This is a genomic window from Aeromonas sp. 96A, from assembly GCF_051919165.1.
GTDB lineage: Bacteria > Pseudomonadota > Gammaproteobacteria > Enterobacterales > Aeromonadaceae > Aeromonas > Aeromonas veronii.
Genome location: NZ_JBQBFE010000001.1, coordinates 3,625,422 through 3,682,026, shown reverse-complemented (window position 1 = coordinate 3,682,026; position 56,605 = coordinate 3,625,422). Strand labels below are relative to the sequence as shown.

General features: G+C 59.2%; 55 protein-coding genes. 31 read left to right on the top strand and 24 right to left on the bottom strand.

Features of this window, described 5'->3' with window-relative positions; all coding sequences use genetic code 11:
• The first annotated feature begins 306 nt into the window (after positions 1-306).
• Positions 307-1,200, top strand: coding sequence for a VirK/YbjX family protein (locus ACTG2W_RS17165; RefSeq protein WP_440016427.1), 894 nt, complete (start codon positions 307-309; stop codon positions 1,198-1,200).
• Between the two features lie 69 nt (positions 1,201-1,269).
• On the opposite strand, the gene ACTG2W_RS17160 is transcribed toward ACTG2W_RS17165, so the two are convergent.
• The 8 genes from ACTG2W_RS17160 to ACTG2W_RS17125 all read right to left on the bottom strand — a co-directional run bounded on the left by ACTG2W_RS17160 (position 1,270) and on the right by ACTG2W_RS17125 (position 9,403).
• Complete coding sequence (locus ACTG2W_RS17160; protein ID WP_005354531.1) at positions 1,270-2,196, bottom strand: L,D-transpeptidase family protein; 927 nt, start codon at positions 2,194-2,196, stop codon at positions 1,270-1,272.
• A 187-nt stretch (positions 2,197-2,383) separates the two neighbouring features.
• Entirely contained in the window at positions 2,384-3,625 is a 1,242-nt protein-coding gene (locus ACTG2W_RS17155; protein WP_005335524.1) for a mechanosensitive ion channel family protein, read from the bottom strand.
• Positions 3,626-3,768: 143 nt separating this feature from the next.
• On the bottom strand, positions 3,769-4,968 hold the full coding sequence (locus ACTG2W_RS17150; protein ID WP_005354534.1) for an acetate kinase: 1,200 nt from the start codon (positions 4,966-4,968) through the stop codon (positions 3,769-3,771).
• A 276-nt stretch (positions 4,969-5,244) separates the two neighbouring features.
• The gene (locus tag ACTG2W_RS17145) at positions 5,245-5,715 is read right to left on the bottom strand and encodes a YhcH/YjgK/YiaL family protein (protein WP_005362789.1); all 471 of its coding nucleotides are present in this window, start codon (positions 5,713-5,715) and stop codon (positions 5,245-5,247) included.
• Positions 5,716-6,029: 314 nt separating this feature from the next.
• Entirely contained in the window at positions 6,030-7,136 is a 1,107-nt protein-coding gene (locus tag ACTG2W_RS17140) for a 1-acyl-sn-glycerol-3-phosphate acyltransferase (RefSeq protein ID WP_005362790.1), read from the bottom strand.
• A gap of 130 nt (positions 7,137-7,266) precedes the next feature.
• The gene (locus ACTG2W_RS17135) at positions 7,267-7,965 is read right to left on the bottom strand and encodes an aspartate/glutamate racemase family protein (protein ID WP_106844360.1); all 699 of its coding nucleotides are present in this window, start codon (positions 7,963-7,965) and stop codon (positions 7,267-7,269) included.
• Between the two features lie 125 nt (positions 7,966-8,090).
• Positions 8,091-8,681 (bottom strand): LysE family translocator, encoded by a 591-nt coding sequence (locus ACTG2W_RS17130; protein WP_005335534.1) that lies wholly within the window; start codon positions 8,679-8,681, stop codon positions 8,091-8,093.
• Positions 8,682-8,806: 125 nt separating this feature from the next.
• Entirely contained in the window at positions 8,807-9,403 is a 597-nt protein-coding gene (locus ACTG2W_RS17125; RefSeq protein ID WP_100645168.1) for a LysE family translocator, read from the bottom strand.
• 116 nt (positions 9,404-9,519) lie between these two features.
• On the opposite strand from ACTG2W_RS17125, the gene ACTG2W_RS17120 reads away from it, so the two are divergent.
• The 3 genes from ACTG2W_RS17120 to ACTG2W_RS17110 all read left to right on the top strand — a co-directional run bounded on the left by ACTG2W_RS17120 (position 9,520) and on the right by ACTG2W_RS17110 (position 13,247).
• Positions 9,520-10,896, top strand: a complete 1,377-nt coding sequence (locus ACTG2W_RS17120; RefSeq protein ID WP_106844361.1) for an aminotransferase-like domain-containing protein — start codon at positions 9,520-9,522, stop codon at positions 10,894-10,896.
• A gap of 54 nt (positions 10,897-10,950) precedes the next feature.
• Positions 10,951-11,418, top strand: coding sequence for a hypothetical protein (locus ACTG2W_RS17115; RefSeq protein WP_440016426.1), 468 nt, complete (start codon positions 10,951-10,953; stop codon positions 11,416-11,418).
• A gap of 167 nt (positions 11,419-11,585) precedes the next feature.
• Complete coding sequence (locus ACTG2W_RS17110) at positions 11,586-13,247, top strand: hypothetical protein (RefSeq protein WP_440016425.1); 1,662 nt, start codon at positions 11,586-11,588, stop codon at positions 13,245-13,247.
• Positions 13,248-13,364: 117 nt separating this feature from the next.
• Here the strand turns inward: ACTG2W_RS17110 and ACTG2W_RS17105 are convergent, their stop codons facing one another.
• On the bottom strand, positions 13,365-13,778 hold the full coding sequence (locus ACTG2W_RS17105) for a CBS domain-containing protein (protein WP_040068349.1): 414 nt from the start codon (positions 13,776-13,778) through the stop codon (positions 13,365-13,367).
• Positions 13,779-13,932: 154 nt separating this feature from the next.
• Here ACTG2W_RS17105 and ACTG2W_RS17100 point away from each other — a divergent pair, with 154 nt between their 5' ends.
• The 3 genes from ACTG2W_RS17100 to ACTG2W_RS17090 are packed head-to-tail and all read left to right on the top strand — an operon-like array spanning position 13,933 to position 17,145.
• The gene (locus ACTG2W_RS17100; protein WP_440016424.1) at positions 13,933-15,843 is read left to right on the top strand and encodes an ABC transporter ATP-binding protein; all 1,911 of its coding nucleotides are present in this window, start codon (positions 13,933-13,935) and stop codon (positions 15,841-15,843) included.
• A complete protein-coding gene (locus tag ACTG2W_RS17095; protein WP_160881788.1) occupies positions 15,836-16,297 on the top strand; it encodes a DUF2390 domain-containing protein in 462 nt (153 codons plus the stop codon). The genes ACTG2W_RS17100 and ACTG2W_RS17095 overlap by 8 nt, the downstream gene beginning before the upstream one ends.
• A complete protein-coding gene (locus tag ACTG2W_RS17090; RefSeq protein WP_040068346.1) occupies positions 16,291-17,145 on the top strand; it encodes a 23S rRNA (adenine(2030)-N(6))-methyltransferase RlmJ in 855 nt (284 codons plus the stop codon). Before ACTG2W_RS17095 ends, ACTG2W_RS17090 begins: the two co-directional genes overlap by 7 nt.
• A 103-nt stretch (positions 17,146-17,248) precedes the next feature.
• Here ACTG2W_RS17090 and ACTG2W_RS17085 read toward each other — a convergent pair whose 3' ends face one another.
• Positions 17,249-17,455, bottom strand: coding sequence for a hypothetical protein (locus tag ACTG2W_RS17085; protein ID WP_069528890.1), 207 nt, complete (start codon positions 17,453-17,455; stop codon positions 17,249-17,251).
• Positions 17,456-17,646: 191 nt separating this feature from the next.
• Between ACTG2W_RS17085 and ACTG2W_RS17080 the strand changes: the two genes are divergently transcribed.
• Both ACTG2W_RS17080 and ACTG2W_RS17075 read left to right on the top strand, forming a co-directional pair.
• Positions 17,647-18,012, top strand: coding sequence for a DUF2061 domain-containing protein (locus ACTG2W_RS17080; RefSeq protein WP_042084552.1), 366 nt, complete (start codon positions 17,647-17,649; stop codon positions 18,010-18,012).
• 185 nt (positions 18,013-18,197) lie between these two features.
• Positions 18,198-18,794, top strand: coding sequence for an MliC family protein (locus ACTG2W_RS17075; protein ID WP_106844366.1), 597 nt, complete (start codon positions 18,198-18,200; stop codon positions 18,792-18,794).
• A gap of 40 nt (positions 18,795-18,834) precedes the next feature.
• Here the strand turns inward: ACTG2W_RS17075 and ACTG2W_RS17070 are convergent, their stop codons facing one another.
• A complete protein-coding gene (locus ACTG2W_RS17070; RefSeq protein ID WP_106844367.1) occupies positions 18,835-20,010 on the bottom strand; it encodes a retropepsin-like aspartic protease in 1,176 nt (391 codons plus the stop codon).
• Positions 20,011-20,639: 629 nt separating this feature from the next.
• On the opposite strand from ACTG2W_RS17070, the gene ACTG2W_RS17065 reads away from it, so the two are divergent.
• The 5 genes from ACTG2W_RS17065 (at position 20,640) to ACTG2W_RS17045 (ending at position 23,885) form a co-directional block, all read left to right on the top strand.
• Positions 20,640-21,008 carry a hypothetical protein gene (locus ACTG2W_RS17065; protein ID WP_106844368.1) on the top strand — a complete coding sequence of 123 codons (369 nt, stop codon included), beginning with the start codon at positions 20,640-20,642 and terminating at the stop codon, positions 21,006-21,008.
• Between the two features lie 113 nt (positions 21,009-21,121).
• Positions 21,122-21,661, top strand: a complete 540-nt coding sequence (locus tag ACTG2W_RS17060; RefSeq protein WP_106844369.1) for a hypothetical protein — start codon at positions 21,122-21,124, stop codon at positions 21,659-21,661.
• An 89-nt stretch (positions 21,662-21,750) separates the two neighbouring features.
• Positions 21,751-22,755, top strand: coding sequence for a DUF4917 family protein (locus ACTG2W_RS17055; RefSeq protein ID WP_235657041.1), 1,005 nt, complete (start codon positions 21,751-21,753; stop codon positions 22,753-22,755).
• A 144-nt stretch (positions 22,756-22,899) separates the two neighbouring features.
• The gene (locus ACTG2W_RS17050) at positions 22,900-23,337 is read left to right on the top strand and encodes a hypothetical protein (RefSeq protein WP_146142134.1); all 438 of its coding nucleotides are present in this window, start codon (positions 22,900-22,902) and stop codon (positions 23,335-23,337) included.
• A 62-nt stretch (positions 23,338-23,399) separates the two neighbouring features.
• On the top strand, positions 23,400-23,885 hold the full coding sequence (locus tag ACTG2W_RS17045) for a GNAT family N-acetyltransferase (protein ID WP_106844371.1): 486 nt from the start codon (positions 23,400-23,402) through the stop codon (positions 23,883-23,885).
• A 125-nt stretch (positions 23,886-24,010) separates the two neighbouring features.
• On the opposite strand, the gene eno is transcribed toward ACTG2W_RS17045, so the two are convergent.
• The 5 genes from eno to rlmD all read right to left on the bottom strand — a co-directional run bounded on the left by eno (position 24,011) and on the right by rlmD (position 31,899).
• Complete coding sequence (gene eno / locus ACTG2W_RS17040; RefSeq protein ID WP_005335583.1) at positions 24,011-25,312, bottom strand: phosphopyruvate hydratase; 1,302 nt, start codon at positions 25,310-25,312, stop codon at positions 24,011-24,013.
• Between the two features lie 89 nt (positions 25,313-25,401).
• Entirely contained in the window at positions 25,402-27,039 is a 1,638-nt protein-coding gene (gene pyrG, locus ACTG2W_RS17035) for a glutamine hydrolyzing CTP synthase (protein ID WP_005335584.1), read from the bottom strand.
• 141 nt (positions 27,040-27,180) lie between these two features.
• The gene (mazG, locus tag ACTG2W_RS17030) at positions 27,181-27,978 is read right to left on the bottom strand and encodes a nucleoside triphosphate pyrophosphohydrolase (protein WP_106844372.1); all 798 of its coding nucleotides are present in this window, start codon (positions 27,976-27,978) and stop codon (positions 27,181-27,183) included.
• Between the two features lie 73 nt (positions 27,979-28,051).
• The gene (relA, locus tag ACTG2W_RS17025; RefSeq protein ID WP_005335588.1) at positions 28,052-30,265 is read right to left on the bottom strand and encodes a GTP diphosphokinase; all 2,214 of its coding nucleotides are present in this window, start codon (positions 30,263-30,265) and stop codon (positions 28,052-28,054) included.
• A 311-nt stretch (positions 30,266-30,576) separates the two neighbouring features.
• The gene (rlmD, locus tag ACTG2W_RS17020) at positions 30,577-31,899 is read right to left on the bottom strand and encodes a 23S rRNA (uracil(1939)-C(5))-methyltransferase RlmD (protein ID WP_440016423.1); all 1,323 of its coding nucleotides are present in this window, start codon (positions 31,897-31,899) and stop codon (positions 30,577-30,579) included.
• A gap of 153 nt (positions 31,900-32,052) precedes the next feature.
• Here rlmD and barA point away from each other — a divergent pair, with 153 nt between their 5' ends.
• The 7 genes from barA (at position 32,053) to galE (ending at position 41,029) form a co-directional block, all read left to right on the top strand.
• Positions 32,053-34,770, top strand: a complete 2,718-nt coding sequence (gene barA / locus ACTG2W_RS17015) for a two-component sensor histidine kinase BarA (RefSeq protein ID WP_440016422.1) — start codon at positions 32,053-32,055, stop codon at positions 34,768-34,770.
• Between the two features lie 89 nt (positions 34,771-34,859).
• On the top strand, positions 34,860-35,339 hold the full coding sequence (locus ACTG2W_RS17010; RefSeq protein WP_005335594.1) for a DUF1456 family protein: 480 nt from the start codon (positions 34,860-34,862) through the stop codon (positions 35,337-35,339).
• A gap of 34 nt (positions 35,340-35,373) precedes the next feature.
• Entirely contained in the window at positions 35,374-36,261 is an 888-nt protein-coding gene (locus ACTG2W_RS17005; protein WP_440016421.1) for an N-acetylmuramoyl-L-alanine amidase, read from the top strand.
• A gap of 155 nt (positions 36,262-36,416) precedes the next feature.
• Positions 36,417-36,884, top strand: a complete 468-nt coding sequence (locus tag ACTG2W_RS17000; protein WP_005362843.1) for a Dps family protein — start codon at positions 36,417-36,419, stop codon at positions 36,882-36,884.
• Positions 36,885-37,173: 289 nt separating this feature from the next.
• A complete protein-coding gene (gene hcp / locus ACTG2W_RS16995) occupies positions 37,174-38,823 on the top strand; it encodes a hydroxylamine reductase (protein ID WP_106844415.1) in 1,650 nt (549 codons plus the stop codon).
• A gap of 111 nt (positions 38,824-38,934) precedes the next feature.
• On the top strand, positions 38,935-39,921 hold the full coding sequence (locus ACTG2W_RS16990; RefSeq protein WP_106844376.1) for a hybrid-cluster NAD(P)-dependent oxidoreductase: 987 nt from the start codon (positions 38,935-38,937) through the stop codon (positions 39,919-39,921).
• A gap of 94 nt (positions 39,922-40,015) precedes the next feature.
• Entirely contained in the window at positions 40,016-41,029 is a 1,014-nt protein-coding gene (gene galE, locus ACTG2W_RS16985; protein ID WP_106844377.1) for a UDP-glucose 4-epimerase GalE, read from the top strand.
• A 69-nt stretch (positions 41,030-41,098) separates the two neighbouring features.
• Here the strand turns inward: galE and ACTG2W_RS16980 are convergent, their stop codons facing one another.
• Positions 41,099-41,800 (bottom strand): phosphatase PAP2 family protein, encoded by a 702-nt coding sequence (locus ACTG2W_RS16980; protein ID WP_106844378.1) that lies wholly within the window; start codon positions 41,798-41,800, stop codon positions 41,099-41,101.
• 258 nt (positions 41,801-42,058) lie between these two features.
• Here ACTG2W_RS16980 and mpl point away from each other — a divergent pair, with 258 nt between their 5' ends.
• Both mpl and ACTG2W_RS16970 read left to right on the top strand, forming a co-directional pair.
• On the top strand, positions 42,059-43,429 hold the full coding sequence (gene mpl / locus ACTG2W_RS16975) for a UDP-N-acetylmuramate:L-alanyl-gamma-D-glutamyl-meso-diaminopimelate ligase (protein ID WP_106844379.1): 1,371 nt from the start codon (positions 42,059-42,061) through the stop codon (positions 43,427-43,429).
• Positions 43,426-44,037: a flavin prenyltransferase UbiX gene (locus ACTG2W_RS16970; RefSeq protein WP_106844380.1), complete on the top strand. Its 612-nt coding sequence runs from the start codon at positions 43,426-43,428 to the stop codon at positions 44,035-44,037. Before mpl ends, ACTG2W_RS16970 begins: the two co-directional genes overlap by 4 nt.
• Positions 44,038-44,108: 71 nt before the next feature.
• On the opposite strand, the gene ACTG2W_RS16965 is transcribed toward ACTG2W_RS16970, so the two are convergent.
• On the bottom strand, positions 44,109-44,723 hold the full coding sequence (locus tag ACTG2W_RS16965) for a TetR/AcrR family transcriptional regulator (RefSeq protein ID WP_005362858.1): 615 nt from the start codon (positions 44,721-44,723) through the stop codon (positions 44,109-44,111).
• 201 nt (positions 44,724-44,924) lie between these two features.
• On the opposite strand from ACTG2W_RS16965, the gene hpt reads away from it, so the two are divergent.
• The 8 genes from hpt (at position 44,925) to ACTG2W_RS16925 (ending at position 50,695) form a co-directional block, all read left to right on the top strand.
• On the top strand, positions 44,925-45,455 hold the full coding sequence (hpt, locus tag ACTG2W_RS16960; RefSeq protein ID WP_005335618.1) for a hypoxanthine phosphoribosyltransferase: 531 nt from the start codon (positions 44,925-44,927) through the stop codon (positions 45,453-45,455).
• A 111-nt stretch (positions 45,456-45,566) separates the two neighbouring features.
• Entirely contained in the window at positions 45,567-46,484 is a 918-nt protein-coding gene (locus ACTG2W_RS16955) for an ABC transporter ATP-binding protein (RefSeq protein WP_106844381.1), read from the top strand.
• Positions 46,481-47,254, top strand: a complete 774-nt coding sequence (locus tag ACTG2W_RS16950) for an ABC transporter permease (RefSeq protein WP_005335622.1) — start codon at positions 46,481-46,483, stop codon at positions 47,252-47,254. The genes ACTG2W_RS16955 and ACTG2W_RS16950 overlap by 4 nt, the downstream gene beginning before the upstream one ends.
• Before the next feature lie 226 nt (positions 47,255-47,480).
• Positions 47,481-48,632: a double-cubane-cluster-containing anaerobic reductase gene (locus ACTG2W_RS16945; protein ID WP_106844382.1), complete on the top strand. Its 1,152-nt coding sequence runs from the start codon at positions 47,481-47,483 to the stop codon at positions 48,630-48,632.
• A 9-nt stretch (positions 48,633-48,641) separates the two neighbouring features.
• Complete coding sequence (locus ACTG2W_RS16940) at positions 48,642-49,424, top strand: acyl-CoA dehydratase activase (RefSeq protein WP_106844383.1); 783 nt, start codon at positions 48,642-48,644, stop codon at positions 49,422-49,424.
• Positions 49,421-49,729: a DUF3343 domain-containing protein gene (locus ACTG2W_RS16935; RefSeq protein ID WP_106844384.1), complete on the top strand. Its 309-nt coding sequence runs from the start codon at positions 49,421-49,423 to the stop codon at positions 49,727-49,729. The genes ACTG2W_RS16940 and ACTG2W_RS16935 overlap by 4 nt, the downstream gene beginning before the upstream one ends.
• 14 nt (positions 49,730-49,743) lie before the next feature.
• Positions 49,744-50,163: a MauE/DoxX family redox-associated membrane protein gene (locus tag ACTG2W_RS16930; protein WP_235657042.1), complete on the top strand. Its 420-nt coding sequence runs from the start codon at positions 49,744-49,746 to the stop codon at positions 50,161-50,163.
• Positions 50,164-50,167: 4 nt separating this feature from the next.
• Positions 50,168-50,695 carry a rhodanese-like domain-containing protein gene (locus ACTG2W_RS16925; RefSeq protein ID WP_033134998.1) on the top strand — a complete coding sequence of 176 codons (528 nt, stop codon included), beginning with the start codon at positions 50,168-50,170 and terminating at the stop codon, positions 50,693-50,695.
• Positions 50,696-50,773: 78 nt separating this feature from the next.
• Here ACTG2W_RS16925 and ACTG2W_RS16920 read toward each other — a convergent pair whose 3' ends face one another.
• The 6 genes from ACTG2W_RS16920 to pcnB form a co-directional block, all read right to left on the bottom strand.
• Positions 50,774-52,138, bottom strand: coding sequence for a cation:dicarboxylate symporter family transporter (locus ACTG2W_RS16920; RefSeq protein ID WP_421309323.1), 1,365 nt, complete (start codon positions 52,136-52,138; stop codon positions 50,774-50,776).
• Positions 52,139-52,290: 152 nt separating this feature from the next.
• A complete protein-coding gene (locus ACTG2W_RS16915; protein WP_005335638.1) occupies positions 52,291-52,641 on the bottom strand; it encodes a putative quinol monooxygenase in 351 nt (116 codons plus the stop codon).
• Positions 52,642-52,665: 24 nt separating this feature from the next.
• Positions 52,666-53,523 (bottom strand): pantoate--beta-alanine ligase, encoded by an 858-nt coding sequence (gene panC / locus ACTG2W_RS16910; RefSeq protein ID WP_005335639.1) that lies wholly within the window; start codon positions 53,521-53,523, stop codon positions 52,666-52,668.
• 201 nt (positions 53,524-53,724) lie between these two features.
• Positions 53,725-54,519, bottom strand: a complete 795-nt coding sequence (gene panB / locus ACTG2W_RS16905) for a 3-methyl-2-oxobutanoate hydroxymethyltransferase (protein ID WP_005335640.1) — start codon at positions 54,517-54,519, stop codon at positions 53,725-53,727.
• Positions 54,516-55,025 carry a 2-amino-4-hydroxy-6-hydroxymethyldihydropteridine diphosphokinase gene (folK, locus tag ACTG2W_RS16900; protein WP_005354659.1) on the bottom strand — a complete coding sequence of 170 codons (510 nt, stop codon included), beginning with the start codon at positions 55,023-55,025 and terminating at the stop codon, positions 54,516-54,518. The genes panB and folK overlap by 4 nt, the downstream gene beginning before the upstream one ends.
• Positions 55,026-55,036: 11 nt before the next feature.
• Positions 55,037-56,503: a polynucleotide adenylyltransferase PcnB gene (pcnB, locus tag ACTG2W_RS16895; protein ID WP_005335642.1), complete on the bottom strand. Its 1,467-nt coding sequence runs from the start codon at positions 56,501-56,503 to the stop codon at positions 55,037-55,039.
• Positions 56,504-56,605: the final 102 nt, after the last annotated feature.

Here is a 56,605-nt window from a genome sequence, read left to right as displayed (position 1 = left end):
CATTTTCTGCCCGCTCTGGTGACGGGCTCATCCCTAAAAAACCGGCCTAGCTTAATCAGCCGTTCGCGCCAGCTCAACCACTTTTAACAAATGAAAAACACAATAAAAACCTTTGCGCATCAAATCATCTGCCGCATCAAGAGGATGGCGCCAGATTTCCTGCCGTGGCCGTGACGGTCACCTCGCTGCGCCAGCCGCTACTGAGCGTTATGTTTTCACATTTTGTTACTATCCATTTTTTACAAGCCGGCGCCCCGCTCCTACACTCCCCGCCCTGTCTCATCACACCAGTCAGAGGTCGGCACCATGTCATCTCATCTGTCACACCTGCGAACCCTCGCCCGCCGCCTTCATCCGGTGGAGGAGTCGGGTCATCTCATCCGACGGGCCAAGTATGTGGGGCGTCTCTGGCTCAATCCCGGCGCCCGCGCCCTCTATCGCCAGCAGCAGGAGCAACCGCTGCTGGCGCAGGCGATCAGCCGCTTCCCCGATATTCTGGAAAAGCCGATCCACCCCTATCGCCACAAGGGGCTCCGCAAGCGCCTGCGAGCCGGGCTTATCAGCGGCCACTACCAGCAGCTGGCACGTCAGCTGCCCAAGGCGCAACAGCTGGCAATCTACAGCGGGCGCGGCCTGCTGCTGGCCCAGTGGCAGAGCGACAAGCTGACGGCCCCCCTCACCCTACAACTGGATTACCAAACCCACATGGGCAAAGAGGGGGAGATGAGCCTGACCCTCAAGCTAGGTGACGCGGCGCTCTATTACATGGCCCTCAATCTGCGCCCCGCACCGAACCCGACCCTCGAAATCTGCTCGCTGCAGGGCGGCAAGGGGCAGAGCGAGGAGATCAAGCTGGTCACCAAGGCGTGCGGCGGGCTGCGCCCCATGTCCCTGCTGGTCTATATGGCCGCCGAGCTGGCCCGGGGGCTGGCGTGCAAGAGCCTGCTCGGGATCCGCACCCAAAGCCACGTCTATCAGAGCAGCAAGCGCACCGCCGATCGGGTCAAGTTCGATCTCGACGGCTTGTGGCAGGAGCATCAGAGCAGCGTGCAGGATGAACTCTGGATGAGCCTGCCGCTGGAGGTGCCCCGCAAGACGCTGGAGGAGATCCCCTCCCGCAAGCGGGCCAGCTACAAGGCGCGCTATCAGCTGCTCGATCAGCTCGGCAGCGAGCTGCAGGCAAATCTGCTGCGAAGCTGAGTCAGCGCAGCAGAAACACAAAGGGCGAACAGCATGCTGTTCGCCCTTTGTCATGACGGGGATTTGCCGTTAGCGGTTGATCGCCATCGGCATGCCATTGCGCTGCTCCAGCGCCTGCTTCACCAGTTGGGAGTCGCTGTCGGCGTGGGCAATGAAGCGGGTCACCGCCGGGGTCATCGGCAGCGGTGCCGGCAACTTGGAGTTGAACTCCTCTTCGCTACGCGACAGCGGCTGATGCACTTCCAGATAGCGGACGCCATTGGGCTCGAGAGAGGCCTTGATCGGCTGGTTGACGAACTGGACGCGAGTACCGACCGGTACCTGCTTGAACAGATAGGCGATGTCGTCGTTGCGCAGACGCACACAGCCGTGGCTCACCCGCAGGCCGATGCCGAAGTTGGCGTTGGTACCGTGGATGGCGTACATCTTGCCGATGTAGAGGGCGAACAGACCCATGGGGTTGTCCGGACCGGCTGGCCATACCGCAGGCAGGCTCTCGCCACGGGCGGCATATTCGGCATGCATCTTGGCGGTCGGGGTCCAGGTCGGGCCCGCTTTCTTGCGCTGCACGCTGGTCACCCAGTTTTCCGGAGTATCGGTACCGAGCTGGCCGATGCCGATGGGCAACACTTCCACCACTTTTTTACCCTTGGGATAGTAGTAGAGGCGCATCTCGGCCACGTTCAGCACAATCCCTTCACGGGGGGCATCCGGCAGGATCAGTTGCTGGGGGATCACCAGCTTCTCGCCGGTCTGTACCAGCAGGGGATCCGCATCGGGGTTGGCTTCGGTCATGTTGGTCAGCCCCAGCTGGAATTTGGCCGCAATGGCCTCCAACGGCTGGCCGTTTTCTTCGGCCGGAACCACGTATTCCAGATTTTCCCCTACCAGACGGCTGTTGGCCGCAGGCAGAGCATATTCAACAGCGAAAACCGGCGCAGCGGTCAGCAGCAGGCTGTAGCAGAGTGTTGCCACACTATTGCGAAGGAGCTTCATAACTTTCCCATGATGATGACTTGAAGTGACGTCTCTGGGCTGGCAGCTGATCAAGAGGGGATCAGGGGCGCGAAGAGAAGGCCGCCATTTTTCTCCTCTGCACGGCAAATTTCAACTGACAAGTGGCGACGGGTCAATGATTAATATACGGTTTTTTTCGCGTCCTCGACCCGCCCCATTTCCCTGTTTATCCCCGTTGCCAGGCACGCATATCGTAACCTGTGGGAGATTGATGCAACCGCAGATGAAATTGCTCAATGATGGCGAAGATATGGTCGAAAATATCGGCCTGGATCCCTTCGTAATCAGCCCATGCGGTCGTCGCGGTAAAGCAGTAAATTTCCAGCGGCAAACCGTCTGACGTGGGTGCCAGCTGGCGCACCATCAGGGTCATGTCCTTGCGAATGCCGGGGTGGGCGCGCAGGTAGGCATCCAGATAGGCGCGCAGGGTGCCGAGATTGGTGAGGTGACGACCATTGATGGGACAACTCAATGCATCGCTCAGCTGCTGGTTGTAAGCGCTCAGCTCCTGCTCCTTGCGACTGAGATAGGGAGCCAGCAGTTGTGCCTGCTTGAGCTGCAACTGCTCCTCGGCCGTCAGAAAACGCACGCTAGTCATGTCGATATTGACGCTGCGCTTGATGCGGCGGCCGCCCGACTCGGTCATCCCCTGCCAGTTCTTGAAAGAGTCGGAGATCAGGGCATAGGTGGGAATGGTGGTGATGGTCTTGTCCCAGTTCGATACCTTGACCGTAGTAAGCCCGATGTCGGTCACCTCGCCATCGGCGCCGTACTTGTCCATCTGCAGCCAGTCACCGACGCTCAGCATCCGGTTGGCGGAGAGCTGGATCCCCGCCACCAGCCCGAGGATGGGGTCCTTGAATACCAGCATCAGCACTGCGGTCATGGCACCCAGACCGCTGAACAGGAACAGCGGCGACTTGCCGAGCAGCAGGGCGATCATCAGGATGCCCACCAGAATGCTGCCTACCAGCTTGGCCCCCTGGAAGATGCCGCGCAGGGGCAAATCCCGACCAAGGCGGGTGTAACGGCTCACCGACAACAGGCAGTCGAGCAGGGCGAAGAAGGCCAGCAGCAGGAACAGTAAAATCCAGAGCTGGGCCACCATCTCGATAAGCTTGAGGCTATCCGATTGACGGGGCAGCCAGATCTCCGCCTGACCGAGCAGCACGGCCCCCTGCAGCACGAAGGCGAGCCGGTTGAAGAGGCGCTGTTGCAGCTGGGGCGGCAGCCATACCTGCTTGGCCTTGCCGAGGATCCCCACCAGCCGGACCAGCAGTACCCGGTGCAGCGCCATGTGCAGCAGCAACGAGGTGATGACGATAAAGCCCAGCGCGATCACCAGCGCCATCAGGCTGGTCACTTCCACCCCAAGGCCCGACAACCAGTTAAAAAACGCCTCTTTCATTGCTCTCTCCCGAACCGGGCAGCCCGCTGGCTGCAAAAACAGTGGTGGTCAGGGTACCGCTCCCCTCCCCCATGTCAAATCGGCGTACGCCAGAAATGACAACGCCCGGCACAGGCCGGGCGTTGTTTCAAAGCGAGGTTGACTTAGCAGACCAGGCTCAGGGCATCGCGAGCGATAACCAGCTCTTCGTTGGTCGGGATCACCATGGCGCAACGGCTGTCGGCGGTGGTGATGCGACCTTCGCCACCCAGTACCGCGGCGTTGTTGGCCTCTTTGTCCACCTTGAAGCCGAACAGGGCCAGACGGTTCAGCACCATCTCGCGCACCATGGCGGCGTTCTCACCGATACCACCGGTAAAGACCACGGCGTCCAGACGACCGTCCATCGCAGCGGCATAGGCGCCGACATACTTGGCCACACGGTAGGTGAAGACATCCAGCGCACGCTTGGCACCGGCGTCGGTGGCGTAGTTGGTGGTGACGTAGCGGCAGTCGCTGCTCGCTTCTGTCATCCCCAGCAGACCGGACTCACGGGTCAGGGTGTGGTTGATCTGCTCCACGCTGTAACCGAGCTGGTCGTGCATGAAGAAGACCACGGCCGGATCGATATCGCCGGAGCGGGTACCCATCGCCAGACCTTCCAGCGGAGTCAGACCCATGGAGGTGTCAACGGATTCGCCGTTCTTGATGGCGCAGACAGAGGCACCGTTACCTAGGTGGCAGTTGATGATGTTCAGTTCATTCAACGGCTTGCCCAGCTCTTTTGCCGCTTCTTCCGCGATGTAGCGGTGAGAAGTACCGTGGGCACCGTAACGACGGATGCCGTGTTCGCGGTAGAGCTTGTGCGGCAGCGCATAGAGGTAGGCCTCTTGCGGCAGTGTCTGGTGGAACGCGGTGTCGAAGACGGCCACGTTCTTCTCGGACAGCTGCGGGAACACTTTCAGCGCGGCGCGAATACCGATGAGGTGCGCCGGGTTGTGCAGCGGGGCGAACGGAATGGCGGCTTCGATACCGGCGATCACGCCGTCATCAATGCGCACGGAGCGGGAGAACTGCTCGCCACCGTGTACGATTCGGTGACCAATGGCCACCAGTTGCTCGGCAAGAGTCGGATCCTGCGGCAGGATGTGACCCACGATATGGTCGAGGGCCTCTTGGTGAGCGGCACCCGCTCCCAGCATGGCTTCGCCCTTGACCCCGTGGAGTTTCCATTTGATACGTGCATCATCCAGATTGAAGCATTCGGCCAGGCCGGACAGCATGTCCTCACCTGTTTCGGCGTCCATTACGGCAAATTTCAGGGAAGAGCTACCGCAGTTAAGGATCAATACCAACTTGCTCATTTTCTACATCTTCCTGTGCTTCGGCTTTATGCCGACAGTGTCGTGTCATCCAAAAAAGAGGATGGGATTCCCCTGCCGGGGGCTTATGGTCGCAGGAGGGTGCGTCCAATTTTTAAATTCTTGCTCTTGAAAGAGTGATCGCAACTTGTGGTGCGTATCACTGGTTTCAATTCTTGCTCTTGAAAGAGTCATCGCAACTTGTGGTGCGTATCACTGGTTTCAATGCTTGCGAGTCTCAACGCATCAGCTGCGCAGGGCTCGCCTCAATGGGAATGCTCAGGCGATAGCCAGCAGATCCTTGTGTACCTTGACCACCAGCTTCTTCACCTTGGCGGGCTGGTTGAAGGTACAGAGCGGGCGGTGCAGCTCGCCCGGCCAGAAGATGGCGAAATCGCCCGGTTGCAGCGCCAGATAGCTGGTCTGTTCGTCATCGACAAACCAGAGGTCAGGATGGGGATGGTCGGCGCCGTCGCTCACGTAGTCGTGGGGGCCCACACCTATCCACTCTGCACCGCGCAGCAGCAACTGGATATCGAGATACTGCTGATGGAATTCACCACGGCGATCCGCGGCTGGCTCGGTCAGCTCCTCGCTCACCAGACAGAACAGGTTGAGGCCATCGATCTCGGTCTTGCCGAGCGGAGCGTCACCCCAGTGAGCCACGCTCTTCACCACCTCGGCCATGATGCGGGCCAGCGGGGCGGGCAGCGGCGTCCGCTGCAGGGTGTTCAGGCTACCGGTGATCATGGCGTCTGTTTCCTGTTAGGTATATCTGGGCGGCATCTTTGCCAGCCAATGAAAAAGGACCTGTGACAGGTCCTTCAATAATGCCGTCTGCAATCCTTGCAAACCGGTTTAGAGCTTTTGCTCATGTTCAGCTATATGGGCACTGTTACACACTCGTCAGCACCTTGCCAAGAGACATAATCCCATTTTCATAGTGATCGTACCAGCTGAAACCATATTATTCACCACCCTTTCCCCCTCGACTTTGACCAGACGCAAAAACGGGCGCATCAGCGCCCGTTTTTTTCGCAAAACCGTTTAACAACCGGTTTCATTCAAGCCTTTTTGGCGTTTTCCACCGGTTTGGCGTACATGGCACGCCAGATCGCCTTGTGCTCTTCCGGCACCTCTGACTGACGGGTCAGGAAGGCCGCCTGCTCGATGGTATTGGCCTTGCCGGAGACATCTGCCGCCAGATAGTTGCTGGGGAAGAGGTGGTAGCTGCTCCAGATCGCCTTGTCGATCAGCGCGGCCAGTTCGTCCGGATCACTGAAGCCCTCGGTAATCGGCGCACCGAAGGAGACGTGTACCCGCCCCTTCATGCCGACGATACCGGCGACGATACTCTCGATATCCTCGAACTCGCCCTTCTCGTAGCTGCCGTTGACCGACTTCTCGTAGAGCTCGCGCGCCTTCGCCTTGTCGGTCGGATCCAGCTCGTAGCTGATGCTGACCGGCACGATATTGAGGCTGCGCATGTAGTCGACGAAGTCAATCTTCTGCTTCTTGCCGTCGACGTAGAACATCTTGAGGATGGCGGGATCTGTCTTGTCATCGCCATTCTTGGCGCGCCCTTCCTTCTGGGCAATCCAGATGGAGTGACCTTCGTGGACCGAGTTGCCGATATAGGCAGACAGCTCGCCGAGCGCCTTCATCATCTCCCGCGGCCCCTTGGCCGAGCGTTTGACGATAAAGCTCTTGTTGAGCTTCATCAGCTCGGTGGCGCAGGGTTTGCGCAGCAGGTTGTCACCGATGGCGATGCGCACGGTATCGAAACCGTGGGTGTGCAGCCCCCAGTTGACGAACGCCGGGTCCATGGCGATGTCTCTGTGGTTGGAGACAAAAAGATAGCCCTGCTCTTTCTTAAGATGCTCGATCCCGGAGAAGGTCACCCCCTTGGTGGAGGTGGCGATCATGCGGGACATGTACCGGGTGACCCCCATCTGGACCTGATGCACAGTGGTCACTTTTGACCATTTGCGGCGCAGGAACAGGCGGATCATCGGGCGGATGGCCCAACCCAGCCAGCTCATCAGGGAACCGAAACGATACTTGGCGATGGCGCCGATAAATTCATCATCCTGGATCAGCCGTTCGATGGCTGCCGGCACTTCTTCATCGCGGTAGGGGCGAATATCCGCGAATCTATCTACTTCAGTCACAATGTCAGCCTTGCATGCTAGGAAACCGCAGCCAACCCGCGTTGGCCGGGGAAAATTCAGGGCGCAATTTTACACGCTTTTATGGCAAGGGGTATGAGACAAGCATGAATAGTGAGATCTGACCAGTTTATTAATCAGTTGCCAGTGCCAGCGCGACCGCCGCTTCGGCATGGATGGCAGTGGTGTCGTAGAGCGGCACCGCCGCCCGGGCATCCCCCACCAGCAGGGCAATCTCGGTGCAGCCGAGGATCACCGCCTCGGCACCCGCGGCCGCCAGCCCCTCGATAATGGCCAGATACTCGGCCCGCGATGATTCACGGATCTCCCCCAGACAGAGCTCGTCATAGATGATCCTGTGTACCCGCTCCCGCCCGGCCTCATCGGGTACCAGCACCGCCAACCCGAAGCGCTCCTGCAAGCGCCCTTTGTAAAAATCCTGCTCCATGGTGAAGCGGGTGCCGAGCAGGCCAACCCGGGTTATCCCGTCCGCCTGCAATTTGGCCGCGGTAGCATCGGCGATATGGAGCAGCGGGATATCGATGGCCGCCTCAATCTCGGGGGCAACCTTGTGCATGGTGTTAGTGCCGATCAGCAAGAAATCGGCGCCGCCATCCTGCAACTTGCGCGCCTCCGCCGCCAGCAGGCGGGCGGTAGCGGGCCAGTCACCGGCATGCTGCAGCCGCTCGATAGCGGCAAAGTCGACGCTATTGAGCAGCACCCGCGCCGAGTGCAAACCACCGAGCTGTGCCCGCACCCCGCGGTTGAGCGCCTGATAATAACTGACGGTGGACTCCCAGCTCATGCCACCCAACAGACCGATACATTTCATAGGAACTCCTTCATTCCAAGGGAGGGCAGAACCACGCCACCTTGCAGGCAAGGTCACGCGGGCGAGATAAAAAAGGCCCCGCAGGGCCAACAAGACAGCCGGTAAAGGCCCGGGTCAACCTCGGGCTAAATCCAGATCATCCCGACACAGGCGGCCGTCGCCAGCCCCATGCCAAGGTTGAAACGCCGCCAGCCCCGGGCAGTGCGGATGATTTGCCGCACCTGGGCACCAAAAAGCACCCAGAACGCCCCAGTATAGAGGCCGGTAATAAAGAAGATCACCAACACCCAGAGCGCGGAGGGCCAGTAAGCCTCCCCCGCCAGGGTGAAACCGCTGATGGCGGAGAGCGCCATCATCCATGCCTTGGGATTGAGCAGTTGCAGCATGGCCCCCTGATGAGCGGGAATAAGCGGCCGGTTGCCCTCGGCCGGGCCGCTGGCCGTCGCCACCTTCCACGCCAGCCAGAGCAGATACGCCGAACCGATAAGCTTGAGGCCGTCGTGCAGCAGCGGCACCTTCTCGAACACCACGCCAAGCCCCAGCGCGGTAGCGAGGATCATCAGATTGATCCCCCCGACCACCCCAACCAGCAGGGGAATCGTGCGGCGAAAACCCTGCGCCGCCCCGGCGCTGGTGAGCAACATATTGTTGGGCCCCGGCGTGCCGCAGGTAACCAGGGCAAACCCCGCCAGGGGCAGTAACCAGTTCAGATCCATCTCAACCTCTTGTCGATACAACGCCCCCGTTATGGGGAAAGCCTTCTAATATGCAGAGCCAACCCCGTGGCGACAAGTCAGAAATGCCTCTTTCTCGGCCACCTCCCCCATCAGCGCAGCACGGCTCAATACCAGAGCATCACCACGCAGAGCGCCGTCAGCAGACCGAGAGAACCGTTGAGTCGCCGCCAGCCCCGATCCGAGCTGATCCAGTTGCTCAGCTGATGGCCGAACAGTACCCAGACAAAGCAGACCGGCAGGGCCACCAGCACAAACATGACCATCACCGCCAGCTGACTCGGCCAGTAACTGGCGCCGGGCAGGCTGAACAGACTGATGGCAGAGATCCCCATCATCCACGCCTTGGGATTGAGGAACTGAAAGCCCAGCCCCTCCAGCATGGTCAGCGGACGGGCCCTCCGGGCCGGATCCCCCGGCGCCCCGGCCACCGCGATACGCCACGCCAGCCACAACAGATAGAGGCTGCCGAAGATCTGCAAACCGAGGCGTAATAAGGGCCAGCGCTCGAACAGGGGATAGAGCCCCAGCGCCAGCACCAGTTGCAACACCGGCTGCCCCAACCCTACCCCGAGCAGATGTGGCAGGGTGCGACGCACCCCGAAGTTGGCACCGGAAGCCGTCAGCATCAGGTTGTTGGGCCCCGGCGTACCGCAGGTGAGTACGGCAAAACCGAACAGGGTGACATACCACTCCATCGTCATATTGTGACTCCTTGCTCGCCACATTGTATCGATACAATGTGTGCTATTTAGTTGTTATCAGGTTGAAATTCACGCTATATTGACAACAAATTTTGATCAATGGATTTATTGTCACCATGACAATCTGGACGCCCGACCTTACGGCCTTCGATGGCCCCCTTTACCTCAAGCTGGTCAAAGCGATCGAACAGGGGATCGCGAATGGCGAGCTGCCACTGCAGACCCGATTGCCTACCCACCGATCCCTGGCGGATCGTCTGGGTGTCACCGTCGGCACCGTCACCCGCGCCTACAGCGAGGCGGAGCGGCGCGGCCTGCTTGCCGCCCGGGTGGGCCACGGCACCTGGGTCAAGGGAGCGAACACGGATCCCGCCAATGAGTGGGTGATCCGCCAGGAGGAGGGGCATCGCATCGAGCTGTGGCAGAACCTGCCGGTGCAGCTGGATCGGGCGGCCATCATTCGCCCCATGTTGGGGGAAGTGGCGGACGGGGATCTCAACGCCCTGCTCGGCTATGACAAGGAGGCGGGACGACCGGATCAGCGCCAGCAGTTCGTCAACTGGCTGGCGGAGCAAGGGGTGGCCTGCAGTGAGGATCGCCTGCTATTCAGCCACGGCGCCCAGCACGGCATCATGCTGGCGCTGCTGGCTACCAATTGCGTGGGGGAGACCATCCTGTGCGAGGGGCTGAGCTACCCCGGCATGCTGGGTAACGCTCGCCAGCTGAAGAATCAGGTGGTGGGGCTCGCGATGGATGAGGAGGGGCTGCTGCCCGAGGCACTGGACGCCGCCTGCCGTACCCGCCGGGCCAAGCTGCTCTACCTCACCCCGACCCTGCAAAACCCCACCACCGCCATCATGAGTCTGGCGCGGCGGGAGGCCATCGTCGCCATCGCTCGTCGCCACGATCTGCTGATCATCGAGGATGACGTCAACGGCCTGTTGCCCCAGCAACCTGTGATCCCTCTGGTCAATCTGGCGCCGGAGCGGGTCATCTATCTGGGCAGTCTGGCCAAGATCGCCTGCGGCGGTCTGCGGGTGGGCTTCGTGCTGACGCCCCCCGCCCTGCGCAGCGCCTTCGCCCAGACCATGCGGCTGTCGAGCTGGATGGTGAGCCCGCTGCTGATCGAGCTGGCCTGCAAAATGGTCAGTCAGCGCCAGATCATGCCGCTGGTCGAGCAGCAGCGAGAGATCCTCAAGCGCCGTGGCGAACTGCTGCGCCACCTGCTGCCCGCCGCCCGCTGGCAGCCGGGCAGCATGCACGCCTGGCTGCCGCTGCCGGAGCCCTGGCGCAGCCAGCAGTTTGCTGCCGCCGCCGATGCCCTTGACGTTGGCGTGGCTAGCGGGGAACACTTCGCCGCCGGTCAGTTTGCCGCTCCGCAAGGGGTGCGCCTGAGCCTGAGCCAACCCGCCACCGACGCCCGGGTCGGCGAGGGGCTGGCCCGTCTGGCCCAACTGCTGCAGGGGACGCCCCCCAGCAATCCCCTGCTATAGTCAGGGCCAACCGACCTGACCTTCACGCTTCATCGTCATAGCCAAGGAGATGCCGTGCCCCCCATCAGAGCCGCCCTGCTGCTTGCCACCCTGTTGTTGGGTGGCTGCGCCTCGTCAACGACCCACCAGCAGCTGGGGGCCGCGCTCAATGGACTGGAAGGGGAGTTGCAACGACTGGAAGAGGAGCTGGCGGCGATGAACGGCCTGCACTATCAAAAGGCGATCGATGCGCCGCTCAGTTTGCGCCGCGCACTCGGGGCGCCGCAGCCCACCCCAGAGGGGCTGGTGCCGGTGGCCAGCAAGCTGGAGGATGGGCCACTCCTGCGCTATCAATACCGACTGCCAGTGGGGATGGCGAGTCTGCCCCAGGACAACCTCTGCCAGCGCTACGAGTTCGAGCTGCGCCATCTGGGCCGCCTCGGCAAGCTGGAATTGAGCTGGCTGGGGGAACAGGGCAAGGGGTCGCGGCTGATCCGCCAGAGCGATTGCCCCTTCGGGGCGCAGATCCGCCCTCGGCAATAACAGGTTGCCGCCCTGAGAGTGGTATAACAGATTGAAATAACAGCCCATAGTGCGCCCTCCAGCACCCTGCTGGCTACTGTCAGCTTTTCACTCAGCGAGTGCTGTGCCTATGTTCCTCTTGGGTCTACCATAATCAACCTAATGGTTTGCTCACAGGACGTACCTGCATGACGATACTGCTGCTCGAAGAGGATCCCCTGCTCCGTAGCGCCATCACTCGGGAACTGACCGAACAGGGGGTGCCCGCCGACCGGATCCACTACCACAGCCATCCAAACCACGAGCGCAGCGGCCTGCTAGCCTTGCTGCAACAGCACGCCTTCGACGCCATCATCTGTCAGCAGGACAAGCAGCAGGATCTTGACGGAGCCCGGCTGCTGCACGAAGCGCACTATCTCGGCCTGCTGCAACCCGGTTGCGTATTGCTGCTGCTCGATGCCGATCAGAATGAGCAGGAGTTTCTCCCCTCGGATCTCTACTTCTCCCTCTATCTGCCCCTCCCCTTCATGACCCAGCAGCTCACCGCGGTGCTCGGCCAGCTGGTGAAGTTAAGCAACCTGACCCGCACGCTGGCCGCCCCCATTCTGCTGCGGGAGTGGCAACTTGCCACCGCCCTCTGTGAAGACTTGCTGTTTCAACGGGAGAATCGCTCGCTGACCCCCTGGCTGGATCGACTCAAGGGCTACCTGCTGCTGCAATCAGCCGAGCGGATCACTGCCGCCCAGCACTATGCCCTCTGTGCCAACGAGTATCAGGCGAGCTGGCCAAGGGCCGGGCTCTTCTACGCCATGCTGGGGCTCGGCAAATTGCAAAGCGCCCGGACCGACTTGCAGCGCCATCAGGCCAGTGTCTCGATGGCCACCCGGCTGGAGCTGCAACTCGCCAGCCAGCTGCATCAGCATCACTGGCTGGCGGCGTGGGAGACCATGGGAGAGCTGCTGCAGATCCGCCCCCATCAGCCGCGCTGGCATCAGCTGGCGATGTTGCTCGGGCTGGTGCTGCAAGATGAGGATAAGGTGCTGGAGCAGGCCAACAGCCTGACCCTGCGCCACTTCAGCGAGCAGCGCGTCCGGCTCGCCATCGACAGCTTCATGCTCAATGCCAGTCTGGCGGTGCTGTGGCACGCCCCCTCCAGCAACCGGATCCGCTCCCTGCAACAGGAGTGGGAGCACCTCAAGCGCACCGTCCACCTGCAACCCCACGAATATGAGCTGCTGCAGGCGTTGATGCTGGGGCTGGATTATCGCTTCGACGAGGCGCTGATCCTGATTGCCCACCACCAGCCGGATGAGGGGAGCGACAACCACCTCACCCTGCTGCTCGGCTTTGCAGTCAGCCAGTTCTGCGGTTTGCCCCACCACGCCCAGCGCTACCTGACCCAGCTGACCCAATACCGCGTCAGGGTGGCGCCCCACCCGCTCACTCGCCAGCTGTTCCACCATCTGGTGGCCGAGCTGGGCCAGCGCCTGACGGCGAGAGAGCTGCGGCTGAGCGAACTGCGCCAGCTGCGCCACAAGGCGATGCAGGCCAGCCAGTATCAGACCGCCCTGCAAGCGGGCTTGCAGCTGCTGGAGGAGTTCCCCGCCCTGCCGGGCGATGCCTGGCAACTGCTGGAGCTGCTGCAACACTGCTGGCCTGCGGGTATGGCCGCTCCCAGGGTGGCACTGCTGGTCGATACCCTGGAGCGGCGCCTCAAGCACAGCCCCGCGTTTCTCGATCAGCATGCCCAGCAGTACCAGCGCACCCTGCAGGAGATCCGCACCCACCTGCAGCCGCACCTCTCCGGCAGCGGCCCCTCCTGTCTTGTCGCAGGGCAGCCCGAGCCGTGATGATGCAGGCGCCGTACAAATCGGCATTGTCGGCAAAGCCAATATAGAGAGAGGGGAGCCTTGGCTCCCCTCTCTCTATATTGGTTCTCTGTCAGCTGATGGCGATGAGCGTTGGGCTCAAACCAGTGCGTCACTCTCCAGCGCCGCCTTGAGAAAATCTTTCCAGCTGATGATGCCGACCAGGGCGCCATTCTCCAGCACCGGCAGGCAGGAGACCCCCTTCTCCAGCATCAGCTTGACGCCGTCGCGCACGGTGAGATGGGGTGCGATGGTGACGAGCTGACGACTCATGATCTGGTGGGCCCGCTTGTTGAGGGTTTCGGTATCGCGGCTCATCTCGGCTTCGGAGTCGAGATAGGGGCTGATGGCGCGGAACAGATCCCGATCCGAGATGACCCCCACCAGCTCCTCCTCCTCCAGCACCAGCAGGTGGCGAAAGTGTGCCTGCTCGAAGATATCCCTGATGACTCGGAGTCGATCATCCATTGAAACGGTGGCGACCCGGGTCGTCATAATATCCCTGATATGCATGCTAACCTCCCGTAACCAAACTGGTTTCTCTGTTATGGCATGTTTTTGCAGCGCCAGCCAGTGGCCAGCCCTTCGCTACAGTGCAAATCAGCGTCATTTCACGTAAGATCCGCGCCAGTTTTTCTCCTCCATTTTGAGCAAGCAGATCCCACCCATGATAGTTGCCAGTCAAATCGAACTGATCCGCGGCGGCCGCAAGCTGCTGGACAACGCCTCCGCCACCATTCACCCCGGCCACAAAGTGGGTCTGGTGGGCAAAAACGGCTGTGGCAAGTCCACCTTTTTTGCACTGGTACGGGGCGAGCTGGCCATCGACAGCGGCACCTTCAGCCTGCCCGCTGGCTGGCAGATTGCAGGCGTCGCGCAGGAGACCCCGGCGCTCGACTGCTCCGCGCTCGAGTATGTGATCGACGGCGACAAGGAGTTCCGCTCGCTGGAAGCCCAGCTGGTGCAGGCCGAGCAGGATGACAATGGTCTGCTGGTGGCCGAGCTGCACGGTCGCCTCGATACCATAGGCGCCTACAGCATTCGCGCCCGCGCCGCCGAGCTGCTGCACGGTCTCGGTTTCAGCGACGAGCAGCTGAGCTCGCCGGTGCGCAGCTTCTCCGGTGGCTGGCGCATGCGCCTCAACCTCGCCCAAGCGCTGCTCTGCCGCTCCGATCTGCTGCTGCTCGATGAACCGACCAACCACCTGGATCTCGATGCGCTGATCTGGCTGGAGAAGTGGCTCAAGGGCTATCAGGGCACGCTGGTGCTCATCTCTCACGACCACGATTTCCTCGATTCGGTCATCAGCCGCATCATCCATATCGAGAACGGCAAGCTCAACGAATACACCGGCGGCTACTCCGACTTCGAACTGCAGCGCGCCGAACATCTGGCCCAGCAGCAGTCGATGTACGAGAAGCAGCAGCGGGAGATGTCCCACATGCAGGCGTATGTGGACCGCTTCCGCTACAAGGCCTCCAAAGCCCGTCAGGCCCAGAGCCGCCTGAAAGCCATGGAGCGGATGGAGAAGATCCTGCCCGCCCACGCCGACTCGGAATTCAGCTTCGAGTTTCGTGAGCCGTCGGCCCTGCCGACCCCGCTCATCGCCATGGAGAACCTCTCTGCCGGTTACGGCGACAAGGTGATCCTGGAGAAGATCAAACTCAATCTGGTACCGGGTTCGCGCATCGGTCTGCTCGGTCGTAACGGCGCCGGCAAGTCCACCTTTATCAAGATGCTGTCCGGCTCCAACCCGCCGCTCTCCGGCAAGCTCGAAGTGAGCGCCGGGGTGAGCATCGGTTACTTCGCCCAGCATCAGCTGGAGACCCTGCGTCTCGATGATTCCCCGCTCGATCATCTGGCCCGCCTCGCGCCGGACAAGACCGAGCAGGAGCTGCGCAACTATCTGGGCAGCTTCGGTTTTCACGGTGACAAGGCGCTCGACAAGGTGGCGCCCTTCTCCGGTGGCGAAAAAGCGCGGCTGGTGCTGGCGCTGATCACCTGGCAAAAGCCGAACCTCCTGCTGCTGGATGAACCGACCAACCACCTGGATCTGGAGATGCGCCACGCCCTGACCATGGCGTTGCAAGGCTTCGAAGGGGCCATGGTGGTGGTCTCCCACGACCGTCACCTGCTGCGTACCACCACAGATGACTTCTATCTGGTACACGGTGGCCGGGTCGAGCCGTTCGACGGCGATCTGGACGACTACCACAAGTGGCTCGGCGAGCAGGAGAAAGAGGCCAACGCCAAACCGGCGGATGGCCCCGTCTCTGCCAACTCGGCAGTGGCGCGCAAGGATCAGAAGCGGCGCGAGGCGGAGTTCCGCCAGCAAACCCGCCCCCTGCGCCAGAAGCTGGAAAAGCTCGAAGCGAGCATGGAGAAGCTGCAAGGCAAGCTTGGCGACATCGAGAGCCAACTGGCCGATCCGGCCATCTACGAAGAGAGCGCTAAAACCAAGCTCTCCGATCTGCTCAAATCCCAGGGCCCCCTCAAGGAGCAACTGGAAGAGGTGGAGCTGGAGTGGATGAGCCTCAGTGAGGAGCTGGAAACCATGGAGCAAGCCTTCTTTGCGTGACGAACAGCTAATGGCCAGCGAGCGGGTCGCGGTCCACGAATTGCCGACGCCGATCGGCTTCTGGCACTGGAGCGGCAAGATCTATGGTGAGCGCAGCCAGGATTGGCTCACCGTGCAGGAGCAGGGGGGCAACGTCAATCTCGCGCTGCTGCTGCACCGGCTCGATCAACTCGGCATCGTAGTCGATCTCACCGACCTGCAACCGGCGCTGGTGCAGACCGAGGCGGTGCTGACCCCGTGGCGCGCCCTGCGCCAGAGCGCCAAGACGCGACTCGACGAGCAGCAATATCAGTCGATGCTGGCCCACGAGCTGGAGCTGGAGCGGCTGCAACAGGGCGTCCTGTTGCAGACCCTGCGCAGCCTCTCCCTGTTTCGCGGCAACAGCCGCAATTTGTTGAACTATCTATCGTTACTGGGTGCCCAGCAGGGCCCCCTCAGAGATCTAATATGCTGAGCTACCGCCACGCCTTTCACGCCGGCAACCATGCCGACGTGCTGAAACACGCCGTTCAGGCCCTGATCATCGAGTCCCTCAAGAAGAAGGAGAAACCCTTCATCGTGCTGGACACCCATGCCGGTGGCGGTCTCTACGACCTGCGCGGCGACTGGTCCCAGAAGAAGGCCGAGTATGCCGACGGCATCGGCCGCCTGTGGGACGAGCGGGCCCAGTGGTCTGCCATGGCCCCCTATCTCGGCGTTATCGAGGAGATGAACCAGAACGGTGAGCTGCACTACTACCCCGGCTCGCCGGAGCTCTCCCGCCGCCTCACCCGCGAGCAGGACAAGCTGGCGCTGATGGAGCTGCACAACAACGAGGTCGAAGATCTGCGCGCCAACATGGGTTATGACCCTCGCGTCGCCGTACACCACCGTGACGGCTTCGAGGGGCTGATCGCCCTGCTGCCGCCGACCCCGCGCCGCGGGCTGGTGCTGATCGACCCGCCCTATGAGCTCAAAGAAGATTACTTCGCCGTGGTCGATACCCTGAAAAAGGCGCAGAAACGCTGGGCGACCGGCATCTATGCCCTCTGGTATCCGATCCTCGGGCAAGAGGCAGACAAATCCCGCGACATGCTGCGCGCCATCAAGCGCGAGAACTTCGGCAACGTGCTGGTGGCCGAGCTGGAAGTGGCCGGTCAGACTGCCGACTGGGGCATGAACGGCTCAGGCATGCTGATCATCAGCCCGCCCTGGATGCTGGACGAGCAGATTGAAGCCTTTCTCAAACCGCTCTGTGCCAAGCTGGCTCAGGGTGCAGGCGCCCAGTACAAGGTGGAGTGGCTCAACAAGGCCGAGGATTAATCCCCGCCCCCGCTGCGCTCACCGAATTCAAAAGCAAAAGCCCCATCACGGGGCTTTTTCTATTGGTGCGGCCGGTGTGTGCGGCAGCCTGAACCAGCCCGCCCTATGAGCGGACAGGCAGATCCTGTTTCAGCGCAACCAGCAACAGGGCCAGCAGGCCAAAGGGCGGGAACAGGCAGAGCAGGGAGCAGATAAGGGTGATCAGAGCCGGATGCTCGCTCTTGCGGCGCGCCAGTCGCCAGGCGATGAGGCCGACGATGACCATTAGCAACGCAATGAACTGGCCAAGCAGGGTGGCATTGATATTCATGAAAGATCCTTTTTCATGGGCAAGTGTGAAGAACCTGTACTTTATCGCCTTTGTTGCGATTGGCAACCGCTGAACCGCACCGGCCACTCGCCCGTTGATAGGTTCTCTCTATTTCGGCAATAGATGAGAATAGTTTTCATTTAATCTCATTTCGGCGGATACTCTCATCATCAACAGAGGGAGCCGCCATCATGAAAAAGACCATCAGCTTTGCCATCCTGCACTTCGGTGTCGCCTTTACCGTGGCCTACCTGCTGACCGGTGAACTGCTGACCGCCAGCCTGATCGCCCTGATCGAGCCCGCCGTCAACACGGTCGCCTTCTACTTTCATGACCTCGGCTGGCACAAGCTCAAACCAAATCACAGCCTGCAGGCCAAGACCAGCAGCTTCGCGGTGGTCCACTTCTCGGTGGCCTTCGGGGTTGCCTTCCTGCTGAGCGGCGAGCTGCTCACCGGCGGCGTGATGGCGATGATCGAACCGGCCATCAATACCGTGGTGTTCTTCTTCCACGAGCGGCTGTGGCGCGCCCGCAGTCAGCAACTGGCGCTGGCCTGATCAACCGGGCAACCGCCTCCCCCTTTATCGCGGCCACAAAAAACCCGACATTCCGGCCAGGAGTGTCGGGTTTGTCCGTTTGGCAGCCATTCAGCAGTGCAAGTACGCTCGGCTCCCCTGCTGCATTGCCCTGTAGAGTGTGCTGTAGTAGGCAGATATGCCCTCCTCATTGCTGGAATCTATCGATGAACAAGACCTTGCTTGCCACCCTGCTGTTTGCCCCTCTGCTGGCCAGCGCCGCAACCCCTTCCTTTGACTGCACCAAAGCCTCAGGGTCGGTCGAAACCCTGATCTGCAAGGATGCCGGACTGGCCGCCCTTGATAACGAACTGGCGGCCCTCTACCCCAAGGCGATTGCAGCGCTCTCTCCCGAACAGCTCAAGACCGAGCGTGCCATGCAGCGCGGCTGGATCAAGGGTCGCAACGACTGCTGGAAGGGGCAGGATCTGCGCCAGTGTGTGGAAGATAACTACCTGCTGCGGATCACCGAACTGCAGATCAGCGGCGGCCAGCTGATGGTGCCGGCACCGGTCAACTACCAGTGCGGCAAGAGCGTCATGCTCTCTACCTACTTCTATAACGATGCCAAGCTGCCCGCCGCAGTGATCAACCTGAGCGAGGGCGACAAGCAGCAACAAGTGCTCGCCTATGAAACCCCCAGCGCCAGCGGCGCCCGTTATGAAGGGCAAAATCTCACCTTCTTCACCAAGGGGGACGACGCCACGCTGGAGCGTTACGGCCAGCCAACCCTCACCTGCATGGAAAATCCGACCAAGGGCTGAGGCTCATGGGGGCGGCTCGTCTTGCCGCCCCCCACCTTGACTAGATAGCGATATCCAGCGGTTTTCCTTCCCGCACAATCCGCAACTTGAGCGACCCCGGCTTGCCGGTGCTGAGCAGTTCACGCACTTTGTCGATCTCGAGGGGGCGATAAGCCACCCCGTTGATCTGCTCCAGAATGTCGCCGTTGGCCAGACCATAGGGGGCAAGATCCCGTTCGTCGCTGTAGTAGACCTGCAGATGCTCGCCATCAAAACGCACCCCGATATTGCGCAGGACTGGTGGCACTTTGCGCGCCAGGCTGTCGGCGTCGTAGCAGAGCATCATCCGCCCGGGCATGATCGCAAAGCGATTGAAGCGGTTAACAAAATCCAGCCCCAGACCATACTGCTCATTGCTGTTTTCCGACACGCGCAGCTCACCGAGCTGGCGCTCATCAAAGTGCAGGCCGGTGAGGATATGTTCACGCCCTTCCACCATACCGCTGGCGTCCACCCCTTTGCGTGGCATCGCATCTTCGCCAGCGATCGCCTTCTGGCTGGCCATAAAGTCGATAAAGGCATGGTCGGCATAGCTCTGATCGGCCCCGGTATCCAGATACATGCGCACGCTGCTCTCGCCGTGGGTCAGATACACTGCCGGGGAGCGGTTGTAGCTATCTTCATAGCCGATGCAACGCTCGAAGGTGGCTGCCGACGGTGCCGTCAGCAAAGCCGTGAGCTGATGCTTGTCGCGATCAAACACCCAGTTGAAACGGCGAATAGTGTCGATCCCGAGGATGCCATCGATACGGCTGCCGAGAGACTGGGAGAAAAGATCGAAATCAACGGTTGCCCACAGATCGCTGTCATCAATGGTGACCGACCCCAGCGAGAAGGGCTGCGGCTCAACAAAGCCAAGCTGCTCGCTGCCCAGTTGGCTCGAAACGCTGCTCACACTGGCAAAATCAGCCTGATAGGCCCTGGGCAATTCGCTTAAGGTCAGCGCCTTGAAGCGGCTGGCTAAACGACGATCGATAAAGGTGATACTGGCCCCGGTATCGAGCAAAAACAGGTACTGCTCACCCGCTATGGTGACGGGGATTAGGGGGGCACTTTCGTAATGCACTGTCAGCACCGGGCCGGGTGCATTGCGCTTGGTGGATGAATCCGGGGCTGTGCAGCCTTGGACGACGAACAGGGCCAACATGGCCAGCGCCACTTTGAACTGCGACTTCATAACTCTCCTTCCCGATAGCAGATGCCCCCGCGACGCCACCACATAATGCTATCTTGTTGATTTATAGATAAATAAGCTATTTCAGCGGGGACTGCGGACAATAACAAAGAGTTTTATGCTGGTTCAAGCCAGATATGACCATGAATATTCTATGGTGATAGCTCGAGAATGGTTGTTCACGCTATGTCGGCGCGTCATCAATCGTGGGTGATATTTGATTAATTTATTGATCTTGCACAGAAATTCTCAATATTGAGCTTTCTCTCCACAGCGCCATGGTTAATATTGCCATTTGGCAACAATTGCCTCGTCGGAGTCTCCCATGAGCCATGCCAACCCCATCCCGTTGGTGAAACGCAGCAGACTGGAGGCTGAAATTCAGGGGCGGTAGCCATGCCGCTATTTGCCATGACTAACGTCATACTGATTTTCTATACAGTCGCAATTGTTGTGTAAAAAGAAGAGGTCCATCGAATACGACCAGCTTCAGAGGCAGGAACTTAACCAATTGATTTAAAATATAATTTTCGGAGTGCCATATCGGGCAGGAGTGGAGTTAGATAGAAGGTGGTATTAATGTGTTAGTACCACCTTCTATCTAATCACTGTTATGAATCAATGGATCTCCTATGAAAGATGACCTCGTATTAGTGGCACTGGATGCAGAGCAGATAGCCAAAGCGAAAGATGAAAATGGGAAGCGTAAGCAGATAACCCATGCGCTTGTCGTTGGAAACTACGGGGTGATGTTCGGTACTGAGAAGCAATGCATGAAGTATTACTCGGTCTGGAAGGATATCTTCAAAGACCTATTCGGCAAGTGCTACGAAACAGACCAGTACTATCTCACCACCTATACAAGCTCTGGCAATGTGGTGATGGACCTGATAGAAGAGTCCGATAGACGCAAACCCAAAATAGATTTCATCGAAGATGCGATGAAGCACGAGAAAAAAGGCTTTTGGGCCAAATTGTTTAGCCGCCAGCAAAACTCATAACCAGAAATGTCAGTTCGTTCCGGCCTTGAAGGGTCTACACCGGACGCCCTTTTCTCCGCTTCGCTACAAAAGGTCGATGCTAAACAATGGTGTTATGGCTAAAGGAAAGAATTGTGATACACGAAAGCTACTATTGGAAACAACTCTTATTGGAAAGTACTGAAGAGTTTAGGCGATTCAAAGATCTTCCTGATATTGATGAGGAAACACATGTCAAAATCGAGAAAGCCATATTTATTGGTTTTTACTCGATTAGAAAATTGCTAGAGACCGAGACTAAATTGACGGATAGTCTTAAATCTGGACTTCATAAGGTGTCTTGGTTTCAGTGCGTCGGTACGGAAGTCACGTGGCGCAATAATCACAAACTAGACGAGCTTTACAATTTAAATAGACCTCACTCAGAAAGTCGAGATCTCTGGTTCATTGCTAGCCGAATAATACATAGTTTTATTTTCAATATCTATGTTAACGAAGGCGGAGGTTTTGATGGAGCATTCTTCACTTCAGATAGTGACAAAAACAAAAAGCTATACTCCCTAACCACTGATGAAATCATTGATATCTTTGAACTTGTTGGCAATAATAATGTTACAGAATTAGAGTGGTATCGCTGCCCTGAAACAGGAAGAGGAATAACACGAGCCACATAGCCATAACATGTAAATTAACTACGCGCCTACGGCGCTAGACGCGGCAGAGCCGCGCAGCTTATTGAGGCGTTAAGCATCAGGAGTTAATGGTGGCATACGAGATATACGATTGGCTTGATATAAGCAGAAGATATAAAAGCTCCATATTATTGGGTAATGGTGCATCAATTAGTCTAGATAAATCATTTACATATGCATCGTTAAAAAAACATGCAATCGATCATGGGTTGTTATCTGAAGATGTAGAAATGCTATTTGAACATTTCGAAACGGATGATTTTGAGTTGATATTGCGTTTAGTCTGGCAGGCAAACAAGGTAAATTCAGCTCTAAAAATTAAAGATAATGCAACAGAAAAGGCATACAAACATGTTCGAGATTGCTTAATCAAGGCAGTACGCAGCATCCACCCTGAATACGATGAAATTGAGGGAGATCTAGATACAGTAGGTGAATTTTTAAGTAGGTTTAAAACGGTTTTTTCATTAAATTATGACCTTACATTATATTGGGTCATGATGAAAGCTAATAGCAATGAAGATGGGCATAAGTTCAAGGATTGTTTTCTTCACGGTAAATTTGATGAAGATTGGGCTAGATTCAGAGAGCCGTATAGCTGGCAAGATAAGCGTATAACGTTAGTTTTCTATCCTCATGGCAATCTGGCATTAGCTCGCAATGTTGTAGAAGAGGAAATTAAACTAAGTAGCCGAGTCGGCTCAGATTTGTTGAATAGTATATTGCATGAGTGGAAATCAGGCGAGTGTATTCCTCTATTCGTAAGCGAGGGTATTTCTAACCAGAAAGTTCGCTCAATCCAAAACAGTCATTACCTCAACACTGTATATAGAGAAGTGATCCCAGATATATGGCGTAGTTTGGTTATATATGGGTGGGGGCTTGGAGATCATGATGTTCATATTATCGAGCGCATAAGAGCATCGAATGTTAGGCGAATAGCTGTGTCTGTATTTGGATATGATCAAGCATACTGCCGTAGAGTAGCCGAAATTATTTACGATAGTTTTGGTCGCGATTTTATAATCGATTTCTTTGATAGTAAAAGTCCAGGGTGCTGGAACAATGATGCTTAATAAGTATTTTAAGGCGGATTCGCAACGCTTGATATTTGCAGTTAGCGGTAAACTTATTTAGGTGGTATGCGGAAACATCGCATTGCCTTACTCACAGCTTGATCGGGTGTTATGTGCTAATACTCAAGGAATAAGGAGCTTTACTTGTCTCTATCTAATAATGCAAATTTGGTTTATGACTTTTTACGTAATCAAAGTTCAATGGGGCGAGTCGTTACGTACGGTACTGTAAGCAAAAATACGAATGTTCCTTTGGGAGAAGGTGGCGGAGCTGTAAGAGATGCCTTAGCCGAGATTTTCAAAAAGTGTGATGCAGCAAACTTACCACCGATCACTTCTATTGTTGTACAAGAAGCTAATTTGTATGATCGAAAGATGAGGTATGGAATGCCAGGTGGTGGATATTTATCAGCTGAAGCTCAAAGTGCTAATTTAGCAAATCGCCCTCGTCAATCTGGAATCGAAAGATGGGCTGAAAAGCCTAGACCGAAAGATACTGAAGTATGGCTTTTTAAAACCATGATAGAGCAACATCAAGATCTTGTATGGAATTACCAAGGTTCTTGGCCTTTATCTTTATAGAGAAGAAATTAGGACACCCACCATTCATGAATCTTGGCTCGCGTACCCTTCCAAGGAAATTTATGAAGCCCGACTTAACCGGTAGGCGGATTGTACTGCGCACCATTGGCCCGCAGGATGCCGCCGATCTGTTCGAGATTTATGGCAATCCGCTGACCATGGAGTTTGCCTCTGATCCCTGCTTTACCTCTCCCGCCATGGTGGCGCAGATGATGGCGAGCGTGGTGCGGCTGGAGCAAACGGGGGAGTCGCTGGAGTGGGCGATTGTCGAGCGGGAGGGCAACAAGGTGATCGGCACCTGCGGCCTACACAGTTTTAGCGAGGCGGGTCGCTGCTGCGAGGTGGGTTGCCTGCTCAATGCGGCCTATTGGCGCAGAGGGTTTATGTCGGAAGCGCTGGGATTGCTGTTCGCCCACGCCACCACACTGGGAGTCACCTGCCTCACCGCAGATATCGATGCAGATAACGTCCGCTCTATCGCCCTGTTTGAAAAGCTGGGCTTCAAGGCGCATGCAGGGCGCTATCAGCGCATGCACCCCTTTATCTGACCCGAAACCAGAGGCATAACCCCCTCGCCTCTCAGGGCGTTGTGGCAAGGCTCAGGCATAAAAAAACCGGAACCCAGGGGTTCCGGTTTTTTTTTCATTCCAGCCGAAGCTGGCAAACCAGCAAATTAAGCCTGGTTCTTAACTTCTTTCAGACCGCGGAAAGGAGCTTTGGCACCCAGAGCTTCTTCGATACGGATCAGCTGGTTGTACTTGGCAACACGGTCAGAACGGCTCATGGAACCGGTCTTGATCTGGCCAGCAGCGGTACCAACAGCCAGGTCGGCGATGGTCGCGTCTTCGGTCTCACCGGAGCGGTGGGAGATGACGGCAGTGTAGCCAGCGTCTTTGGCCATCTTGATGGCAGCCAGAGTTTCGGTCAGGGAACCGATCTGGTTGAACTTGATCAGGATGGAGTTGGCGATGCCGTTGTCGATACCGCGCTTCAGGATCTTGGTGTTGGTTACGAACAGGTCGTCACCCACGATCTGGATTTTCTTGCCCAGTTCAGCAGTCTGGTAGGCGAAACCTTCCCAGTCAGATTCGTCCAGGCCATCTTCGATGGAGACGATCGGGAACTTGGTGGTCAGGTCAGCCAGGAAGTCGGAGAAACCGTTGGAGGTGAAGACACGACCTTCGCCTTTCAGGTTGTACTCTTTCTTCTCTGCGTCGTAGAACTCGGAAGCAGCGCAGTCCATAGCCAGGGTGATGTCGGTGCCCAGTTTGTAACCGGCAGCGGCAACGGCTTCAGCGATAACTTCCAGCGCTTCGGCGTTGGATTTCAGGTTCGGAGCGAAACCACCTTCGTCACCAACTGCAGTGTTGTAGCCCTTGGACTTCAGCACTTTGGCCAGGTTGTGGAACACTTCTGCGCCCATGCGAACGGCTTCTTTCAGGGTCTTGGCGCCAACCGGCTGGATCATGAACTCCTGGATGTCGACGTTGTTGTCGGCGTGCTCACCACCGTTGATGATGTTCATCATCGGCAGCGGCATGGAGTAAACACCCGGGGTGCCGTTCAGCTCGGCGATGTGGGCGTACAGCGGCATGCCTTTGGCAGCAGCGGCAGCTTTGGCGTTAGCCAGGGAAACAGCCAGGATGGCGTTGGCGCCGAACTTGGATTTGTTCTCGGTACCGTCGAGGTCGATCATGATCTGGTCAACGGTGGCCTGGTCCTTGGCATCTTTACCCAGCAGAGCTTGAGCGATCGGGCCGTTTACGGCTTCGATGGCTTTCAGCACGCCTTTACCCAGGAAACGGCTCTTGTCGCCGTCACGCAGTTCCAGCGCTTCGCGGGAACCGGTGGACGCGCCAGACGGAGCGGCTGCCATACCAACAAAACCACCTTCCAGGTGAACTTCGGCCTCAACGGTCGGGTTACCACGGGAGTCGATGATTTCACGACCGATCACTTTAACGATCTTGGACATGTGTATTTCCTCAGGTTTCGTAAAAAAACAACAAAAATATGCCAAAAAAAGCGGCTGTGGCACAGTGCCCCAACCGCATTTATTTTCAATTACTTCAAATTACGCTTCTGATACTCGCCTGCCGCCTTCACAAAACCGGCGAACAGAGCGTGGCCATCACGAGGAGTAGAGGTGAACTCCGGGTGGAACTGCGCAGCCACGAACCAGGGGTGATCCGGGATCTCGATGATTTCCACCAACTTCTTGTCGGCGGAGAGACCGGTCACTTTCAGACCTGCCGCTTCAATCTGCGGCAGCAGCTTGTTGTTTACTTCGTAACGGTGACGGTGACGCTCGTAAATGGTCGGGCTGCCGTACATCTGACGCACTTTGGAATCTTCGACCAGGTGGCAGAGCTGGGAACCCAGACGCATGGTACCGCCCAGATCAGACTTCTCGGTACGGGTCTCGACGTTGCCCTCTTCATCCACCCACTCGGTGATGAGGCCGACGACCGGGTACGCGCAATCTTTCTTGAACTCGGAGGAGTGAGCCCCTTCCATACCCGCTACGTTGCGAGCGAATTCGATCATGGCAACCTGCATGCCGAGGCAGATACCCAGGTAGGGGATCTTGTTCTCGCGGGCATACTGGGCAGCCAAAATTTTGCCTTCCACACCGCGCTCACCAAAGCCACCCGGCACCAGGATCGCGTCCAGACCTTCCAGCAGCTCGGCGCCACGGGTCTCGATGTCCTGAGAGTCGATGTACTTGATGTTGACGGAGTGACGGGTCTTGAGACCACCGTGCTTGAGCGCCTCGTTGACGGACTTGTAAGCGTCCGGCAGGGAGACGTATTTGCCGACCATACCGATGGTCACTTCACCAGTCGGGTTGGCCTCTTCGTAGATAACCTGTTCCCACTCGGACAAGTCAGCCTCTTTGCACTCCAGACCGAAACGCTCGGTGAAGTAGGAGTCCAGGTTCTGGGATTTCAGCAGTGCCGGGATCTTGTAGATGGAGTCGACGTCTTTCATGGAGATGACGGCGCGCTCCGGCACGTTGCAGAACAGGGCGATCTTGGCGCGCTCGTTGGCCGGAATGGCACGGTCAGAGCGGCAGATCAGCACATCCGGCTGGATACCGATGGAGAGCAGCTCTTTCACGGAGTGCTGGGTCGGCTTGGTCTTCACTTCACCGGCAGCGGCCAGGTAAGGAACCAGCGTCAGGTGCATGAACATGGCGTTGTTGCGGCCCACTTCGGCAGCCAACTGACGAATGGCTTCGAGGAACGGCAGGGACTCGATGTCACCCACGGTACCGCCCACTTCGACGATGGCAACCTGATGGCCTTCGGCACCGGCAATCACCCGCTCCTTGATGGCGTTGGTGATGTGCGGGATAACCTGAATGGTGGCGCCCAGATAGTCACCACGACGCTCTTTACGCAGTACGTCGGCGTAGATACGGCCGGTGGTAAAGTTGTTGCGACGGGTCATCTTGGTGCGGATGAAACGCTCGTAGTGGCCCAAATCCAGATCGGTTTCGGCCCCGTCCTCGGTTACGAACACTTCACCATGCTGGGTCGGGCTCATGGTGCCCGGATCCACGTTGATGTACGGGTCCAGTTTCATGATGGTCACATCCAGACCACGGGCTTCCAGAATGGCTGCCAGAGAAGCTGCGGCAATGCCTTTGCCGAGGGATGAAACAACGCCACCAGTAACAAAAATATATTTGGTCGTCATGCTGAACCTGAAAGAAGTTTAGGGAATTTTAAGGGGTGCTTCGGGGATGAAGCAGGACGGGGAAACAGTATACCAAAAACCCCTCTCCCAAACAATGAGCAAAAATCTATCAGGCTCACCGCCCCCCCATCTTGCGCCAAATCAACTTTGCTCGGTTTCCTTCGCCTTATCCCAGGCGGCATCGAGCTTTTCGAGGGTGCAATCGGTCATTTTCAAGCCTTCTGCGACGATTATCTGCTCAACCTGACGAAAACGACGTTCGAACTTGGCGTTGGCACCTCGCAGTACCTGCTCCGGATCCTTGCCCAGATGACGCACCAGATTGACGGTGGCAAACAACAGGTCGCCGAGCTCGTCGCTCACCCGCGCCTCGTCCACATCGGCCATCAGCGCCTCTTCCATTACCTCGTCGATCTCTTCGTGGATCTTGTCCACCACAGGCCCCAAGGTTTTCCAGTCAAAACCGACGGTGGCGCAACGTTTCTGAATTTTGGCGGCGCGGGTCAGGGCAGGCAGCGCCTGCGGGATATCGTCCAGCACGCTCTCTTTGTCGAGGGCCGCCCGCTCCTTGGCTTTTTCCGCCTCCCAGTTCGCTTTTACCGCCTGCTCGTTGGAGAGATCTGCATCGGAAAAAACGTGGGGATGACGGCGAATGAGCTTTTCACTCACCGTATCGACGATATCGGCAAAGTCGAACAAGCCCCGCTCTTTACCCAGCTGGGCGTAAAACACCACCTGAAACAGCAGGTCGCCCAACTCCCCTTTCAGCCCCTTCCAATCCTTGGTCTCGATGGCATCGGCCACTTCGTAGGCCTCTTCCAGGGTGTGCGGCACTATGGTCTGGAAGCTCTGTTTCAGATCCCAGGGGCAGCCGTTTTGCGGATCACGCAGACGAGCCATGATGTCGAGCAGTTGAGGCAGATCGTAACGTTGAGACATGAGATATTCGCTTTCGATTCGTTCAAAAAGGGTCGGAAATGCAGACCGGCCACTGGGGCCGGTCGGTTCGATATCAAAGCCGCTTGGCGCTGATCACGTCGTTAAGCTGACTGAGCTTGGCCAACGCCCGGTTGAAGGCGTTGATGTTGTAAATCTCCAGCTCCATGTCGATCTCGGCGGTCTGCTCGCGCACGTTGGAGCGTGAGCGCACCCCCATCACATTGATCTTCTCGTTGGCCAGCACGGTAGTGATATCGCGCAGCAGACCGGAGCGATCATTGGAGATGATCCGGATAGTGAGGCCGTAGCCACCGGAGTAGTTCTCCCCCCACACCGCATCGATCAGACGCTCCGGATTGCGACGTGACAACTCCTTGAGCTGCTCGCAATCTTCCCGGTGGATCGAAACGCCACGCCCCATGGTGATAAAGCCCTGAATGGAGTCCCCCGGAATCGGCTGGCAGCAGCGGGCAATATGGGTCATCAGGTTGCCGACCCCTTCCACCACTATGTGATCCTTGGGCTTGTGGCGCATCGGCGCATTGGCCTTCTGCTCCAGCTTCTCCAGCAGTCGGCGATCTTCCTCTTCCGCCGTCGGCTTGTTGTAACAGGTGTCGAGATAGTTGAGCACCTGGTTGATGCGGATATCGCCGCTGCCGATACCGGCCAGCAGATCGTCGGTGCTCTCCAGATTGAAGCGGCGCAGCATGTTGCCCTTGTCAATCTTGGACATGCTGAGGTTGTGGCGATCCAGCTCCTTCTCGAACAGCTCGCGACCGGCCACGATATTCTTGTCCCGATCCAGTTTTCTGAACCAGGTCGCCACCTTGGCCCGCGCCCGGCTGGAGCGCAGGAAGCCGGCGTTGGGGTTCATCCAGTCGCGGCTCGGGTTCGGCTCTTTCTGGGTGATCACCTCCACCTGATCGCCGGTCTGCAGCGCATAGGTAAACGGCACGATGCGGCCGTCAATCTTGGCGCCGATGCAGCGGTGGCCGATCATGCTGTGGACGTGATAGGCAAAATCGAGCGGGGTGGCGCCAGCCGGCAGGTCGATGACATCCCCTTTCGGGGTGAAGACGTAGACCCTGTCCTCGAACACCTGACTGCGCAGATCTTCCAGCAGGGAGCCGCTCTCGGAGAGATCTTCCTGCCAGGCGAGCAGCTTGCGCAGCCACTCGATCTTGTCTTCGAAGGTGTTGGCCTTGCCGCCAGCCTGTGCCCCTTCCTTGTAGCGCCAGTGCGCCGCGACGCCGAGCTCGGCATCCTGATGCATCTGGTCAGTACGGATCTGGATCTCGACAGTCTTGCCCTCCGGCCCCACCACTACGGTGTGGATCGACTGATAGCCGTTGGGTTTGGGGTTGGCGACATAGTCGTCAAACTCGCGAGGAATGTGGTGGAACTGGGTATGCACGATACCGAGCGCCGCATAGCAATCCTGCAGCCGCTTGGTCACTACCCGCACCGCGCGCACGTCGAACAACTCGTTGAACTCGAGGTGCTTCTTCTGCATCTTGCGCCAGATGCTGTAGATGTGTTTCGGCCGACCGTACACCTCGGCGTCAACTCCCGCCTCTTTCAACCCATTACGCAGGGATTGCACAAACTCGCGGATATAGCGCTCACGGTCGAGCCGCTTCTCGTCGAGCTGCTTGGCGATCTGCTTGTAGGTATCCGGGTGCAGATAACGGAAGGCGAGATCTTCCAGCTCCCACTTGAGCTGGCCGATGCCCAGACGGTTGGCGAGCGGCGCATAGATGTTGGTGATCTCCTGGGCCATCAGCACCCGGGTCTCTTCATCTGCCGTCTTCGCTTCCCGCAGGCAGGCGATCCGCTCCGCCAGCTTGATCACCACGGCGCGCACATCCTCGACCATGGCGAGCAACATGCGACGCACGTTGTCGACCTGCTCCGGCGAGGTTTCGCTGCGATGGAGGGTTTGCAGGGAGCGGATGGCCTCCATCTCCAACACCCCTTCCACCAGCTTGGCGATCTTGGAGCCGAAGTCCTCGTCCATCCGCTCCTGGCTGATGAGACCGGCTTCGACGAAGGGGTAGATGATGGCGGCCTTGAGGGTACCGATATCCATGCTGAGCATCTGCAGGATGCCCACCATTTCGATGCCGCGCACCAGCAGCTTGCTGGTCAGCGCCTCGTCACCGAGCGTCAAACAATACTGGTAGACGGTTCGCAGCTGATCCTTTTCACTGTCACTCAAGGAGAGCGAGCTGACCCACTCTTCCAGGGTGAAGTTGTCTTTCAAATGAATATCGCGAACCGCAACCATGGTATCAATCCTTTAAATTATCGGGCCGAAAGCTGTCACTTTCTCCCCTCATGAGATTGCCTCAAATGGGGATATCCAGCGCACTTTTCAAGGCATATTGTCCAGAAAGACAATAGAGCGCGCCAACAGGCCCTGCCGAACGACGAGGGTCTAGATTACCCCAATCACATCAGCTCAAACAGCCGCAGACATGCCAGATTACATATCCGCATAGCCGAACTGATGAGCAGGATGACTTCATATACACACCTGCTCAAACAGTAACAAACATGCCGGATGACCTATCCGGCATCGCCGAACTGATGAGTCATTTACTCCCGTTCAAACAGCGCCATGGACTCCAGATGACCGGTGTGAGGGAACATGTCGAGCATGCCGAGACGCACCAGACGGTAACCCCCTTTCACCAGCACCTGACTGTCCCGCGCCAGGGTGACCGGGTTACAGGAGACGTAGACCACCCGCTTGGGTGAAAGTTTCACGACGTGTCCCATCACTTCCAGCGCGCCGGGACGAGCCGGATCCAGCAGCACCAGATCAAACCCTTCACGCGCCCAGGACATGCCGACGATGTCATCGCTCAGGTCAGACTTGTAGAAACGGGCATTGGTGATGCCGTTGCGACGGGCGTTCTCTTCGGCCCGCTGCACCATGGCCAGTTCACCTTCCACACCCACCACTTCGCGAGCCTGACGGGCCAGCGGCAGGGTGAAGTTGCCGATGCCGCAGAAGAGATCGAGCACCTTGTCATCCTTGCTCGCCCCGAGCCATGTCAGCGCCTGCTCAACCATGCTCTGGTTGATGGGGCCGTTGACCTGAATGAAATCACCGGGAGCAAATGCAAGAGACAGGCCATCCAGCGAGTAGGATGGGGAAAATTGTTGCTGCAGCGCTTCGATACGATCATCGGCAGCTTGCAGATAGAGGTCGATCCCCTGCGTTTTTGCAAACGCCACCAGCAGGGCGCGATCCGCCTCATTGGGGCGGCCGGTGTGACGCAGCAGCATCATGATCCCCTGCTCGGCCTGGATTAGCTCCGCATGGCCCAGCTCACGCTGGCTCTTGAGGCGATTGAGGCATTCACGCAGCGGGGCAATCAACGCAGAGAGCGACTCAGCCAGCACAGGGCAACCGTCGATCTCCACCAGATCGTTGCTGTTACGGCGGCGGAAACCGACCCGGGTGCAGCGACCATTCTTGTCAAATTTGATGGCCAGACGACAAACCCGGCGGTAGGCGCGATCTTCACCGGTCAGTACCGGCTCCAGCACCGGCGCCTTGATGTTGCCCAACCGCTCGAACAGGCTGACCAGTCCCGCCGCCTTGGCGGCTTGCTGATCGGCAACCGGCATGTGCTGGGCACTGCAACCGCCGCACTCGCGATAGTGGCTGCAAAAGGGAGCGATACGATTGGCCGCCGGGGTCACCACCTGTTGCAAGGCGGCGTGACCATACTGCTTTTTCTCTTCGGTGATGCGTGCCTTGACGGTCTCGCCGGGCAGTGCCCCTTCGACGAAGATCGCCTTGCCCTGATGGCGACCGATACCGACGCAGTGGTGATCGAGGGTGTCTATCGTAAATTCAATGCGTTGGAGCTGAGTGGACTTCTTTTGGGGCTTGAAAAACTGGGCCATAAAACTTGGTGCCTATAGGTGGCTATGTCATGATTGTGGAATCTGCTGCCGGGTATTGTCCCACAAGAATAATAGTATGACCAAATACGGCCACAGAGCCCGTGTATTGCCATCAACCCTATCGCCAACCCTGTTCACTGGTGGCCTGTTCGTATGACCAAATATGGCCTGAGAGCACGCGTTCTCGCCTTCACCATCCTGCCGACCCTGATCATTGGTGGCCTAATGGCCGGTTACTTCACCTTCCACCGCTACCAGCAGCTGGAAAACAACCTTATTGATCAGGGGATCAACATCATCGAACCGCTGGCGATCGCCAGTGAATACGGGATGACCCAGCACAGTCGCGAATCCCTCAAGCGGCTGATTGGCCTGACCCATCGCAAGAACTCCCCCTTCATCAAATCCATCGCAGTCTTCACCCAGGACAACCAGCTGTTCGTCACCTCGAACTACCACCGGGATTTCACCCGGCTCAGGCTGCCCGATGGCGAGCCCATTCCGGATCTGACCAGCGTGACGTTTCAGGGGGACGACATCATTTTGCGCACCCCGATCCAGGCTGAAACCAGCCTCGATGGCTTCCCGCTGCCCAGCGATGTAGAGCCGCCGATGATCGGCTACATTTCGATGCAGATGGCAACCGATCGGGCCATGCTGCTGCAGTACCGCGACACCTTCTTTGCGGTGATCATGGTGCTCATCGGGGTCGCCTTCAGTACCCTGTTTGGCTTCCGTCTGGTCAAGAGCGTGACCCAGCCCATCACCAACATGGTGCAGGCGGTGCACAAGATCAGGGAGGGGCGGCTCGATACCCGGGTCAGCGGCCAGCTCACCGGCGAGCTGGATATGCTGAAAAACGGCATCAACGCCATGGCCAAGGCGCTCTCCGAATATCACGAAGAGATGCAGCAGAATATCGATCAGGCTACCTCTGACCTGCGCGAAACCCTGGAGCAGATCGAGATCCAGAACGTCGAGCTCGACATGGCCAAGAAACGGGCGCAAGAGGCGGCGCGGGTCAAGTCGGAGTTTCTGGCCAACATGTCCCACGAATTGCGTACCCCGCTCAACGGGGTCATCGGCTTTACCCGCCAGCTGCTGAAAACCAGCCTGACCCCGAGCCAAACCGACTACATGCAAACCATCGAGAAGTCGGCGCGCAACCTGCTTGGCATCATCAACGACATCCTCGACTTCTCTAAGCTGGAAGCAGGCAAGCTGCAGCTGGAGCATATCCCGTTCAGCCTGCGCGACACTCTCAACGAGACCATGCACCTGCTCGGCCCCAGCGCCCACGACAAACAACTGGAGCTCTCCCTGCGGGTGGATGCCGATGTGCCGGACTACCTCACCGGCGACCCCATGCGTCTGCAACAGGTGCTGACCAACCTCACCGGCAACGCCATCAAGTTCACCGAACAGGGCAACGTGGATGTCCATATCGAGCAGACCGGCAGTGGCAACCACAAGGTGAGGCTCAACGTCCAGATCCGCGATACCGGCATCGGAATCTCCCAGGAGCAGCAACATCAGCTGTTCCAGGCCTTCAATCAGGCCGACTCCTCCATCTCCCGCCGTTATGGCGGCACGGGTTTGGGCCTCGTTATCACCCAGAAGCTGGTGCAGCAGATGGGCGGCCAGATCCGCTTTGAATCGGAGCTAGGCAAGGGCTCCATCTTCTCGTTCAGTCTGGATGTGGAGGTCTCCCCCCTGCCCCAGACCGATCAACTGCCGCTGGATCGGATCCGTGGCAAACGGCTCTGGCTGCTGGAACCGGATCCCTTCTCACAAGCCTCTCTGCTCGCCCTGTTGGCGGAGTGGCACCTCGATGTGCACCCACTGACCAGCGATGATCCCTGGCCCGAGATGAGCGAGCAGGAGATGGTGATCATTGGCAGCAGCACCCTGCATACGCCGCAGCAGGTGATCGGCCGTCTCGACAGACTGAACGGCCAGCAGCAGAACACCATAGTGCTGCTCAGCAGCCACGAGCCGGCGCTCTATGAAGCTATGCTGGCCCATGGCGCCCAGCACTGTCTCTCCAAACCGGTCAACCATCGCAAGCTGCTGCACGCCCTGCTCTCGCCGGAATCGAGCCGCCAGAAGCTGCCCGCCCAGCCTGCGCCGCGCCAGTTGCAGCCCATCAAGGTGCTGGCGGTGGATGACAACGCCGCCAACCTCAAGCTGATCGCCGCCATGCTCAAGGAGATGGTGAGTCAGGTGGTGGTGTGCAAAAACGGCAAGGAGGCGGTCAAGCAGGCACAGAGCCAGCCGTTCGACATCATCTTCATGGATATCCAGATGCCGATCATGGATGGCATCAGTGCCACCCAAGCGATCCGCAACCAGTCCCTCAACACCACCACCCCGATCGTGGCGGTGACCGCCCACGCCATCCCCGGAGAACGGGAGCGGCTGATCCGGCAGGGCATGGACGACTATCTGGCCAAGCCCATCGACGAGAGCATGCTGGCCCAGCTCATCACCGACTTTGCCCATCGCCGTCACCAGAATAATGGTGCCCAACAGATCGACTGGGCACTTGCGGTGCGGCAGGCGGCGGGGAAAGAGCATCTCGCCAGAGAGATGCTGACCATGCTGCTGGCCAGTTTCGAGGAGGTCGAGCCGGTGCTGGATAGCGCGCTGGCGGGCGAAATTGAAGATAGCGAGGTGCTGTCCCAGCTCCATCGCCTCAACGGCGGCTGTGCCTATTCCGGGGTGCCGGGGCTGCAACGGCTGCTCTCCCAGCTGGAGCAACAGCTGCGTGACGGCGTGCCGGTGAGCGAGCTGGAACCCGAGCTGCTGGAGCTGCAAGATGCGCTGGAACTGGTGCGCCAGGAGGCACCCCGCTATCTCGGCAAGGCTTGATGAGCTTGACCTGAACTGTATCTGCCCCCGCTTTTTCTGACGCGAGGGCCGCCAGATGGTAAAGTTGCGCCGTTTACACAGGAGTCAGCATGACCAACAACGATATTCTGCGCCGTCTGCGCTACGCCCTCACCATCAGCAACGACCAGATGGTCGAGATGTTTGCCAAGGGCAACCTGACGGTCACTCACGCCCAGCTGCACAGCTGGTTGATGAAAGAGGCAGCGGAAGGTGAAGAGCAAGAGGCAGGCTATGTCGCCTGTCCCGACTCGGCCCTGAGCCAGTTCCTCGACGGTTTCATCATCGCCCGCCGCGGCGTGCGGGAAGATGCACCGGCCCAGGTGATCCCGAACCGGATCAACAACAACATGATCCTGCGCAAGCTGCGCATCGGTCTCAACTTCAAGGAAGAGGACATGCTCGGCACCCTCAAGCTCGCCGACTTCAACCTCTCCAAGTCCGAGCTCAGCGCCCTGTTCCGCTCCAAGGATCACAAGCACTATCAGGATTGCGGGGATCAGATCCTGCGCAACTTCCTGATCGGCCTCACGGCCAAATACCGCGGCTGACCAGCCGCGCGACTGACCAGAACGGGCCTTCGACATGTGCCAGCGACTCACTCCTCCCACGCTCAGCAGACTGGCTGTGGCAGGGGGATGGCGCTGGCGCTGTCTTCTTCCCCTCTTCTTTCTGCCACTGGTTCTGCTGCTGGGCGCCTGCACACCGTCCGAGTACCAGCTCTCGACCCGCTATCAGAGCGCCAACCAGAACGAGCGGATCGCCTTTCTGATCCTCCACTACACCGACGAAGACGATGCCAATTCCTTGCGCCTGCTGACCGAGCCGGAGCACAAGGTGAGCGCCCACTACCTGATCCCCCGCGACAGCCACGAAACACCGCTACCGGTCTATCAGCTGGTGCCGGACAGCGCGCGCGCCTGGCATGCGGGACGCAGCCGTTGGCACCAATATGCCGGGCTCAATGCCAGCTCCCTTGGCATCGAGATCGTCAACCTCGGCTATCCAGCGGAAGATGAGTCGCTGGCACCCCATGCCCGGCGCTGGCAACCCTATACCCCGCAACAGATTGCTGCCGTCGGCGCACTCAGCCGGGAGCTGGTCACCCGCTACCGCATTCCACCGACCCAGGTGCTGGGCCACAGCGATGTCGCCCCCGAGCGCAAGCAGGATCCCGGCCCTCACTTCCCCTGGCGCCAGCTCTATCTGACGTACGGAGTCGGCGCCTGGCCAGATGAAGGTCGGGTGGCCGAGCTACTGGCCAGCCCCTTGCCCGATTGGGATGCGGCCATGTGGCAGCAGCAGCTGGCCCGCTATGGCTACGGCCTGTCCCAAACCGGCCAGTGGGATGAGCAGAGCCGCGCCGTAATGGGCGCCTTTCAGCTCCACTTTCGCGCCAGCAAGGTCGATAGCAAACCGGACCGCGAGTGTCAGGCCATCCTGATGGCGCTGCTCGAAAAATACTTCCCCTAATCCTCATCCATTGCCCCCGTTGCTGCGTACTGTTTGATAGCCGTTAGCTATCAAACAGTTAGGCACAAGCAATTGTCCCTGCATTTTGCAAGGCGTTATTCTGACTGCGTTCCGAAAGAGAATTTAAAACCGATTTCCAAATCTGGAGGTGAATGATGAAAAGCCCGATTGGTCTTGATACTGCTCAATCACAAGCCCTGGCAGCCGAGTTGAACAAATTGCTGGCCAGCTACCAGATCCTCTACATGAACGTGCGCGGCTTCCACTGGAATATCCGTGGCAACCAGTTCTTCGAACTGCACCTGAAATTTGAAGAGATTTACAACGACCTGCTGCTGAAAGTCGACGCACTGGCCGAGCGGATCCTGACCCTGGATGGCGTGCCCATGCACAGCTTCAGCGACTACCTGAAAGTCTCTGCCATCCCGGAGCAAAAAGGGCTGCACGATGGCCGCGCCTGTGTCGAATCCCTGCTGGATAGCTTCCGCGAACTGCTGGTCGCCCAGCGTCGTATTCTGGGCCAGGCCGCCGAAGCCGGTGATGAAGGCACTGCCTCCATCCTCTCCGACTATGTGCAGCAGCAGGAAAAACTGGTCTGGATGCTGCGCGCTTATCTGGCCTGATAGTGAACCAAGCCGACTACAGCGTACGTATGCCGGCTTGAGTAAGTACCGGGCCGAAAGCTCCTGACCAGACCACGGCCCAATCCGTCTGATTGTTATGTTCTGTTGCAAACCTGAGTTGTCTCTCCTTTTATCCACCCGCTTGCCGCCCTGTTTGGGCGGCTTTTTTTGTTTTTGATCTGCATCAAGGGAATCTTAATTGGCAAATTGAATGCCTATTAAGTTTTTCGCGAGAGGAATAGAATCGCCACAAAACAGACAACTGAAATGTCCAATTAGGAGAGGCATGATGTTTTGTGTGCAATGTGAACAGACAATTCGTACCCCGGCTGGCAACGGCTGTGCCTACGCACAAGGTATGTGCGGCAAGACGGCGGAAACCTCGGATCTGCAGGATGTACTGATCTATACCCTGCAGGGGCTCAGCGCCTGGGCGCTGGCCGCCCGTAAGCAGGGCATCATCGACAGCGAGATCGATGCCTTCGTGCCCAAGGCCTTCTTCGCCACCCTCACCAACGTCAACTTCGACTCGAATCGCATCGTGGCCTATGTCAATCAGGCCCTCGCCTATCGCCAGCAGCTGGCCGATCGTATGACCGCCATGGCGGTGCAGGTGAACGACTTGCCACAGTCCGCTTACTTCGAACCCGGTGCCGAGCTGCTGGAGCAACTTGCCCATGCCGCATCAGCCGCCCCCAATCGGGGCAAGAACGAGGTAAACGAGGACATCATGGGGCTGCGTCTGCTCTGCCTCTACGGCCTCAAGGGCGCCGCTGCCTATATGGAGCACGCCCGGGTGCTGGATCAGCAGAGTGACGAGGTGGCTGCCGAATTCCATCGCATCATGAGCTGGCTCAGCACAGATCCGAGCGAAATGGGTCGGCTGTTCAACTGCGCCATGGAGATCGGTCAGCTCAACTTCAAAATCATGGAGATGCTGGATTTGGGTGAAACCAGCGCCTTCGGTCATCCGGAACCGACCCAGGTACGCGTCACCCCCATCCCCGGCAAGTGCATTCTGGTCTCCGGCCACGACATGATGGATCTCAAGCTCATTCTGGAGCAGACCAAGGGGACCGGCATCAACGTCTACACCCATGGTGAGATGCTGCCTGCGCTAGCCTACCCCTTCTTCAAGCAGTACCCCCATCTGGTGGGCAACTACGGATCCGCCTGGCAGAACCAGCAGAAAGAGTTTGCCAACTTCCCGGGCGCCGTGGTGATGACCTCCAACTGCATTATCGACCCGAATGTGGGCAACTACTCGGATCGCATCTTCACCCGCTCCATCGTCGGCTGGCCGGGCGTCACCCATCTGGAGGGGGATGATTTCTCCGCCGTGATCGCCAAGGCCCAAGCGCTGGAAGGCTTCAAGCACACCGAGCTCGAGCACTTCATCACCATCGGCTTTGCCCGCAACGCCCTGATGCAGGCTGCGCCCGCAGTGATTGAGAAGGTCAAAGCAGGAGAGATCAGCCACTTCTTCCTGGTAGGTGGCTGTGACGGCGACAAGGCCGAGCGCGCCTACTTCACCGAGTTTGCCAAGGCGGCGCCGCGCGACAGCCTGCTGCTCACCCTGGGCTGCGGCAAGTACAAGTTCAACAAGCTCGACTTTGGCGACATCGGCGGCATTCCGCGCCTGCTGGACGTGGGCCAGTGCAACGATGCCTACTCCGCCATCCAGTTGGCGCTGGCACTCTCCGAGGCGTTCGAGTGCGGGGTCAACGATCTGCCGCTGACGCTGGTGCTCTCCTGGTTCGAGCAAAAAGCCATCGTCATTCTGCTCACCCTGCTCTCCCTCGGGGTGAAAGACATTCGTACCGGCCCGACCGCCCCCGCCTTCCTCACCCCGGCTCTGCTCAAGGTGCTGGAAGAGCAGTTCGGTCTGAAAGGGACCACCACGGCCGAGGCTGACTTGGCCGAGATCCTGGCGGCCTGATCGGCATCTCATGTTGTAAGCGTTTGGCGAGCCGCCCGGCTCGCCTTTTTTCTGGATCCGGCTTTTTCACCAGACGTTTTTCGAACCGTTTAAAACCTAAGGAGCCTTGTGATGACCTCTCTCACGCTCACCTGCATTGGCCGCCAACAGAACACCCACGACGTCGTGAGCTGGCAGCTAGCGCCGCTTTCCGGCAGCCTCCCTCCCGTACTGGCTGGCCAGTGCATCACCCTGCATACCGAGATTGACGGCCAGCCGGAGTGCCGCGCCTATACCCTATCCTCCAGCCCGCAGGATTCATGCTGGCAGGTCACCATCAAGGATGTGGGACGGGTCTCCCGCCATCTGCACCAGACCTTGCAGGTGGGAGACGAGATCCGGGTGGATGGTCCGTTCGGCGATTTCAACCTGACCAACCTCCCTTGCAAACGGCCACTGCTCTTGAGCGCTGGTTCCGGCATTACCCCCATGTGGGCCATGTTGCGAGACGAGCTAACCAAACGGCCGGATGCCGATATCCGCTTTATCCATAGCGCCCGCTCGCCAGCAGATGTGATCTTCGCAGATGACTTGGCTGCATTGGCCGAAGCGCATCCCGGTGTACGCCATGCCCTGATACTGGAAGAGGCGCCAACGGCTCATCCCTGGGTGGGCCGACTCACCCCCGCTATGCTGGCCGAACTGGCCCCAGATCTGCGCGAACGCCACGTCTATCTCTGCGGCCCGGCCCCCTATATGGCGGCGGTCAGCGCCATGCTGGCAGAGCTGGGATTGCCGCCGGAGCAGCTGCATCAGGAGTCCTTTGGCCTTCCTCCCGCAGAGCCCGCCACCACCAGCGACCACTTCTGGCTGACCCTGAAAAAGAGTGGCAAAAAGGTGAAGATCCTGCCGGGTCAAACCCTGCTGGCGGCACTGGAAGCGGCGGGCGAAACCATGATGGCAGCTTGCCGCGCCGGGGTATGTGGCAGCTGTCGTTGCACCACCACAGGTGACATCGAGCGCCAGAGCGTGATGACCTTGAGTGCTCAGGATCTGGAGAGCGGCGTTGCTCTGGCCTGCTCCTGCACCGCGAAAGGGGATATCAGTCTCGATTATTGAGATACACAAAGGGCTTCATTGGTATCTCAACCTTTTCTCGAGCGGGCAGGACGGGTAGACTCGGCCCCAGTTTCACCAGAACACGGGATAAAAAATGACAATACTGGTCACAGGGGGCGCCGGCTATATCGGCTCCCACACCCTGGTTGAGCTGCTCGGCGCGGGGCAGCAGGTCGTGGTACTCGACAACCTCTCCAACTCCTCACCGGAGTCACTCAAGCGGGTCGAGCAGATCACCGGCAAACCGGTCACCTTCGTCGAAGGGGATGTGCTGGACAGAGCCTGCCTGCAGCAGCTGTTCGCCAACCACCAGATCGAATCGGTCATTCACTTCGCCGGCCTCAAGGCTGTCGGGGAGTCGAGCCAGATCCCGCTCACCTACTACCAGAACAACATCAGCGGCACTCTGGTGCTGTGCGAAGAGATGGCCAGGGCCGGAGTTTTCCGCTTGGTATTCAGCTCCTCGGCCACCGTCTATGGCGATCCCGCCTCGGTGCCGCTGCGGGAAGATTTCCCCACCAGCGCCACCAACCCCTATGGTCGCTCCAAGCTGATGGTGGAGGAGATCCTGCGCGATCTCGCCAAATCCGATCCCCGCTGGGCCATCGTACTGCTGCGTTACTTCAACCCGGTCGGCGCCCACGAGAGCGGCCTGATTGGTGAAGATCCCAACGGTATCCCCAACAACCTGCTGCCCTATATTAGCCAGGTGGGTGTCGGCAAGCTCAAGGAGCTGGGGGTATTTGGCAACGACTACCCGACCCCGGATGGCACCGGCGTACGCGACTACATCCATGTGGTGGATCTCGCCATCGGTCACCTGAAAGCACTGGCACGCATCAAGAGCGACACCGGCGTCTTCACCTACAACCTGGGCACAGGTCAAGGCTACTCGGTACTGGAGATGGTCAAGGCGTTTGAAGCGGCCAGCGGCCGACCCATTCCCTACCAGATCAAACCCCGTCGCCCGGGCGACATCGCCGAGTGCTGGGCAGAGCCGACGCTGGCCCGTGCCGAGCTGGGCTGGCAGGCAGAGCGCGGTCTGGATCAGATGATGGCCGATACCTGGCGCTGGCAAAGCAACAACCCGAACGGTTATCAAGGCTGATCTCTCGCGGGTGGATAACAGAACGCCCCGACATTTTCATGTCGGGGCGTTTTATTTTGCGACGTTCAATCAGTGGGTCTGACTGCGCAGCAGCGGCACACGGGCCAATCGGGGGGAAATGCGCTCTATCAGCCGATCCGCCAGCGGGGTCAACAGCAGCCAGGGCAGACAGAGGGTCGCCAGCCCCAGTGCGCCGACGTAGACATCGGTAAACCAGTGGGCGCCAGCCAGAATGCGCGGTGCGGAAAAGATCGGCACCATCAGCAATGCGGTGACTCCCGCCCAGCGCGGCAGATAACGCAAGGCGTAGCCGGCGAAGATCATCAGAAACAGGGCGTGATCCCCGGGGAAGCTATCACCGGAAGAGTCCTTGGTCGGAATACCGCTGATCTGGGTCACCCGCAGCGCATCGGCCACCATCAGGGTCGGGCTGGGTCGCTCCACCGGCAATCGGTGACCAAGCTGGTTGATCACCAGTGCACTTAGCAGCATCACTATCCCCATCGCCACCAGGTGGCGACGACCCGCCAGATCCCGTGCAAAGAAGCAGCGGACCAGAATCAGCCCCATACAGGCCAACACCGCCAGATCGAACAGCCGGTTATTGGTTATGGCCACCAGATCGGCCCACAGAGCCGACTGCCCGAGCCAGCCGTTAACGGTATGAAAAATCGCGAGGTCCCACTGATCCCAAGGACCATGAGCGGGCAGCGCAGCCCAACTGATGGTCACCAGACCACCGACCAGATAGCAAAGCAGGAACTTGCCCATGGGGACTCTCCTTTGAAAAAGGGCGATATCGTAAAACTGTAGAGTGCGTCACAAAACCGAAGAATTGTAAGAAAGTGCGACACAATATCAAGTCTCAAATAAAGCCTGCCAGCCCATTCCAATCTCGCATATCCCAACAGCGCCAAGATTTCTGCCTCCGGTGCTGCATCTGTGGGCCTCTCACCATGAGTGCGGCTTGTGCCACCACCGCAACACCCCCTAGAATGCGCACTTCCCTTTACTGCGAAAGGAAGCGGTATGCATATTCACATTCTCGGGATCTGCGGCACCTTTATGGGTGGTCTGGCGGTGTTGGCAAAACAGCTTGGTTACCGGGTGACCGGTTCGGATGCCAATGTCTATCCCCCCATGAGTACCCAGCTCGAGCAACAGGGCATTGAACTGACCGAAGGCTATGACCCCTCCCAACTCGATCCGGCGCCGGATCTGGTGGTGATCGGCAACGCCATGAGCCGCGGCAACCCCTGTGTTGAATATGTGCTGGACCGCAATTTGCCCTACATCTCCGGCCCCCAGTGGCTGCTGGAGCACGTGCTGCAAGATCGCTGGGTGCTGGCCGTCGCCGGCACCCACGGCAAGACCACCACCGCCAGCATGCTGGCCTGGGTGCTGGAGTACGCCAAACTGGAGCCCGGTTTCCTTATTGGCGGCGTGCCGGGCAACTTCCCGGTCTCCGCCCGTCTCGGCTCTGCCCCCTTCTTCGTCATCGAAGCAGACGAGTATGACTGCGCCTTCTTCGACAAGCGCTCCAAGTTCGTCCACTACCATCCGCGCACCCTGGTGATGAACAATCTGGAGTTTGACCACGCGGACATCTTCCCGGATCTCGCCGCCATCCAGCGCCAGTTCCACCACCTGATGCGCACCGTACCGAGCAACGGTCGGGTGCTGTTCCCGAAGGCGGATGACAACCTCACCGCCGTGCGCAAGATGGGCTGCTGGAGCGAAGTGGAGCTGGTGGGTCAGGATGACGCCAAGTGGAAAGCGGTCAAGCTGGCCGATGACGGCTCCGCCTTCGAGGTGTGGCTGGATGGCGAAAAGCAGGGTGAGGTGCACTGGGAGTGCATCGGCGAGCACAACGTCAACAATGGTCTGATGGCCATCGCTGCCGCACGCCATGCTGGCGTGATGGTGGAGCATGGCATCGCCGCCCTCTGCCAGTTCAAATCACCCAAACGGCGGATGGAACTCAAGGGCGAAGTGGCTGGCATCAGCGTCTATGACGACTTTGCCCACCACCCCACCGCCATCGAGACCACCCTCGGCGGCCTGCGCGCCAAGGTAGGCGGCTCACGTATTCTGGCGGTGCTGGAGCCGCGCTCCAACACCATGAAGCTGGGGGTTCACAAGGAGGAGCTGGCTGGCTGCTTCGATGGCGCCGACGAGGTGTTCTTCTTCCAGCCGCCCAACATCGGCTGGGATCTCGGCGAGGTGACAGCCCATATGACCCGTCCGGCCAAGGTATTCAACGATCTGGAGACCCTGATCAATCGGCTGGTGGCCGAGAGCCGTGATGGCGACCATATTCTGATCATGAGCAACGGCGGCTTCGGTGGCATTCATGACAAGCTGATCGCCCGCCTCAAGGATTACCACGGCGAACTATGAACAAAGCGATCACCCTGGCGCTGACCGGTGCCTCCGGCGCCCCCTACGCCCTGCGCCTGCTCCAGTGTCTGGTGCAGGCGGACTATCGGGTCTACCTGCTCGCCTCCTCGGCGGCTCGTGTGGTACTCAAGACCGAGCAGCAGCAGGATTGGCCCGGCTCACCGAAAGAGCTCTCTGCTTATCTCTGTCGCCAATATGGCGCCAAGGAGGGGCAGATTGTCGCCTGCGGCAAGGAGGAGTGGTTCTCGCCAGTCGCCTCCGGTTCGGCAGCCCCCAAACAGATGGTGGTCTGCCCCTGCTCCATGGGCACCGTCTCGGCCATTGCCAACGGTACCTCGGACAACCTGCTGGAGCGGGCGGCGGATGTGGTGCTCAAGGAGCGCGGCCAGCTGATCCTGGTGCCCCGCGAAACCCCATTCTCGGCGATCCATCTGGAGAACATGCTGAAACTGGCGCGGCTCGGGGTGACCATCATGCCTGCCGCCCCCGGTTTCTATCATGAGCCGAAAAGCATCGAAGATCTGGTGGACTTTATGGTCGCCCGCATCCTCGATCATCTCGGTGTCGAGCATGAGCTGACCCACCGCTGGGGCTATGGCCACCGCTGAGGTGACCGCCATATCCGGCCATAAAAAACGGCGCCACTCAATGAGTGACGCCGTTTTTTCGTTAAGTCGTGTTAGCGAGCCTGAATTGGCGCCGTCACGTACTTGAACAGGAAATCAGTCACCTCTTGTCGCGCCGGGCGCTGAGGTTGATTGATCATCTGCATCATCACATAGCCAAAACCGGTCAAAGAGCGGGCCAGATCCTGTGCTGACAGCACGCTGGTGATCTCCCCTGCATCCATGGCGGTTTGCAGCTCGCTGGCGATCAGCTCAAGGCACTGATCGAGCAGCCGGGTATAGCGGGGCCATACCTCTTCCCGAACCGATGAGCTCCACTCCAGCCAGATACCGGCATAATCCGGTTGATCGTAGGCGGCATCGACAGAGAGGCGTACATGACGCTGGATCTTGTCGAAAATGGAGCCCTGGTCACCGTATGCCTGCGACAGCATCTGGTTCACAAAGCGTTCGATCTCGGCCAGCACCTCATCTACCAACTCCTCACGGGTGTTGAAATAGTTGAAGACGGTAGCCACAGAGACCTTGGCCTGTTCGGCTATCTCGGCGTGACCTGCACGGCCAATGCCGCGACGGGAGAACACCTCGATGGCACATTCCATCAATTGGGAGCGACGAGCTTCCGGCGACAGCCGGGTACGACGTCTTATTTCTGCGCGTGGTTCCATAGTTTTTATCATCTAATAGTTATTGATTATGGTGTTTATAGTATTTTAACTAATCATGCCTGAGTGCCTGCTAACTCTATCAATTAAAATAAGCCGATAAAAGCACCACGTATCTCTAGCACCCTTCAACATGAGTGGTAGAATCATCGGTTTTGATATTCATGAACGGCCAAATCCCCTTTGGCCTTATGGGAGTAAGTGATGAAACACACCGTCGAGGTGATGATCTCCGAGGCTGAAGTAGCCGCCCGGATCGCCAAATTGGGTGAAGAGATCACCGCCCGCTATCAGGGTTCTGACGAAGTCGTGATGATTGCGCTGCTGCGCGGTTCCTGCATCTTCCTGGCCGACCTCTGCCGCCAGTGCCAGCTGCCCATCACCCTGGACTTCATGACCGCCTCCAGCTACGGCTCCGGCATGCACAGCACCCGTGACGTCCGCATCCTGAAAGACCTGGACGACGACATCAAGGGCAAGGATGTGGTGATCGTGGAAGACATCATCGACACCGGTTACACCCTCAACAAGGTGCGCGAGATCCTCTCCCTGCGCGAGCCGAAATCCCTGGCCATCTGCACCCTGCTGGACAAACCCTCCCGCCGCGAAGTGCAGGTGCCGGTCGACTGGATTGGCTTCGCCATTCCGGACGAATTCGTGGTCGGCTGTGGCATCGACTACGCCCAGAAGTACCGCAACCTGCCGTTTATCGGCAAAGTGGTACCCCAGGAGTAAGCCAGGTTCAGGTATATCACGGGTGAAGCGGCCTTGCGCCCTTTACTCTGTGCAGGCGGCCTTGGCCGCCTTTTCTGTATCGAGCCGGATTCAACCATCACAGAGGTTGCAATGAACGCACTGGAAATCAGCGGCCTGAAAAAGACCTATCAGGGGGGCGTTGAAGCCCTTAAAGGCATCGATCTTACCGTCAGGCAGGGAGATTTCTTCGCCCTGCTCGGCCCGAACGGCGCGGGCAAGTCCACCACCATCGGCGTCATCAGCTCGCTGGTGAACAAGAGCGCCGGCAAGGTGAAGGTGTTTGGCTACGACATCGACAGCGATCTCGAACAGGCCAAGGCCCAGCTCGGACTGGTGCCGCAGGAGTTCAACTTCAGCCAGTTCGAGAAGGTGATCCAGATTGTCACCCATCAGGCCGGTTTCTACGGCGTGCCCAAGGCGGAAGCCAAGATCCGCGCCGAGAAGTACCTGCGCCAGCTCGATCTGTGGGAGAAGCGCGACATGCCTGCCCGCACCCTCTCCGGCGGCATGAAGCGCCGTCTGATGATCGCCCGCGCCCTGATGCACGAGCCCAAACTGCTGATCCTCGATGAACCGACCGCCGGGGTCGATATCGAGATCCGCCGCTCCATGTGGACCTTCCTCAAGGATCTCAACGAGCAGGGCGTCACCATCATCCTTACTACCCACTATCTGGAAGAGGCGGAGATGCTGTGCCGCAACATCGGCATCATCGACAAGGGTCGTCTGATCGAGAACACCAGCATGAAGAATCTGCTGGGCAAGCTGGGTCGCGAGACCTTCCTGCTCGACCTTGCGCCAGGTTCTGCCGTACCCGAGGTGCCAGAGTTCAACGGCCGCATGCTGGATGAGCGCACCCTCGAGGTGGATCTCGACAAGAGCCAGTCACTCAACAGCCTGTTCGAGCAGTTGTCGAACCAGCAGGTGCAGGTCGTAAGCATGCGCAACAAGGCCAACCGACTGGAAGAGCTGTTCGTCAATCTGGTCGAAGAGGGGAGAAAAGCATGAATCTGGCCATCTACTACATCGCCTTCAAGAGCATTCTGGCCAAGGAGGTGAGCCGCTTCACCCGGATCTGGATCCAGACCCTGGTGCCACCGGCCATCACCATGAGCCTCTACTTCGTCATCTTCGGCAACCTGATCGGTTCACGCATCGGTGACATGGGTGGCTTCACCTACATGGAGTTCATCGTGCCCGGCCTCATCATGATGTCGGTGATCACCAACTCCTACTCCAACGTTGCCTCCTCCTTCTTCAGCGCCAAGTTCCAGCGCAATATCGAGGAGATGCTGGTGGCACCAGTGCCCAACTACGTCATCATCGCCGGCTACGTGGGCGGTGGCGTGGCGCGCGGCCTCTGCGTCGGCCTCATTGTCACCCTAGTGTCGCTCTTCTTCGTGCCGCTGCAGATCCACCATCTGTTCAGCGTCTGCTTCACCGTGCTGCTGACCGCCATCCTCTTCTCGCTGGGTGGCCTTATCAACGCAGTGTTTGCCAAGACCTTCGACGACATCAGCATCATCCCCACCTTCGTGCTGACACCGCTCACCTATCTGGGCGGGGTGTTCTACTCCATCAGCCTGCTGCCCCCCTTCTGGCAGAGTGTCTCCCAGGTGAACCCCATCATCTACATGGTGAACGCGTTCCGTTACGGCTTCCTCGGCATCTCCGACGTGCCGCTCGGCACCGCCTACCTCATCATCATCGGCTTTATCGTGGCCCTCTACGGTATCGCCTGGTGGCTTATCTCCCGTGGCACCGGTCTGCGCCACTGATTGCCAAAACGGGCACCTCGCGGTGCCCGTTTTTTATTCCCCCTCTAGCCCCTCCAACCTGCTAGCCCCCTTCTCAATAACCTGCCTGTCATTAAGGATTTACCTGACACCTTGTGATCCACCGCAATTTTCGAATTACCCCCAAAGGTATAATTCTCGCGGTTGGATGTGCCGTCACGGATGGCTCGTCCGTCTCTTCATTTCTCTCATCAGGGCAGGATCGCCTATGTCACTAATCACCGAGTTGCCAGCCATATTCGATAGTTTTTCAGATGCCCGTCGTCAGGGCTTTCTGGCTGTAATGGCACTCAAGGAGCGACAGATCCCCCTGGTCGGCACCTACTGCACCTTTATGCCGCAGGAGATGGCGATGGCCGCCGGCGCGGTGGTGGTATCGCTCTGCTCCACCAGCGACGAGACCATCGAGGAGGCCGAGAAAGACTTGCCCCGCAACCTCTGCCCGCTGATCAAGAGCAGCTACGGGTTCGGCAAGACCGACAAGTGCCCCTACTTCTACTTCTCCGATCTGGTGGTGGGGGAAACCACCTGCGACGGCAAGAAGAAGATGTACGAGTACATGGCCGAGTTCAAACCGGTGCATGTGATGCAATTGCCCAATCGCGCCGATGACGAAGCATCCCGCACCCTGTGGCGCAGCGAAATCGTCCGCTTCAAGGAGTTGCTGGAGCAGCAGTTCGGCAACCCCATCAGCGAGCAGGCGCTGCGCGACGCCATCGTGCTGAAGAACCGCGAGCGCCGCGCGCTGGCCGACTTCTACCGGCTGGGTCAGCTCAACCCGCCGGCGCTGAGCGGCACCGACATCCTCAAGGTGGTCTATGGCGCCACCTTCCGCTTCGACAAGGAGCAGCTCATCAGCGAGCTGCAGGAGATGACCCGCCGCATCAAGGCCGAGTATGCCGAGGGCAAGCGGCTCGATGCCCGCCCGCGCATCCTCATCACCGGCTGCCCCATCGGCGGCGCGGCCGACAAGGTGGTGCGCCTCATCGAGGAGCACGGCGGCTGGGTAGTGGGTTACGAGAACTGCACCGGCGCCAAGGCGACCGAGCAGTGCGTCAGCGAGGAGGGTGACCTGTTCGATGCGCTGACCGACAAGTATCTGGCCATCGGCTGCTCCTGCATCTCCCCCAACCACCAGCGCATGAATCTGCTGAGCCAGATGGTGGAGGAGTATCAGGCAGACGGGGTGATCGATGTGATCCTGCAGGCCTGCCACACCTATGCGGTGGAGTCGCTCGCCATCAAGCGTCACGTACGAGAACGCCACGGCATCCCCTACATGGCGGTCGAGACCGACTACTCCAGCGCCGACAAGGGGCAACTGGCGACCCGGCTGGCGGCCTTTATCGAAATGCTGTGAGGAGGCGCCGTGTCACTCTCCATCGGGATTGACTCGGGCTCCACCGCGACCAAGGGGATCCTGTTCGACCACAAGGATGGCGGGCGTATCGTCCGCCGTTTTCTGGTGCCGACCCCTTTTCGTCCGCTGGCCGCCATCGAGCAAGGCTGGGAGGAGCTCTCGGCCGATTTACCAGAGCGCCCCCACCTGACCCTGACCGGCTATGGCCGCGATCTGGCATCGTTCGCCAATCGCCGGGTCACCGAGATCTCCTGCCACGGGCTGGGGGCTCGCCTGCTCTGCCCGTCGGTACACACCGTCATCGACATCGGCGGGCAGGATAGCAAGGTGATCCTGCTAGATAGCGAGGGCAATCTCACCGACTTTCTGATGAACGACAAGTGCGCCGCCGGTACCGGTCGCTTTCTCGAGGTGATCACCCGCACTCTGGGGGCGCGGGTCGAGCAGCTTGACGAACTGCTGCAAGGGGCCGAGCCCCACGACATCAGCAGCATGTGCACCGTGTTTGCCGAATCGGAGGCGATCAGCCTGCGCTCGGCGGGCATTCCGGCCGAGTCGATCCTGGCCGGCATCGTCCGCGCCATGGCCCGGCGCAGTGCCAACTTTATCGGCCGCCTCGGTGCCAGACCGAGCGTACTCTTTACCGGCGGCGTCAGCCACTGCGCCACCTTCCGCCACTATCTGGCGCAAGGATTGGGCTGCGAAGTGACCACCCATCCGGATGCCCAGTTTGCCGGTGCGCTGGGGGCCGCCCTGTTCGGCGCGCGCGCCAGCACGGGAGGAAAATCATGAATCAGGAGTTTCTCTACCTGTTCCACTCCACCCTCGGCACAGTCAGGCTGCGCAAACGGCTGGAGCAGCACGGTCAGTCGTTTCGGGTCTGCGATGTGCCGCGTCTGCTCAGCGCCGGCTGTGGCCTCGCCATTCGTCTCCACTGCCCGCCAGACGAGTGGCAACAGTGGTGCCAGAGTGGTGAAACCGCCGCCGTCTTTCGCTGCGAAGCGGGCGGCGACTATCAGGAGCTGGCCCGCTATCCGGCCGATAGTCAGGACATGGCCAAGCATACGCCTGTGGCTGGCAGTCGGAGTCATGGATGATAAAGAGCTATCCCATGGCCGTTTATCTGCGCATGCCGGCCAATCTGGCGTTGGGGGGATTCTTCCTCGCCTCCGCCGGGTTCAAGCTGGTATCCCCCGCCCTGTTCATCGAGCAGATCGGCGCCTTTGGCCTGATCTGGCCGCCGCTAATCCCGTTCGCCGCCTGGGGGCTGATTGCCCTTGAGCTCTGCGCAGGACTTGCGGTCATCGCCAACCGGCGCTGGGGACTCTGGCTGGTGATCGGGCTGCTCGCCCTGTTTATTCCGGTGTTGGGCTATGGCGTTGCCATCGGGCTCGACATCTCTTGCGGCTGTCTGGGCAGGGCTGATCTCGGCTCGTTACCGGAGGCCATTGTGCGGGATCTGCTGCTACTGACGCTTGCGGGCGCCCTGCTGCGAACTTCCCGCCCCGTTTTTCCCGTTCTAAAGGAGTAGTGACATGATGACATTGCGATCCCGCACCCTGCTGGCCTCGCTGATCGCCGCCAGCTTTGCCCTCGGTGGCTGTGGCGACAACCAGTTCGAGCAGGAGGTGAAGCTGGAGCAGTCGGCGGTGCAGCTGGCGCAAGAGACGCAGCAGGGGGGCTATCAGCTGCTGACCGTGGCCGAGCTGAAGACCCGGATGGACAAGGGCGAGGAGCTGGTGATCATCGACACCATGCCCTATGAGGACTCCTACAAGAAAGAGCACATCCCGGGCGCCAAGAACTTCGTCTTCGTGAAGGAGGCCAAGTCCGGCGACAACTGGAGCGAGATCATCGAGGGGAGCGGCACCCCGGAGCAGTTCCAGGCGCTGCTGGGTGAAGACAAGTCCCGCCCGGTGGTGATCTACTGCGGCTTCGTCAAGTGCGGCCGCAGCCACAACGCCGCCGCCTGGGCGGTGACTCAGGGCTATCAGCAGGTCTATCGGGTACCGGGCGGCATCTTCGCCTGGAAAGGCGCCGGTTACCCCGTCTCTGCCGAGTAATACCTGCTCACAAGGCAACACTGTCGACATAAAGAAGCCCGCAACTGCGGGCTTCTGTCATATTGGGGAACGCTGGGGCTAGCTGGCGGCCTGCTGATCTAGGACCTGCGTCTCGGCCAGCTGCTGTTTGCCCAGCAACCGCTTGGTGATCATCGCCGCCATGATGGAGCCATTGACGTTGAGAGCGGTACGGCCCATGTCCACCAGCGGCTCGATGGCGATCATCACCCCCACCAGCGCGATGGGGAGGTTGAGGGTGGAGAGCACGATCAGCGCGGCGAAGGTGCCGCCACCGCCGACGCCAGCCACCCCGATGGAGCCCAGCGCAATCACCGGCAGCAGAGTCAGCAGGAACAGGGGATCAAACGGGTTGATACCGAGCATGGGGGCAATCATCGCCACCATTATGGCCGGATAGATGCCGGCACAGCCGTTCTGGCCGAGGTTGGCACCGAACGAGGCGGCGAAGTTGGCGATGCTGGCGGGCACACCAAGACGCTGCTGGGTCTCGATGCTGAGCGGAATGGAGGCGGCGCTGCTGCGGGAGACAAAAGCGAAGGTGAGCACGCCCCACACTTCCCGCAGGTAGTGTAGCGGGTTCTGACCGATCAGCAGCAGGATCACCATGTGCACCGCAAACATCGCCAGAATGGCGACGTAGCAGACCAGAATAAAGCCGAGCAGGCTGAGGATCTCGCTCAGGGGATAGTGGGCCACCACCCGGGCGATCAGCGCCATCACGCCATAGGGGGTGAGCGCAATCACCACCCGCACCATCTTCATCACCCACAGTTGCAGGGTGTCGATGGCCACGGCGGCGCGAGCACCGGCCTGTGGATGCTCCGCCTTCAACTGCAGCAAGGCAACCCCCGCCAGCACGGTAAAGATCACCACCCCGATCACCGAGAGGCCGCGGCTACCCGCCATATCGGCGGCAAAGTTGGTGGGCACCAGCGAGAGCAGCAGGGCTGGCAGAGTCTGGGCACTGTCGATGGTGCTCATACTCTGTTGCAGGGCGGCGCTGTCGCTACCGTGGCTCAACAGCCCGGCTGCCGTGAGACCACTCAGGTGGGTGATGGTCATCCCCACCAGACCGGCGATCATCACCAGGGTCAGCATGGAGCCGATCAGCACGGCGCTGATCTTGCCGAGGGACTGGGCCTGCTCCAGCTTGTTGATGGCGGAGAGGATGGAGGTGAACACCAGCGGCATCATCACCACCTTGAGCAGGCTGACATAGCCGCCGCCGATGATATTGACCCACTCCAGGGTCTGCTGAACGCCGGCATCATCGGCGCCCCAGCCCAGTTGCAGCGCCAGCCCGAACAGGGCGCCAAGCAGCAGACCCGCAAGTACCTTGCGCGAGAGCGGCAAACCGGTAGGCAACCGGGTGAGAGTAAAACAGAGCAGACAAAAAACAAGCGATGCAATCAGGACAAACATCATGAATACCTGTAGCGGCCATCAGGCCGAAAGTGGATAGAAACGAAGGGAGATGCGGACTGGGCCGCAGAACAAAACGCCGGAATGCAGGAGAGTGCAGGCGTGAAAAAGCAGCGGACGCCCGAGGGGGCGTCCGCTGGCAATCGGGGGAATTACTTCTTTACGGGGGCGTCGTACTGCTCGGGTTCGTCGCTATAGACGCAGACATTCCACTTCGCGGCCAAACCATCTTCCGCCAGACAGTAACGCTCGAAGAAAGCCTTGATCTCCGCGCGCTGGCAGTGAGCCTCGAAAGAGGCCATATCTTGCCAAATCTCGTTGAACACGATGGGGAAACTCTCCCCCTCGGCAAAGGGGCTCGCGATGTGGCGGGTCACCCGATATTGCAGGCAGCCATCCTCACGCAGGGTGTTGGGCTCGAGTGCCTGCAGCACCTGAAACAGGGCCTGCTCCTGACCGGGTTTGGGCAGGAATTGGGCAATGCAGTAAACCTTCTTGGACATGGGTTCCTCCTGGTTGTGGCGGGCTCAGGCTTGCTGCAGCGTGACCACTTGATTGTCGATAAGGCGGGCCTTGCCAAGATAAGCAGCCATCAGGATCACCAGCTGCGCGCTCTCGTCTGTGGCGGATTCGAGGGTGGCGGCATCGACGATGTCGATGGCATCGGTACGAAAACCGGCGTTGTCGAGACGCTGGCTTGCCTGCGCCACCAAGGAGGGCAGGTGGTGGTCACCCGCTTCAATCTGCTCGGCGATCCAGTTCATGGTGCGCGCCAGCTCGGGGGCAATGGCACGCTCGGCCGCAGTCAGGTAGCCGTTGCGTGAAGATAGCGCCAGCCCGTCTTCGGCCCGCACGGTCGGCACGCCGACGATCTCGATGGGCATCGCCATGTCGGCCACCATCTTGCGAATAAGCGCCAGCTGCTGGTAATCCTTCTGGCCAAAGCAGGCCACATCCGGCTGTACCAGATTGAACAACTTGGTGACGACGGTACTGACACCGCGGAAGTGACCCGGGCGCAGCGCCCCCTCCAGCAGATTGGAGAGACCCGGCACCTCGACGAAGGTCTGGCTGGCCAGCCCCTGCGGATACATGATCTCCGGGGTCGGGGTGAACACCATGTCGACCCCGGCCGCTTCCAGCGCAGCGCAATCCTGCTCCAGAGTGCGCGGGTAGTTGGCGAGATCCTCGGCCTTGTCGAACTGCATCGGGTTGACGAAGATGCTGACCACCACTTTCTCGGCGTGGCTGTGCGCCTCTTTCACCAGCGTCAGGTGGCCCTGATGCAGGTTACCCATGGTGGGCACGAATGCGATGGCACGCCCTTCACGGCGCCATTGGCTGATCTGCTCACGCAGAACGACGGGATTATTTACGACCAACATCAGCAGTTCACCTTCCGATAAATCAAAAAGAGAGACGGGTTGCATCCACAGATAGCGCTCGGGCGGGATGGTGCACGAACATGGCTATCAGCAGTTCACCTTTAGATGAATCAATAAGATACGGATTAGCTATACGGATTAACTGCGCGAGGCTGAGAAGCAGAGACGGGGGCCGCAGCCCCCATCATGCAACCGCCAGGATCAATTGAAGCAGTGTTCCGGGCCCGGGAAGCTCCCCTCGCTCACCTGCTGCACATATAGGCGGATGGCGGCACGCACATCGCCGGTCTCGGCCAGGAAGTTCTTGGTGAACTTGGGCACATAGCCGGAGGTTACACCAAAAGCATCGTGCATCACCAAAATCTGACCATCGGTCGCGGGGCCGGCACCAATGCCGATCACCGGGATGCGAAGCGCCTTGGTGATGCGCTCGGCCAGCGCAGTGGGCACACACTCGAGCACCAGCAGCTGGATACCGGCCGCTTGCAGCTCGAGGGCCTGGCGATAGATCTCCTGCGCCTGAAACTCGTCACGCCCCTGCACCTTGAAGCCGCCAAAGACATGAACGGATTGCGGGGTAAGGCCGAGGTGACCGCACACCGGCACCCCGTTGCGAGTAAGGTGGCGGATGGAGTCACAGAGCCAGTCGCCCCCTTCCATCTTCACCATGCGGGCACCGGCCGCCATCAGGCGGGCGGCGTTCTGGTAAGTCTGCTCGGGGGTGGCGTAGCTCATGAACGGCATGTCGGCGACCACCAGTGCCTTGCTGGCACCGCGTGCCACACAGCGGGTGTGATAGACCATCTCATCCATGTTGACCGCCAGGGTATCCTGACCCCCTTGCAGCACCATGCCCAGTGAATCGCCGATGAGCAGCACGTGGGCCCCCTCGTCGTCGAACAGCTTGGCAAAGGTGGCATCATAGGCGGTGATGGCGGTGAACTTTTGACCTTCCTGCTTCATCTTCAGCAGGCTGGCGGTGGTGATCTTGCTCATAGAGGCTCCTGTACGTCTGCACGCGGGGCAATGATGGCCAAATCATTGTGCGGGCAGCGGGCAACCAGTCGGGCGAGCGGGGTGCCGCAGGGCAGCACCAGAGCAGGCGCAATTTCGGCAAGGGGCAGCAGCACGAACTCCCGCTCCTTCATGCCGTAGTGGGGTACGATCAGGCGCTCATGGTTGATCACCTGATCCCCATAGAGCAGCAGGTCGAGATCCAGAGTTCTCGGCCCCCACCGCTCATCTTTGCGCACACGTCCCTGTTCCAGCTCGATTTTTTGTAATTGGTCCAGCAGCGCAAGGGGCGCGAGCCGGGTATTGAGCCGGGCCACGGCATTGACGTAGTCCGGTTGGTCAGCAGGCCCCATGGGGCGGCTGCTGTAAAACGACGAGGCCTCCACCAGCACAGATTCCGGCAACCTTGCCAAGGCGGCAACGGCGCGACGAGCCTGACCCAGCGGGTCAGACAGGTTGGAACCAATGGCGATGAAGACCTCGGTCATCACGTCTGTTGTCACTCGGCCACTTTCGGTTTGCGGCGACGGGGGCGACGACGGTTGCGGCTGTTGCTGCTGCGCTTCTCGCCATCGTGGCTACGGGCCTCGCCGCGCTCACCGCTGGCCGGGCGACGGGTCGCTTCACGCTGCAATTGCGGGCGCACATCCGGATTGGAGGCAACATAGCGCTCCCACCAGCTGGCCAGCTCGCCGAGACCGCGCTCGACCCGGTTGCGCAGCAACAGGAAGTCGAACGCCGCGCGGAACTTGGGATGCTCCATGGCGCGCTCGGGGTGCTTGCCCTGACGACGGGTCAGCCGCTGTTGCAGTGCCCAGATGTCGCGGACATCGGTGGTGAAACGGCGGGGAACGGCGATGATCCGCACCTGATTGTCCAGTACCTCGTTGATCGCCAGCATGAAGGCGTCATACCAGGGCAGGCCGCTCTCGTTCTCCAGCACCCGACCACGGGCCTCGACGCAGCCCCACAGCAGGGTGGCGTAGAGGAAGGCGGGGGTGACGCGCTTATCTTCACGAACGCGGGTGTCGGTATCGATCAGCGCCTGCTCGATAAACTGCTCGTAGGGCGAGTTGCCGTGCGGGGTAAACAGCGCAGCCACTTGCGGGAAGAGCTGCTGGAACAGGCCATACTCGCGCAGCAGTTTGTAGGTCGCCAGACCGTCGCCAGCCAGGAACAGCTTGAGGGTCTCCTCAAACAGGCGGGCAGCCGGTATGTCTTGCAGCAGCGGCGCCAGCTCCTTGATGGGGGCGGCGGTACGCGGGCTGATGGTCATATCCAGCTTGGCGGCAAAGCGCACGGCGCGCAGCATACGCACCGGATCTTCACGATAACGGGTCTCGGGATCGCCGATCAGCTCAAGCTTGCGCTCGGCCAGATCTTCCAGACCCCCTTCGAAATCGTGCAGGGTGAAATCTTTGGCGCTGTAGTAGAGGGCGTTGACGGTAAAGTCGCGGCGCTCGGCATCCTCTTCGATGGTGCCGTAGACGTTGTCGCGCAGCAGCATGCCTTCATCAGACTGGGCCGACACATGTTTGCTGGTATTGACCTGATGGTGGTGACCCCGGAAGGTGGCCACTTCGATCACGTCACGACCAAAGACAATGTGGGCCAGGCGGAAACGACGGCCAATCAGGCGGCAGTTGCTGAACAGCGCCTTGATCTGCTCCGGCGTCGCATCGGTTGCGATGTCGAAATCCTTGGGCGTCTTCCCGAGCAGCAGATCCCGGACTCCGCCGCCGACCAGGTAGGCTTCGTAGCCGCCCTTGTTCAGGCGATAGAGCACCTTGAGTGCATTCTCGCTGATCTCTTTGCGCGAAATAGGGTGCTGATCACGGCTTAAGGTACGACGTTGACCGGCGACACGGGCTGGAATGGGGGATTCCACCGACTGCTCGCCGTCTTCCTTGCCGAGCACCTTGCGGCAAAAGTTTGCGATCTGGGAAAAAATGGTACACCTCTTCATGACTTCTAAATTGACGGGAGGCCAAAAAATAGCGGCCTATCATAGCTCACGCCTAACCAAATGAAAAACCGTGCTGACAATTGATCCCGCATGAAACCGTCC

Bases quoted from the DNA above. Each gene is read 5' to 3' on its own strand.
- panB (WP_005335640.1), bottom strand. From the start codon at position 54,519: ATGAGCAAGATCACCACCGCCAGCCTGCTGAAGATGAAGCAGGAAGGT.
- ACTG2W_RS16965 (WP_005362858.1), bottom strand. From the start codon at position 44,723: ATGGAACCACGCGCAGAAATAAGACGTCGTACCCGGCTGTCGCCGGAA.
- ACTG2W_RS17090 (WP_040068346.1), top strand. From the start codon at position 16,291: ATGCTGAGCTACCGCCACGCCTTTCACGCCGGCAACCATGCCGACGTG.
- ACTG2W_RS17075 (WP_106844366.1), top strand. From the start codon at position 18,198: ATGAACAAGACCTTGCTTGCCACCCTGCTGTTTGCCCCTCTGCTGGCC.
- ACTG2W_RS17045 (WP_106844371.1), top strand. From the start codon at position 23,400: ATGAAGCCCGACTTAACCGGTAGGCGGATTGTACTGCGCACCATTGGC.
- pcnB (WP_005335642.1), bottom strand. From the start codon at position 56,503: ATGAAGAGGTGTACCATTTTTTCCCAGATCGCAAACTTTTGCCGCAAG.
- ACTG2W_RS17080 (WP_042084552.1), top strand. From the start codon at position 17,647: ATGAAAAAGACCATCAGCTTTGCCATCCTGCACTTCGGTGTCGCCTTT.
- ACTG2W_RS17100 (WP_440016424.1), top strand. From the start codon at position 13,933: ATGATAGTTGCCAGTCAAATCGAACTGATCCGCGGCGGCCGCAAGCTG.
- ACTG2W_RS17150 (WP_005354534.1), bottom strand. From the start codon at position 4,968: ATGAGCAAGTTGGTATTGATCCTTAACTGCGGTAGCTCTTCCCTGAAA.
- ACTG2W_RS16915 (WP_005335638.1), bottom strand. From the start codon at position 52,641: ATGTCCAAGAAGGTTTACTGCATTGCCCAATTCCTGCCCAAACCCGGT.
- relA (WP_005335588.1), bottom strand. From the start codon at position 30,265: ATGGTTGCGGTTCGCGATATTCATTTGAAAGACAACTTCACCCTGGAA.
- ACTG2W_RS17145 (WP_005362789.1), bottom strand. From the start codon at position 5,715: ATGATCACCGGTAGCCTGAACACCCTGCAGCGGACGCCGCTGCCCGCC.
- ACTG2W_RS17065 (WP_106844368.1), top strand. From the start codon at position 20,640: ATGAAAGATGACCTCGTATTAGTGGCACTGGATGCAGAGCAGATAGCC.
- galE (WP_106844377.1), top strand. From the start codon at position 40,016: ATGACAATACTGGTCACAGGGGGCGCCGGCTATATCGGCTCCCACACC.
- ACTG2W_RS17165 (WP_440016427.1), top strand. From the start codon at position 307: ATGTCATCTCATCTGTCACACCTGCGAACCCTCGCCCGCCGCCTTCAT.
- panC (WP_005335639.1), bottom strand. From the start codon at position 53,523: ATGTTGGTCGTAAATAATCCCGTCGTTCTGCGTGAGCAGATCAGCCAA.
- ACTG2W_RS16955 (WP_106844381.1), top strand. From the start codon at position 45,567: ATGAACGCACTGGAAATCAGCGGCCTGAAAAAGACCTATCAGGGGGGC.
- mazG (WP_106844372.1), bottom strand. From the start codon at position 27,978: ATGTCTCAACGTTACGATCTGCCTCAACTGCTCGACATCATGGCTCGT.
- ACTG2W_RS16925 (WP_033134998.1), top strand. From the start codon at position 50,168: ATGATGACATTGCGATCCCGCACCCTGCTGGCCTCGCTGATCGCCGCC.
- ACTG2W_RS16935 (WP_106844384.1), top strand. From the start codon at position 49,421: ATGAATCAGGAGTTTCTCTACCTGTTCCACTCCACCCTCGGCACAGTC.
- ACTG2W_RS17010 (WP_005335594.1), top strand. From the start codon at position 34,860: ATGACCAACAACGATATTCTGCGCCGTCTGCGCTACGCCCTCACCATC.
- ACTG2W_RS16990 (WP_106844376.1), top strand. From the start codon at position 38,935: ATGACCTCTCTCACGCTCACCTGCATTGGCCGCCAACAGAACACCCAC.
- ACTG2W_RS17155 (WP_005335524.1), bottom strand. From the start codon at position 3,625: ATGAAAGAGGCGTTTTTTAACTGGTTGTCGGGCCTTGGGGTGGAAGTG.
- hcp (WP_106844415.1), top strand. From the start codon at position 37,174: ATGTTTTGTGTGCAATGTGAACAGACAATTCGTACCCCGGCTGGCAAC.
- ACTG2W_RS17005 (WP_440016421.1), top strand. From the start codon at position 35,374: ATGTGCCAGCGACTCACTCCTCCCACGCTCAGCAGACTGGCTGTGGCA.
- ACTG2W_RS16930 (WP_235657042.1), top strand. From the start codon at position 49,744: ATGGCCGTTTATCTGCGCATGCCGGCCAATCTGGCGTTGGGGGGATTC.
- ACTG2W_RS17130 (WP_005335534.1), bottom strand. From the start codon at position 8,681: ATGGATCTGAACTGGTTACTGCCCCTGGCGGGGTTTGCCCTGGTTACC.
- ACTG2W_RS17110 (WP_440016425.1), top strand. From the start codon at position 11,586: ATGACGATACTGCTGCTCGAAGAGGATCCCCTGCTCCGTAGCGCCATC.
- eno (WP_005335583.1), bottom strand. From the start codon at position 25,312: ATGTCCAAGATCGTTAAAGTGATCGGTCGTGAAATCATCGACTCCCGT.
- barA (WP_440016422.1), top strand. From the start codon at position 32,053: ATGACCAAATATGGCCTGAGAGCACGCGTTCTCGCCTTCACCATCCTG.
- pyrG (WP_005335584.1), bottom strand. From the start codon at position 27,039: ATGACGACCAAATATATTTTTGTTACTGGTGGCGTTGTTTCATCCCTC.
- ACTG2W_RS17085 (WP_069528890.1), bottom strand. From the start codon at position 17,455: ATGAATATCAATGCCACCCTGCTTGGCCAGTTCATTGCGTTGCTAATG.
- ACTG2W_RS17160 (WP_005354531.1), bottom strand. From the start codon at position 2,196: ATGAAGCTCCTTCGCAATAGTGTGGCAACACTCTGCTACAGCCTGCTG.
- ACTG2W_RS17000 (WP_005362843.1), top strand. From the start codon at position 36,417: ATGAAAAGCCCGATTGGTCTTGATACTGCTCAATCACAAGCCCTGGCA.
- hpt (WP_005335618.1), top strand. From the start codon at position 44,925: ATGAAACACACCGTCGAGGTGATGATCTCCGAGGCTGAAGTAGCCGCC.
- ACTG2W_RS17125 (WP_100645168.1), bottom strand. From the start codon at position 9,403: ATGACGATGGAGTGGTATGTCACCCTGTTCGGTTTTGCCGTACTCACC.
- mpl (WP_106844379.1), top strand. From the start codon at position 42,059: ATGCATATTCACATTCTCGGGATCTGCGGCACCTTTATGGGTGGTCTG.
- ACTG2W_RS17120 (WP_106844361.1), top strand. From the start codon at position 9,520: ATGACAATCTGGACGCCCGACCTTACGGCCTTCGATGGCCCCCTTTAC.
- ACTG2W_RS17135 (WP_106844360.1), bottom strand. From the start codon at position 7,965: ATGAAATGTATCGGTCTGTTGGGTGGCATGAGCTGGGAGTCCACCGTC.
- ACTG2W_RS16980 (WP_106844378.1), bottom strand. From the start codon at position 41,800: ATGGGCAAGTTCCTGCTTTGCTATCTGGTCGGTGGTCTGGTGACCATC.
- ACTG2W_RS17105 (WP_040068349.1), bottom strand. From the start codon at position 13,778: ATGCATATCAGGGATATTATGACGACCCGGGTCGCCACCGTTTCAATG.
- folK (WP_005354659.1), bottom strand. From the start codon at position 55,025: ATGACCGAGGTCTTCATCGCCATTGGTTCCAACCTGTCTGACCCGCTG.
- ACTG2W_RS16945 (WP_106844382.1), top strand. From the start codon at position 47,481: ATGTCACTAATCACCGAGTTGCCAGCCATATTCGATAGTTTTTCAGAT.
- ACTG2W_RS16970 (WP_106844380.1), top strand. From the start codon at position 43,426: ATGAACAAAGCGATCACCCTGGCGCTGACCGGTGCCTCCGGCGCCCCC.
- ACTG2W_RS16920 (WP_421309323.1), bottom strand. From the start codon at position 52,138: ATGTTTGTCCTGATTGCATCGCTTGTTTTTTGTCTGCTCTGTTTTACT.
- rlmD (WP_440016423.1), bottom strand. From the start codon at position 31,899: ATGGCCCAGTTTTTCAAGCCCCAAAAGAAGTCCACTCAGCTCCAACGC.
- ACTG2W_RS16950 (WP_005335622.1), top strand. From the start codon at position 46,481: ATGAATCTGGCCATCTACTACATCGCCTTCAAGAGCATTCTGGCCAAG.
- ACTG2W_RS17070 (WP_106844367.1), bottom strand. From the start codon at position 20,010: ATGAAGTCGCAGTTCAAAGTGGCGCTGGCCATGTTGGCCCTGTTCGTC.